The sequence below is a fragment of the Mesorhizobium sp. P2_A12 genome, from assembly GCF_056405075.1.
This window is the reverse complement of record NZ_JBFUCU010000010.1, coordinates 113,747-168,572: the sequence shown is the minus strand read 5'-3', so window position 1 is coordinate 168,572 and position 54,826 is coordinate 113,747. Positions and strand designations below refer to the sequence as shown.

58 protein-coding genes, 1 tRNA gene and 1 pseudogene (1 of these 60 only partly in view) are annotated in these 54,826 nt (G+C 60.5%); 28 read left to right on the top strand and 32 right to left on the bottom strand.

Going from position 1 to position 54,826, the window contains the following annotated elements; all coding sequences use genetic code 11:
* Positions 1-179 precede the first annotated feature (179 nt).
* Positions 180-392: a hypothetical protein gene (locus tag AC1DZU_RS21820; protein ID WP_477288214.1), complete on the top strand. Its 213-nt coding sequence runs from the start codon at positions 180-182 to the stop codon at positions 390-392.
* A gap of 120 nt (positions 393-512) precedes the next feature.
* On the opposite strand, the gene AC1DZU_RS21815 is transcribed toward AC1DZU_RS21820, so the two are convergent.
* The 3 genes from AC1DZU_RS21815 to AC1DZU_RS21805 all read right to left on the bottom strand — a co-directional run bounded on the left by AC1DZU_RS21815 (position 513) and on the right by AC1DZU_RS21805 (position 2,215).
* On the bottom strand, positions 513-1,022 hold the full coding sequence (locus tag AC1DZU_RS21815) for a hypothetical protein (protein WP_477288212.1): 510 nt from the start codon (positions 1,020-1,022) through the stop codon (positions 513-515).
* Between the two features lie 164 nt (positions 1,023-1,186).
* Positions 1,187-1,903: a pentapeptide repeat-containing protein gene (locus AC1DZU_RS21810; RefSeq protein ID WP_477288210.1), complete on the bottom strand. Its 717-nt coding sequence runs from the start codon at positions 1,901-1,903 to the stop codon at positions 1,187-1,189.
* A gap of 159 nt (positions 1,904-2,062) precedes the next feature.
* Complete coding sequence (locus tag AC1DZU_RS21805; protein ID WP_477288208.1) at positions 2,063-2,215, bottom strand: hypothetical protein; 153 nt, start codon at positions 2,213-2,215, stop codon at positions 2,063-2,065.
* Positions 2,216-2,261: 46 nt separating this feature from the next.
* Between AC1DZU_RS21805 and AC1DZU_RS21800 the strand changes: the two genes are divergently transcribed.
* The 3 genes from AC1DZU_RS21800 (at position 2,262) to AC1DZU_RS21790 (ending at position 3,731) form a co-directional block, all read left to right on the top strand.
* The gene (locus tag AC1DZU_RS21800; RefSeq protein WP_477288206.1) at positions 2,262-2,990 is read left to right on the top strand and encodes a class I adenylate-forming enzyme family protein; all 729 of its coding nucleotides are present in this window, start codon (positions 2,262-2,264) and stop codon (positions 2,988-2,990) included.
* Positions 2,990-3,370, top strand: a complete 381-nt coding sequence (locus AC1DZU_RS21795; RefSeq protein WP_477288204.1) for an AMP-binding enzyme — start codon at positions 2,990-2,992, stop codon at positions 3,368-3,370. The genes AC1DZU_RS21800 and AC1DZU_RS21795 overlap by 1 nt, the downstream gene beginning before the upstream one ends.
* 100 nt (positions 3,371-3,470) lie before the next feature.
* Entirely contained in the window at positions 3,471-3,731 is a 261-nt protein-coding gene (locus AC1DZU_RS21790; RefSeq protein WP_477288202.1) for a hypothetical protein, read from the top strand.
* Positions 3,732-4,335: 604 nt separating this feature from the next.
* Here the strand turns inward: AC1DZU_RS21790 and AC1DZU_RS21785 are convergent.
* Entirely contained in the window at positions 4,336-4,524 is a 189-nt protein-coding gene (locus AC1DZU_RS21785) for a hypothetical protein (protein ID WP_477288200.1), read from the bottom strand.
* 54 nt (positions 4,525-4,578) lie between these two features.
* On the bottom strand, positions 4,579-4,800 hold the full coding sequence (locus AC1DZU_RS21780; RefSeq protein ID WP_095087607.1) for a hypothetical protein: 222 nt from the start codon (positions 4,798-4,800) through the stop codon (positions 4,579-4,581).
* 581 nt (positions 4,801-5,381) lie between these two features.
* Between AC1DZU_RS21780 and AC1DZU_RS21775 the strand changes: the two genes are divergently transcribed.
* Positions 5,382-5,690 carry a hypothetical protein gene (locus AC1DZU_RS21775; RefSeq protein ID WP_477288198.1) on the top strand — a complete coding sequence of 103 codons (309 nt, stop codon included), beginning with the start codon at positions 5,382-5,384 and terminating at the stop codon, positions 5,688-5,690.
* On the opposite strand, the gene AC1DZU_RS21770 is transcribed toward AC1DZU_RS21775, so the two are convergent.
* Together AC1DZU_RS21770 and AC1DZU_RS21765 are read right to left on the bottom strand one after the other, a co-directional pair.
* Positions 5,687-6,037, bottom strand: a complete 351-nt coding sequence (locus AC1DZU_RS21770) for a hypothetical protein (protein WP_477288196.1) — start codon at positions 6,035-6,037, stop codon at positions 5,687-5,689. The two genes, AC1DZU_RS21775 and AC1DZU_RS21770, sit on opposite strands and share 4 nt — an antisense overlap.
* 504 nt (positions 6,038-6,541) lie before the next feature.
* Positions 6,542-8,437, bottom strand: coding sequence for a hypothetical protein (locus tag AC1DZU_RS21765; protein WP_477288194.1), 1,896 nt, complete (start codon positions 8,435-8,437; stop codon positions 6,542-6,544).
* A gap of 2,572 nt (positions 8,438-11,009) precedes the next feature.
* Between AC1DZU_RS21765 and AC1DZU_RS21760 the strand changes: the two genes are divergently transcribed.
* Complete coding sequence (locus tag AC1DZU_RS21760; RefSeq protein WP_477288192.1) at positions 11,010-11,201, top strand: hypothetical protein; 192 nt, start codon at positions 11,010-11,012, stop codon at positions 11,199-11,201.
* 111 nt (positions 11,202-11,312) lie between these two features.
* Here AC1DZU_RS21760 and AC1DZU_RS21755 read toward each other — a convergent pair whose 3' ends face one another.
* Positions 11,313-11,537, bottom strand: a complete 225-nt coding sequence (locus tag AC1DZU_RS21755; protein ID WP_477288190.1) for a hypothetical protein — start codon at positions 11,535-11,537, stop codon at positions 11,313-11,315.
* A 214-nt stretch (positions 11,538-11,751) separates the two neighbouring features.
* On the opposite strand from AC1DZU_RS21755, the gene AC1DZU_RS21750 reads away from it, so the two are divergent.
* The 5 genes from AC1DZU_RS21750 to AC1DZU_RS21730 all read left to right on the top strand — a co-directional run bounded on the left by AC1DZU_RS21750 (position 11,752) and on the right by AC1DZU_RS21730 (position 14,637).
* Positions 11,752-12,663, top strand: a complete 912-nt coding sequence (locus tag AC1DZU_RS21750; RefSeq protein ID WP_477288189.1) for an ankyrin repeat domain-containing protein — start codon at positions 11,752-11,754, stop codon at positions 12,661-12,663.
* A 180-nt stretch (positions 12,664-12,843) separates the two neighbouring features.
* A complete protein-coding gene (locus tag AC1DZU_RS21745; protein WP_477288187.1) occupies positions 12,844-13,017 on the top strand; it encodes a hypothetical protein in 174 nt (57 codons plus the stop codon).
* Between the two features lie 543 nt (positions 13,018-13,560).
* Positions 13,561-13,635 (top strand) — tRNA-Gly (locus AC1DZU_RS21740).
* Between the two features lie 195 nt (positions 13,636-13,830).
* A complete protein-coding gene (locus AC1DZU_RS21735) occupies positions 13,831-14,181 on the top strand; it encodes a ribbon-helix-helix domain-containing protein (protein WP_477288185.1) in 351 nt (116 codons plus the stop codon).
* A gap of 162 nt (positions 14,182-14,343) precedes the next feature.
* Positions 14,344-14,637, top strand: a complete 294-nt coding sequence (locus AC1DZU_RS21730; protein ID WP_477288183.1) for a hypothetical protein — start codon at positions 14,344-14,346, stop codon at positions 14,635-14,637.
* Positions 14,638-14,735: 98 nt separating this feature from the next.
* On the opposite strand, the gene AC1DZU_RS21725 is transcribed toward AC1DZU_RS21730, so the two are convergent.
* From AC1DZU_RS21725 to AC1DZU_RS21710, 4 genes are all read right to left on the bottom strand, one after another.
* Entirely contained in the window at positions 14,736-15,758 is a 1,023-nt protein-coding gene (locus tag AC1DZU_RS21725; RefSeq protein ID WP_477288225.1) for a zinc-binding alcohol dehydrogenase family protein, read from the bottom strand.
* Positions 15,759-15,864: 106 nt separating this feature from the next.
* On the bottom strand, positions 15,865-16,779 hold the full coding sequence (locus AC1DZU_RS21720) for a sugar ABC transporter substrate-binding protein (protein WP_477288181.1): 915 nt from the start codon (positions 16,777-16,779) through the stop codon (positions 15,865-15,867).
* A 93-nt stretch (positions 16,780-16,872) separates the two neighbouring features.
* Positions 16,873-17,658, bottom strand: a complete 786-nt coding sequence (locus AC1DZU_RS21715) for an ATP-binding cassette domain-containing protein (RefSeq protein ID WP_477288179.1) — start codon at positions 17,656-17,658, stop codon at positions 16,873-16,875.
* The gene (locus AC1DZU_RS21710) at positions 17,655-18,707 is read right to left on the bottom strand and encodes an ABC transporter permease (protein ID WP_477288177.1); all 1,053 of its coding nucleotides are present in this window, start codon (positions 18,705-18,707) and stop codon (positions 17,655-17,657) included. The genes AC1DZU_RS21715 and AC1DZU_RS21710 overlap by 4 nt, the downstream gene beginning before the upstream one ends.
* Before the next feature lie 165 nt (positions 18,708-18,872).
* On the opposite strand from AC1DZU_RS21710, the gene AC1DZU_RS21705 reads away from it, so the two are divergent.
* A complete protein-coding gene (locus tag AC1DZU_RS21705) occupies positions 18,873-19,784 on the top strand; it encodes a GntR family transcriptional regulator (RefSeq protein ID WP_095087589.1) in 912 nt (303 codons plus the stop codon).
* A 26-nt stretch (positions 19,785-19,810) separates the two neighbouring features.
* Here the strand turns inward: AC1DZU_RS21705 and AC1DZU_RS21700 are convergent, their stop codons facing one another.
* The 5 genes from AC1DZU_RS21700 to AC1DZU_RS21680 form a co-directional block, all read right to left on the bottom strand.
* A complete protein-coding gene (locus tag AC1DZU_RS21700) occupies positions 19,811-20,866 on the bottom strand; it encodes an ABC transporter ATP-binding protein (RefSeq protein WP_477288174.1) in 1,056 nt (351 codons plus the stop codon).
* A 26-nt stretch (positions 20,867-20,892) separates the two neighbouring features.
* Positions 20,893-21,633, bottom strand: a complete 741-nt coding sequence (locus AC1DZU_RS21695) for an RraA family protein (RefSeq protein WP_167392217.1) — start codon at positions 21,631-21,633, stop codon at positions 20,893-20,895.
* Positions 21,634-21,755: 122 nt separating this feature from the next.
* Positions 21,756-22,631 (bottom strand): carbohydrate ABC transporter permease, encoded by an 876-nt coding sequence (locus AC1DZU_RS21690; protein ID WP_477288172.1) that lies wholly within the window; start codon positions 22,629-22,631, stop codon positions 21,756-21,758.
* Positions 22,631-23,554 carry a carbohydrate ABC transporter permease gene (locus AC1DZU_RS21685; protein WP_477288170.1) on the bottom strand — a complete coding sequence of 308 codons (924 nt, stop codon included), beginning with the start codon at positions 23,552-23,554 and terminating at the stop codon, positions 22,631-22,633. The genes AC1DZU_RS21690 and AC1DZU_RS21685 overlap by 1 nt, the downstream gene beginning before the upstream one ends.
* A gap of 2 nt (positions 23,555-23,556) precedes the next feature.
* Positions 23,557-24,837 (bottom strand): ABC transporter substrate-binding protein, encoded by a 1,281-nt coding sequence (locus tag AC1DZU_RS21680; protein WP_477288168.1) that lies wholly within the window; start codon positions 24,835-24,837, stop codon positions 23,557-23,559.
* Positions 24,838-25,328: 491 nt separating this feature from the next.
* On the opposite strand from AC1DZU_RS21680, the gene AC1DZU_RS21675 reads away from it, so the two are divergent.
* Positions 25,329-26,030, top strand: coding sequence for a FadR/GntR family transcriptional regulator (locus AC1DZU_RS21675; RefSeq protein WP_477288166.1), 702 nt, complete (start codon positions 25,329-25,331; stop codon positions 26,028-26,030).
* 163 nt (positions 26,031-26,193) lie between these two features.
* Here AC1DZU_RS21675 and AC1DZU_RS21670 read toward each other — a convergent pair whose 3' ends face one another.
* Positions 26,194-27,234 carry an aldo/keto reductase gene (locus AC1DZU_RS21670; protein ID WP_477288164.1) on the bottom strand — a complete coding sequence of 347 codons (1,041 nt, stop codon included), beginning with the start codon at positions 27,232-27,234 and terminating at the stop codon, positions 26,194-26,196.
* Positions 27,235-27,492: 258 nt separating this feature from the next.
* Here AC1DZU_RS21670 and AC1DZU_RS21665 point away from each other — a divergent pair, with 258 nt between their 5' ends.
* Together AC1DZU_RS21665 and AC1DZU_RS21660 are read left to right on the top strand one after the other, a co-directional pair.
* Entirely contained in the window at positions 27,493-28,650 is a 1,158-nt protein-coding gene (locus tag AC1DZU_RS21665) for a mandelate racemase/muconate lactonizing enzyme family protein (RefSeq protein ID WP_477288162.1), read from the top strand.
* Between the two features lie 90 nt (positions 28,651-28,740).
* Positions 28,741-29,637 (top strand): NAD-dependent epimerase/dehydratase family protein, encoded by an 897-nt coding sequence (locus tag AC1DZU_RS21660; protein WP_477288160.1) that lies wholly within the window; start codon positions 28,741-28,743, stop codon positions 29,635-29,637.
* Between the two features lie 63 nt (positions 29,638-29,700).
* On the opposite strand, the gene AC1DZU_RS21655 is transcribed toward AC1DZU_RS21660, so the two are convergent.
* From AC1DZU_RS21655 to AC1DZU_RS21645, 3 genes and pseudogenes are all read right to left on the bottom strand, one after another.
* Complete coding sequence (locus AC1DZU_RS21655) at positions 29,701-30,294, bottom strand: DJ-1/PfpI family protein (protein WP_457154763.1); 594 nt, start codon at positions 30,292-30,294, stop codon at positions 29,701-29,703.
* 71 nt (positions 30,295-30,365) lie between these two features.
* Positions 30,366-30,932 (bottom strand): annotated as a pseudogene (locus AC1DZU_RS21650) (substrate-binding domain-containing protein); the annotation flags it as partial.
* A 149-nt stretch (positions 30,933-31,081) separates the two neighbouring features.
* Positions 31,082-31,780, bottom strand: a complete 699-nt coding sequence (locus AC1DZU_RS21645) for a GntR family transcriptional regulator (protein WP_095087567.1) — start codon at positions 31,778-31,780, stop codon at positions 31,082-31,084.
* A gap of 258 nt (positions 31,781-32,038) precedes the next feature.
* On the opposite strand from AC1DZU_RS21645, the gene AC1DZU_RS21640 reads away from it, so the two are divergent.
* The 3 genes from AC1DZU_RS21640 to AC1DZU_RS21630 are packed head-to-tail and all read left to right on the top strand — an operon-like array spanning position 32,039 to position 35,595.
* Entirely contained in the window at positions 32,039-33,286 is a 1,248-nt protein-coding gene (locus tag AC1DZU_RS21640; protein WP_477288158.1) for an iron-containing alcohol dehydrogenase, read from the top strand.
* Positions 33,283-34,770, top strand: coding sequence for an NAD-dependent succinate-semialdehyde dehydrogenase (locus tag AC1DZU_RS21635; protein ID WP_477288156.1), 1,488 nt, complete (start codon positions 33,283-33,285; stop codon positions 34,768-34,770). Before AC1DZU_RS21640 ends, AC1DZU_RS21635 begins: the two co-directional genes overlap by 4 nt.
* Positions 34,771-34,779: 9 nt before the next feature.
* Positions 34,780-35,595, top strand: a complete 816-nt coding sequence (locus AC1DZU_RS21630) for an alpha/beta hydrolase (protein ID WP_477288154.1) — start codon at positions 34,780-34,782, stop codon at positions 35,593-35,595.
* A 36-nt stretch (positions 35,596-35,631) separates the two neighbouring features.
* Here AC1DZU_RS21630 and AC1DZU_RS21625 read toward each other — a convergent pair whose 3' ends face one another.
* Entirely contained in the window at positions 35,632-36,522 is an 891-nt protein-coding gene (locus AC1DZU_RS21625; protein WP_477288152.1) for an NAD-dependent epimerase/dehydratase family protein, read from the bottom strand.
* A gap of 112 nt (positions 36,523-36,634) precedes the next feature.
* Between AC1DZU_RS21625 and AC1DZU_RS21620 the strand changes: the two genes are divergently transcribed.
* Positions 36,635-37,450: a helix-turn-helix domain-containing protein gene (locus AC1DZU_RS21620; RefSeq protein WP_477288150.1), complete on the top strand. Its 816-nt coding sequence runs from the start codon at positions 36,635-36,637 to the stop codon at positions 37,448-37,450.
* An 18-nt stretch (positions 37,451-37,468) separates the two neighbouring features.
* On the opposite strand, the gene AC1DZU_RS21615 is transcribed toward AC1DZU_RS21620, so the two are convergent.
* From AC1DZU_RS21615 to AC1DZU_RS21605, 3 genes are all read right to left on the bottom strand, one after another.
* A complete protein-coding gene (locus AC1DZU_RS21615; protein WP_477288148.1) occupies positions 37,469-37,582 on the bottom strand; it encodes a hypothetical protein in 114 nt (37 codons plus the stop codon).
* Between the two features lie 160 nt (positions 37,583-37,742).
* Complete coding sequence (locus AC1DZU_RS21610; protein ID WP_477288146.1) at positions 37,743-38,390, bottom strand: SRPBCC family protein; 648 nt, start codon at positions 38,388-38,390, stop codon at positions 37,743-37,745.
* 208 nt (positions 38,391-38,598) lie between these two features.
* Complete coding sequence (locus AC1DZU_RS21605; protein WP_477288144.1) at positions 38,599-39,600, bottom strand: NADP-dependent oxidoreductase; 1,002 nt, start codon at positions 39,598-39,600, stop codon at positions 38,599-38,601.
* A gap of 114 nt (positions 39,601-39,714) precedes the next feature.
* On the opposite strand from AC1DZU_RS21605, the gene AC1DZU_RS21600 reads away from it, so the two are divergent.
* Together AC1DZU_RS21600 and AC1DZU_RS21595 are read left to right on the top strand one after the other, a co-directional pair.
* Positions 39,715-40,314 (top strand): TetR/AcrR family transcriptional regulator, encoded by a 600-nt coding sequence (locus AC1DZU_RS21600; RefSeq protein ID WP_477288142.1) that lies wholly within the window; start codon positions 39,715-39,717, stop codon positions 40,312-40,314.
* Complete coding sequence (locus tag AC1DZU_RS21595) at positions 40,311-40,700, top strand: VOC family protein (protein ID WP_477288140.1); 390 nt, start codon at positions 40,311-40,313, stop codon at positions 40,698-40,700. Before AC1DZU_RS21600 ends, AC1DZU_RS21595 begins: the two co-directional genes overlap by 4 nt.
* A gap of 235 nt (positions 40,701-40,935) precedes the next feature.
* Here AC1DZU_RS21595 and AC1DZU_RS21590 read toward each other — a convergent pair whose 3' ends face one another.
* Entirely contained in the window at positions 40,936-41,337 is a 402-nt protein-coding gene (locus AC1DZU_RS21590) for a DUF5360 family protein (protein WP_477288138.1), read from the bottom strand.
* Positions 41,334-41,777, bottom strand: a complete 444-nt coding sequence (locus tag AC1DZU_RS21585) for a DUF2147 domain-containing protein (RefSeq protein ID WP_477288137.1) — start codon at positions 41,775-41,777, stop codon at positions 41,334-41,336. Before AC1DZU_RS21585 ends, AC1DZU_RS21590 begins: the two co-directional genes overlap by 4 nt.
* A 59-nt stretch (positions 41,778-41,836) precedes the next feature.
* Here AC1DZU_RS21585 and AC1DZU_RS21580 point away from each other — a divergent pair, with 59 nt between their 5' ends.
* Positions 41,837-42,442 carry a TetR/AcrR family transcriptional regulator gene (locus AC1DZU_RS21580; protein WP_477288135.1) on the top strand — a complete coding sequence of 202 codons (606 nt, stop codon included), beginning with the start codon at positions 41,837-41,839 and terminating at the stop codon, positions 42,440-42,442.
* Positions 42,443-42,551: 109 nt separating this feature from the next.
* On the opposite strand, the gene AC1DZU_RS21575 is transcribed toward AC1DZU_RS21580, so the two are convergent.
* From AC1DZU_RS21575 to AC1DZU_RS21560, 4 genes are all read right to left on the bottom strand, one after another.
* Complete coding sequence (locus tag AC1DZU_RS21575; protein WP_477288133.1) at positions 42,552-43,748, bottom strand: mandelate racemase/muconate lactonizing enzyme family protein; 1,197 nt, start codon at positions 43,746-43,748, stop codon at positions 42,552-42,554.
* A 38-nt stretch (positions 43,749-43,786) separates the two neighbouring features.
* Positions 43,787-45,145, bottom strand: a complete 1,359-nt coding sequence (locus AC1DZU_RS21570) for a mandelate racemase/muconate lactonizing enzyme family protein (RefSeq protein ID WP_477288131.1) — start codon at positions 45,143-45,145, stop codon at positions 43,787-43,789.
* A 64-nt stretch (positions 45,146-45,209) separates the two neighbouring features.
* Complete coding sequence (locus AC1DZU_RS21565) at positions 45,210-46,376, bottom strand: mandelate racemase/muconate lactonizing enzyme family protein (protein WP_477288129.1); 1,167 nt, start codon at positions 46,374-46,376, stop codon at positions 45,210-45,212.
* Positions 46,377-46,430: 54 nt separating this feature from the next.
* Positions 46,431-47,141: a GntR family transcriptional regulator gene (locus tag AC1DZU_RS21560; RefSeq protein WP_477288127.1), complete on the bottom strand. Its 711-nt coding sequence runs from the start codon at positions 47,139-47,141 to the stop codon at positions 46,431-46,433.
* 214 nt (positions 47,142-47,355) lie between these two features.
* Between AC1DZU_RS21560 and AC1DZU_RS21555 the strand changes: the two genes are divergently transcribed.
* The 6 genes from AC1DZU_RS21555 to AC1DZU_RS21530 all read left to right on the top strand — a co-directional run bounded on the left by AC1DZU_RS21555 (position 47,356) and on the right by AC1DZU_RS21530 (position 53,827).
* Positions 47,356-48,834 (top strand): ABC transporter substrate-binding protein, encoded by a 1,479-nt coding sequence (locus AC1DZU_RS21555; RefSeq protein WP_477288125.1) that lies wholly within the window; start codon positions 47,356-47,358, stop codon positions 48,832-48,834.
* A 79-nt stretch (positions 48,835-48,913) separates the two neighbouring features.
* Complete coding sequence (locus AC1DZU_RS21550; protein ID WP_477288123.1) at positions 48,914-49,873, top strand: carbohydrate ABC transporter permease; 960 nt, start codon at positions 48,914-48,916, stop codon at positions 49,871-49,873.
* Positions 49,870-50,760 (top strand): carbohydrate ABC transporter permease, encoded by an 891-nt coding sequence (locus AC1DZU_RS21545; protein ID WP_477288121.1) that lies wholly within the window; start codon positions 49,870-49,872, stop codon positions 50,758-50,760. Before AC1DZU_RS21550 ends, AC1DZU_RS21545 begins: the two co-directional genes overlap by 4 nt.
* Before the next feature lie 10 nt (positions 50,761-50,770).
* Positions 50,771-51,868, top strand: a complete 1,098-nt coding sequence (locus tag AC1DZU_RS21540; RefSeq protein ID WP_477288119.1) for an ABC transporter ATP-binding protein — start codon at positions 50,771-50,773, stop codon at positions 51,866-51,868.
* A 33-nt stretch (positions 51,869-51,901) separates the two neighbouring features.
* Positions 51,902-53,065: a mandelate racemase/muconate lactonizing enzyme family protein gene (locus tag AC1DZU_RS21535; RefSeq protein WP_477288117.1), complete on the top strand. Its 1,164-nt coding sequence runs from the start codon at positions 51,902-51,904 to the stop codon at positions 53,063-53,065.
* Positions 53,066-53,086: 21 nt separating this feature from the next.
* Complete coding sequence (locus tag AC1DZU_RS21530) at positions 53,087-53,827, top strand: ribonuclease activity regulator RraA (protein WP_477288115.1); 741 nt, start codon at positions 53,087-53,089, stop codon at positions 53,825-53,827.
* A 173-nt stretch (positions 53,828-54,000) separates the two neighbouring features.
* Here the strand turns inward: AC1DZU_RS21530 and AC1DZU_RS21525 are convergent, their stop codons facing one another.
* Positions 54,001-54,826, bottom strand: partial view of a zinc-dependent alcohol dehydrogenase family protein gene (locus AC1DZU_RS21525; protein WP_477288113.1) — the 3' portion only. 191 nt of this gene lie beyond the right edge of the window; only the last 826 of its 1,017 coding nucleotides appear in the window; the start codon falls outside the window, past its right edge; it ends in the stop codon at positions 54,001-54,003.

Below are 54,826 nucleotides of genomic sequence, written 5' to 3'. Positions count from 1 at the left end.
GCCCGACCGATGGTGTAGACTTGGCCAACCGATATGAAAAGCCCTCTGCCTTTGGCCTCGCCAAAGGATGACATGCGTTCCGATCGTCGCATATATTAGCATCCTCTTGACGAAGCCGGGGACCGCGCCGGACTCCTTAGCCGAAGATCTCGATCCTTCTAATTGGACAGGGAAATAAGATGGCCCAGACGATCCGGTTCGCGATCTTTGCGGTTTCGGCCGCTGTCGCCGGCCTGGCCTTTTTCGCCTTGCATTCCTTCTGGACGTGGACCGTGCCGCTCCTGATCCTCTTCGCCGGCTCCATGCTTGCCGAATACGCCTTCAACCGGCTGGCCTCGAACGAAGAAAAGCAGCGCGATCTGGAAGATCGCGTGCGCAATCCACCGACGTAAACCAACGTAGAAATCTTGCGATCGGCCTTGGCGTAGGCATTGGAATGGCGATCGCGGGTTAGAACGGCCAAGCCAGCGCCAGCACGACGCCAGCGGACAGGGTGAAGGCTAGCCAGGCGGTCATGCCGTCAGCGCCGGGAGGTCGGCCGGGTCTTTTGCCGGGAATAGCTTGATCGACTTGATATAGACATGGTCGAGCTGCTGCCCGCCAGCGCCATCGGACCCGAACGACACAGTGTCGACCGTCCATGAAGCGGCATAATTGACGGTCTGGGTATCGGCAGCAGCGCCGTCTACGCTGCGTGCATATTCAAAATCACCGCCGCCGACATCGCGGTTGAAGGTCTGGGCAAGCTTGTGGCTACCCGTCACGGTCAGCGCCGACCCCACTGCAAGCGAATGCCCGTCGTAGGTGTTGTCATCGGCCGCAATGACGATGTCTTCCGATGAGGCGCCCCAATTCGCAGCATCGCCAGTGCACATGACCCAGCTGAACGGCGCGTTGACGAAGGTCATGTCGAAGACGAGCGTGCAGCCAGTCGCCAGAAGGGCCGCCAGATCCGCCAGGAAGGTGCCGGACGCATTCGGCAGATTGGTCCCCCGCGACGTACAAGCGGTCGAGCAGCACATGGAATTTCCGCTCTTTCCGCTTCGATGGTCTGATTAAGGATCAGCAAAAAGCCTGCCACCGGTGAGGCAGCGGCTTGGAACTTCCGATGATGAAGCGCCTAGGTTGCGGCTCGCTGTCTTCGTCTTCCTCGGCGTCCTTGCCATCATAGGCGGCTTGCCGACAACTATTCCTGCTGGAATTGACAGGGCCAACCTTCAGGCCTCGTCAAGCCAGAAGGCAACTCGGTCCGGGCGTCTCCGCAAGCCATGTTGAGCTGCCACTGGGACAGACCCGCCGAATTGGAAAGATCGAGGCCCTCGATACGGGTCAGAAAGAAAAAAGCGTGGTCAAAGTCTATCGGCGCGGTGAACGTCGCTCCTCGGAAGTCCGCCCGCGCGAGATTGGCAAACGAAAAGCGGCTGCCGCTGATATCGGCGTCATGGAACTGCGCTCGCCCCAATTCCGCCTTTGTGAAATCAACATTGGTCAGATTGGCGTCCTGGAAATTCGAGCGCTGCACTTCCGCGCTCGCAAACACAGCGCCCTGCGCGTCCATACGGCTGAAGTCGGTCCTGTAGGCCTCGATTTTGTCGAACCGGGCGCCTTTGGCGGTCGAGTCGGCCAGGGAAGCACGCACAAGCGTTGCCTTCTCAAAATTTGCCGCAAGGAGATTGCTATTCCTGAGGTCGGTCGAAGTGAAATCAACACCGAACAGGTTCGCCCCGCTCAGGTCCTGTCCTTTTAGGATGAGAAGCTTTTTGTCACAGTCCTGCCAATTGACGCCAGGCGTCGCGGCTGCGTCGCAATTTTGAGCGGCAGTGGCGTTCTGCCAAGCAAATACAGTGCAAACCGCTAGAACCAAGCCGGATGCGCCGTAAGCTCTGGTTCGCCTCAAAGTCATTTGTTGCTGGGCCTCTGCTACTCGCCGACAATCAACCTTACCACATCTGCTGACACTCGAAAGCGACGGCGTTTTTCCCGCTAATCCCGCTAGTCCCCACCGCCAAATGAAAAGCCCGCCACCGAAGCAGTGGGCTCGATCGTTTCGTATGCGGAATGATTAGAGGCCTTGACCTCCCTCGATAAAGCCGGGGAAGTCATAGTCGCTGGCGTCGAGTTCCCGCTCGTCGATGGCTTCCCGCTCGTCGTCGCCTTGCCCGTCAGGAAGACATCGCTTCCAGTGTCGCGCGTGACTTGCCACTCTTGGGGTCATCAACTACGGCTCGGAGCACGATCGCCATTCAAACTTCGCGACGCTCTTGGAGAGCCCGATCGCGGCAGAAAATTCGCCTATGCCTGCGCCTACTGATCCTGCGGTTATCTTTTTCACTTCGGGCAGTACCGGCCCGGCAAAGGGAGTAGCCCATAGTTTCGAAAGTCTGGGCAGTATGATTGCCAGCTTCGCACAGGGCTGCCAAACTGCGGCAGACGACATCGTTCTGCTGAGCGGATCCATGTCGCACATCGGAGCGCTCCTGGACGCTCTCATGGGACTCGCAGCCGGCGCTCGTGTCGTCGTCCCGCCAAGCTTCGATGGACCCGGGCTCCTGTTGATGCTGCGCGAGCATCGCCCAACCATACTCATCGCTTTGCCCTCGGTCCTCTTCGGGTTGGTTCGGGCGAAGAATGCCAGGCGCGAAGACTTTTCGTCATTCAGACTGCTCTGTGCCGGCGGCGATAAAGTGCCGCTCGAGCTGGCGCTCGAAGTTACTGCGCTCAGCGGCTTGTCCGTCAATGAGCTGTACGGCATGTCTGAAATTGGAGTTGCCACGATCAACCCTCCTGACGGGCTCAACAAAGCGGGTTCGATCGGGCGTCAGATTGTCGGCTACCAGATATCCATCCGCGACGATAACGGCAATGAACTGCCTCCCGGCGCTCAGGGCGCCTTTGGATCAATTCGCCTTGCAACATGGTCGGCTATTGGGGTGATGCAGATGCAACGCGTGCCACCATCAGGGATGGCTGGCTGGACACCGGCGATGTGATGAAGATAGACGAGGACGGATACCTTTGGTTCTGCGGGCGGCGAAAACAGATCATCGTACACGATGGCTCGAACATCAGCCCGCAGGACGTCGAGGAAGCCCTTATGCGCCATCCCGCAGTGGCAATCGCCGGAGTTGTCGGGGTCCCTGACACCGTCCATGGCGAAAATGTCCACGCGTTCGTAACTTTCAAGCCAGGCGCCGCGCAGCCAGCCCCGCAGGAGCTTATCCATTTCGCTCGCGCCAGCGTTGGCTATAAGGCACCGGAGAGCGTTTTCTTGCTGGATGAGATGCCCCTCAGCGCCACGGATAAGGTTGATCGGGTGGTGTTGAAGAAGTTGGCGGAGCGCCTTCTGAAATCGGAAGCATCAACAGGGTAGGCATCAGAGGAGAGCTCTAAGCGCTACTCCCTTCGGGGAGCCTGCTTGCGTTTGCGCTCGACTGGCGCGATGTTGGCCGTGGGGAAAGTGGAGGGGCAAAATGATCTCAAAATCTCACGAGTACACAACGCCAGAAATATTAATTGCTAACACAGCTCTTATCCGATCGCTTTTTCTTATCTTAACGCACCGTGGTGTCTTGAACGATCAACTACTCGATGCGGTGTTCGCGATGACAAAGGAAGATATGAATCTCGGCGTGGGCGTGGATTCGCAGTTCACCAAGGGAGCTTGCGCCTTCGTGGACATGATGCGGGACAACATGAAGCCGAGCGCGCCCAGCCTGAAGACCAAGATGTAGGCGTGGTTCCGATCTACATCGCCGCGATCACCGCCTCGAAGCTCGCTGGCGCCGCCCCGGTGAAAATCCGCTCAGCGCTTCTGTAGCCACTCCAAAAGCCCGCCGCAGGTCGCTCCCGTGGCGGGCTTTTCAATCCGGGATTAATTCGGGCGGAGCCCACTCGCTAGTATCCACGGGGATAATAACCCCAAGCACTCCTGCGGTAGCATCGAACGCGCCAACGACCATGTCGCCAATAGCTACGGCAGACCCTTCTCCAACCTCGGCGGGGGTAGCGGCGGTAGTAGCGGCGGTGATAGCGCCGATAGTGGACCCGATCCACTTCTGCCGGGGTACCGTCGTTGTCGAAGGTCTCGGCCTCTGGCGCCTCGAGTTCATCGAGAATGCCGCTTCTGGCGCCTGGAACGCCGGCCACTGCGTCGATAGGCCGAACTGCGCTTGCAAATGCCGCTGCCCCTGCAATGCCAAACATTGCTGTCAAGAAGGATCGCCGATCCATACAAACCTCCCGCTCTCGCCTGCAGGAAGAGCAGGCATTTCCATGCAACGCATCTAGTCAGGCGTAGTTCCCGATCACGCATTGCGGATCTTCGCGCTTCATAATCTAATCGTTTGCACGGCTAATTTTGTCGCGGTCAGCGCCCTTCGGCGTGATCTTCTCGATCCGTGCCTTGTCGCAGATCTCCTTCGCCATGGCCAAGGCCTTGTCTTTGTCCTTGGTGGTTAGCACGGTGCCCCAGTGCGGCTTCTCGAACACGCTGACCACATAGGTTGTTATAGGCTTATCAGGCATCGCTAAAATGTAGCCCACGCACGCACTGTGTACGAAAGCAAGCCGGATCGCGCCTTAGTTGTGGTTGTCCAACAAGATGGCAAGCTTTCTGGCTGCGGCGCTTTCGACAATCAGTTCCTCCAGCCACATATCGCCGACGCGCGATTTGTTGACGCCACGCCTGATTACACGGAGCGCCTCAGATATCGAAACTGCGGTGGTCTTCGCGTGATCATCAAGATACCGGCCGACTGCAATCACGGCATCTGCATCGATGTCGATGGGCAAATCTCGCATGGCACCCTCCCGCTGGGCCGCTGGTAGCCTCGCGAAGGAATGGCCGGCGCAGGGGATGCTTGGGGAAGCGAAGCCGCACCGGCCACCTTGGCGGGAAAAGCCCCCCGCGCTGATAAATCTATATTATATTAGAAGTCGCGCAATTAAGACTGAAGTCCCTCGTTTACTGGCCCTAAAGACCCACCGTTGCGACCATGGCTTCTCGGCCGTAGGATGGTCGCGCGTGGGGAGTCGAAATGTCTGTTATTTTGGTAGGTGGAACAGCCATCGTCGTTTTGGCGTTCGTCGCGGTCGTGGCCGTGGATTACATGAGCAACCGACCGAAACCACACTGAAGCCCATCGGCCCACTCTCAACAAGACCGCTGCGGCTGCCTTGGAGACGCTGGGAAAGATGGATGCTACCCGCGTCACCAAGGAAGCAAATTGGGCGGGCCTAACGCAACCAAGAAGTGAAGACGCCCGGCTACGCTAAGCAGCCGCGGCCTGACTTCCTACCCTCCCTGCCCCACCCGCCCGGTGCCAATTGCGCTGCCAAGTCATTCCTGCAACTATCGGCAGGTCCGTGCGACATGGGAGGGGTTGAAGGTGGCGACCGGCGAGCCGTCCGCGCATATTGAGCGCCTCAAAAAGAGACGTTGGCAGGCTCTTGGCATTCTTCTGGTGGGTCTTCCCCCGGCTATCTTGCTTGTAAAGTTCTGCAAGGCAGAAGGCTGGAATAGACACATCTACATGCCCATCGCAGGAGGCATCGGAATCCTGGTGGGGCAAGTCTCCACCGTGATGGTGCAGCGGGCGATCCACAACAGATCCAGAACTTTTTCCCGCGCAGGTCAGGCCCGGCGCTGTGCCTGGGCCTCCCCGCTGCTGCCGGATGCCGGGCCGCTTTAATACGCAGCGCCGATCTCGGTATGCGGCGCAAAGAAACAGCGTGTGTCGCCCTTCTTGAAACGTCCCTGATCCAGGTTGAGAAATTCCGATTGATAGATGCAGCGGTGGTACTGCCGATCATGGCTATGTTGCACGCGACGAAGCGGGATGAACTCGCCAGTGGGAAGATAGATATAGCCGCCCGGCATTTCTCTGACTTGAGATTCCGGGATCGGTGCGCACTCTGACCCTGCGCAGCAGTCGAAGCCAGTGACGGGGTCCTTCTTCCCCGTATACCATTCGTGAGCCATGGCCTCAGTCGAAACGACGGCCAAGACCGGCACGAGTATCTTGACTGACCTGCGCATATGTCCCCCGCGCGATCCAGCTTTTGGCAGGCCGCGCCATCCAGACGCAAAAGAAATGGCCGGCGGGTTGCTTGGGGTTGTAAGCGAGCCGCACCGGCCATTGCGGGATTAGGTTTTCGGGTTGTCCCCGCACTGCCTAAGCTATAGGCATATTAGCGATAGCTCAACTGAGACTGAAGTCCCAACCTCGTGCTACCCTGCCTAGGAGACCGCGCCGGTCCGGTCCCAAACCATTGAATGAAGGGCGCATCCTTGCCGGTGATGTCCTTCACCGTCTTCAATAGCGCTAGTGGTGCGCTGGAGCGCCTCGTAATGGTCGCTGCTAGGCGATAGGAGCGGCTGGACGATGCTCTTGTGCTGCCGTTCCGCCTCCACCGGAAAGCGCTCGATTCAGCCTCCGCAAGCTGCTTGTGAAGTTTGGTCCTGGCCAAAGGCGATCTCCGTTGAAGGGTCGCCGCAAGCCAGGCTCATAGGCGCAATCGCATCGAAGATTGGCCTGAATCATCAGCCAATGGCCAAAGCGCCCTTTCTTGCCCGACGCCGCGACCGGCCGGAACGGCGCCTGTCAGAAATTGACCATGCCGCGAGCGCGCCGAGCACGGTCCAGAATCCATACGCTCCCATCACGACAGGCTCGAACATTACCGCGCCTGAGCCGCCTTTCGGATCAGTGCCCTCGCCTTGCGCGTCTACGGCCGGCGCAGGCGCGGTCTCATCGGCCCAGTCTGCTTCCTGCGCCTTGCGCCGTGCAGCCGCCTCGTCCAGCTGCCGACGGGCCAGCTCCTGACTGAGACTTTTGAGAGCCTCTGGGGACAACTGAGTAGCGGGTACGCCCGGCTGACCCCAGAGAGACCAAAGAGCCCGATCCGTCGTCTCTGGGGTCTCTTGGGTCAGCGTGTTGCGCATCTCACGGCGTGCATACTCCGACAGGGCTTTGTCAATAACGTCGCTCCTCTCCTTGGCTGACAACTGACGACCGGGTGCGCCCGATAGCTGACTATCCCTGGGAGAGTCGAACAGCCACTTGAGCCATCGCTGTCGGATCACTTGATGCACTATTCGCTCCATAGACACTGTGTGCCACGGCATGAAAAGTTCTTCGCTCGCGGCCACCTTCTGCATGTCCCGGAAAATCTCCTCCGATGGGGCCACGACAGTCTGGACGCTGACGAGGCTCAGCAGCAGCAAACCCGCGATCACCGCAATAATCGACGAAGGCCATTCCCTATCGTTCCGCCACATCAGGACGAAGCCGAAGCAAACGAGAGCAAGCGCGAGGTATCCAAAAACCACCTGACCTCGCACCCACCATAGAAGGACCGTCATCAACGCCATACCGAATGCGACATAGCCCCAGTACCGAGGAGCGGACGAAGCTCTCTTCAGGAAAGGGAGCACCAGACCGAGCGCCAGCAATGGTGCAAACCAGATAACTGCAGTTGTTGCGAGCACCGCAAGGATCTGGACGGCCACGGGGGCAAGGATGAAGAGGGCCGGCGGCAGGATGATGAAAGCCACGACAACCCACCGGTGGTGTTCGCCGCGCTTGATCGCCAACACAAGCCCCCAAACCCACAACAGCAGGGGAAGGGCGGCCCCAACCGCAGGGAGCAGGTTGCCCGCCCTCATTTCGCTGAACGCCGACAGGGCGGGTGCGGCCATAATCCGAAGCAGCGGAATCGCTTCTACTTCCTTCCACGCGCTTGCGGCAGTGTCGGGTGCTCCAGCGATCAGACCCGGCAACACAACCAGCCGAGCCACAATCATATAGAGGGTAACTGCCACCATCACGATCATCAGACCGACCGCGCTACCTATGAGGGACAACCCCAGTCCCTCCTTCCAGCTTTTGGCCGCGTGCACGTACCAGACCGCGACGGCCAACGTTGCCGAAGCCGCCGCCCCGATCACTAACCAGAGCAATATTATGATGAAGACCGGAGCGTAGCCCCCGTGCCCCTGCCCGGAGGTCACGCCCAGGATTTCCTCCGCCGAGCTACTGAAGAAGATTTTCTCGGCTTCACGGATCGTCTCAGGCAGATGGTCCAGCGCCACCGCGAAAATGCCGAACAGCATGAGGGTACCGGCCATTTGGAGGCCCCGCCTCTTCCAACCCAGCCCCTCGCCATCGTGGATCGCGTCCCGGACCAATTCGAAAACGAAGCCACCTATGGCCCCGGTGAGCAGGCCCGCGCCCATCCTCCATGCCATCCCAGCCCAGTTGAAAGTCCCGTTTTTCTCAACATAGTGAAGCAGGAAGAAATACAGCGCAAAGCCGCTGATCACCCCGAAGCCGCCGGCTATGGCCGCTATCGCGGCAATGATTTTCGGAAACTCTGGGTCAGGCGTAGCTGCGGTGCTGGGACGAAGGAACCCCTCTGTTGCCGGTCCGGTCGCCATAGCGCCGCCCTCCCCTGGGCGTTCTCCTTAACGACGATCATTTTACTAAATTAGCTGCAACTAATGAAGTGGTTAAAATTTACCCAAGCCGCGAACGTCCCGCCGTCGTTAGGCCCGACGGTCAAGTCGAACACACCCAAACAGACTGTTTTGCTACCGTCAAATGCACCGGCTCATGCGGATAGAACTCGCCGGGCGAAGACCCCAACCACCTCAAGCCCGGCGAGCCTACACCTGATCAAAGTACGCGATCAGGACCGGGGTCAGCCGGCAAGCTCACGCAGCAAGACGGATGCCAGCTGCTATTCCCGAAATGGGACACTTACAGGCATGACGCCACGTCAAGACTCAGCTACCCTAACGCCGCGGCGGACCTTTTCCGCTTGGCCGGCGCCTTCCAGGCAACCTCCCCCTAGGCGCCGGCCTTCTTCCTCCTGCTGAAATCGTCAAGTACGCCCTTGCGGTGGCAAAGCTTGCATTCGCGCACAGGTTGCGCGATGCTGCCCTCGGGGAAATAAAGAGATGGGGCAATCCAATGGCAGCCGAGATCAAGGGCGAGAAGCAAGCAATTGCCATCGCCAAGTGGGAGGTAGCCATGAGTGAATCCGTCGGAGGCGTCGTTCTACTACTGTTCCCGACCGAAGGCGATGTTGTCCCGATCATACTTAGGCCCGCTCAGGCAACAAAGTTGGGCCACGATCTACAATCGCCAAAATTCATACCAAAGCCGACAGTGCAATGAACGTAGCGCGACAGGCAGCGCGGACCGGTAGACGTGTCCGCTCGCCACCTGGTACACGCCGGAACTAGCCAGGATTGCGCGTTTGTCTCAATTCTCTGGCTTCCCGCATGAGCGATGGCCAATTGTGAGGCTCAAGGAAGGCGATGAGCTCGCGGGCTTGTGTCCGCCTGAGGAAGGACCCTCTCAAGACTCTCACTCGCAATGGAAGCATTCTCTCCTCCTCCGGGAGAGAGGGGCGCGACGCCACGAGCGAAGCCGGCGGGCACCGTGAAGATGGCAGCGGCTGAGACAGAGCCGTCCTGCCAGACGATCTCGTTGATCCGATTGTTTTCAGATTGCATGTCGCCGCTGTGAGAGCCCGCCACCGTAAGGCAGCGGGCTTGATCGTTTGAACCATTCCGCAGTCTCAGCATTGAGGCTATATTGCGTGGCGGAGGCGAAGGGCGATGGATACGGTAACGTCTGCCATTATGGTGCTGTTGTCGTGCAGTCCCGACTTGATGCTATGCCGAGCGCCGGCAGCAAAGCCCATGATCTTTTCGACCACATCCCAATGCGAAGAAGCGCTGGCTGAGCACATATCGAGAGTTCCGCACGCTGGTCAAAAAACGGTTGGGCGTTGCCAGGTGATCAGAGATGAGAATGATATCACGAGATGGGGCGTCTCGCCGAATGGCGAGCTATTCTACGCCAGCGCCACAGACGTGATCGGGACAGTCGCTTCGACCGCAACCCCTGCCCCTGTAAAGAGCCGACCTGCTACAGTGCGCGTCACGCGTGGTAACGGTTCCGGGGCGGTGACAACGTCGTCGTACACCGTACTTAGTACCGGCTCAAAGTGAACCAGGGAAAAAGCCCGCCACGTAAGGCGGAGCTCTCCGACACGCAAGAAGTCACTGTGAGACATGGTCGACTAAGCGGGAACGGCGTATAATTCGCCAGCCGGCGAGCCCCAACCCCGCGCCGGTTAGGCCCGGTGGTCAAACCCCAGCCCCCCGCCCTTGGCCGCTGGGCCGCTAGTAGCCTCGCGAAGGAATGGCCGGTGCAGACGACGAGGGGTTGTAAGCGAGCACCGGCCATCGCGAGAAAAGCCCCCGCTGGTCATAAGTCTATATTACATTAGCAATCGCGCAATTGAGACTGAAGTCCTTGGCTTGCCGGCCCTAAAGACCCAAATCGTAGTGAGCTAAGCGAGAGTTTCCAGTCGCGGTTGCTCAGCGCCTGCGGCAAGTGGCGGGCGTTCTTAGAGGATTAGGCTGCTATCAGGACGGCGATGCGATGCACCGTCATCAAGGGCTTAGGAAGGTGCTCGGGATTGATGAGGAAAGGGAGACCGACGGGAGCGCTTACGCCAAGGGTTCCGCGATCACACCATAGGCGTCTGCATCTCAATTATATTAGCTTGTGCTTGTAGTACCTTTTCCGCCTGGGCCGGCGTCCTCCATCCCAACATCCTGCCCAACGGTGCGCCGGCGGAAAGTGAGGAAGCATGAGCAGCTTGGGCGTATGGGTCGTACTCGCTACGGCGACCATCGCGATCATTTACCTTTTGTCGTATGTCTCGATCAGGATGTAGGGCAGCAGCGGCCATCATCCTAAAGGTTGTATTCCGACAACTCTAGCGAGAGCGCTATGCTCACTTCTCGGCGTCGCTTCCCTCAAAGCGCCGCCGGTGAAGGCTCGGCGCCCTTTTTGGTTTGTTCAGTGTAAAAAACAGGGCGCCGGGCTGGCCGCACCGGTCGGCTATTGCAACCACATTTGATATTGAAATTCGTCTCGGACGAGCTTTATAAAAATGGACGTTCCCCATTGCTTTCTAGGGAGGCTGCGATGGATAGCGTAACGTCGAACGGCAAGGTTTACCCTTGCGTTGAAGTGGTCGAAGCCTGCGGAGAATGGTTCGTCCGCGTGGTCGAAGACGACCAGGAACTAACCCGATCATTCGAACTGGAATCTTTCGCTCTCGCCTATGCAGAGGGCCAGCGGCTACGCTTAGGGCTTGCCGAATTCACGCGACTGTAGCGCTGGACGCAAAAAGAATTGGCCGGCGCGAGGGTGCATAGGTTGTGAGCGCACCGGTCATTGCGGCATTTTTTATAGCCTGTCCCCGTCGATGGCACTTACGGGCGCACCTCACAGACCGCCAGATCCACCCCCAGCCCAGGTGACTATCTGGGAAAGACCGGCGACGTCGCCATAGATCATCGAACCTTTGACGAGAAAACATTTGTCACCCAGGACTTCGAAGAGGTGGTTTGACGCGGTGCAAACCGGCAGCTTCACCTTACTGTCCTTGGCATCGGCATGGCCGATGCTGATCGCGAGGATAGCGATAGCAATGAGAGTCGTATTGCTCATACTTAGCCCCCCTAGAGCTGGCAGGCCCCTTGGGCAGCAAAACCGGGTTGCCGCCCTTTGCCTTGCCATTAGGTGGAACTGGGAACTAGGTCGCGCCATCCATCGATTGGATGACGTGGGCTCATCTATATTAGCTAGCGCTGAATGACGCTGCTGGCCGTGAGAATTGATCGGGTGTAGTCTTTTCGATCCGTATCGGCGGAGGGACAGCCGCATGCGTGGTCTGATCGGCAGCTTGCTCATTTGTCTGGGTGCGCTCTCAACCACCCAGGCCGGTCCGCTTCATGATGCGGCCAAGAGCGGCGATCTAAATGCAATCGCGTCGGCGCTTGATGCCGGCGCCAATATTGAGGAGCAGGAGAAGGGCGCCACGCCGCTTTTCCTGGCGGTGCGCGGCGGGCATGCAGAGGCCGCGGAACTGCTCATCAAACGCGGCGCCGATGTCAACAAGGAGTCGGCGCTCGGCCTGCCGATGACTGTTGCCGTGCTGAAGAACGCCGCCGATATGATCCGGCTGCTGCTGGCGCATGGCGCCGACGCCAATGGCACGACGCGCGGTGAGCCGATGCTGGCCCTCGCCGTCGCCAACGGCTGCCTCGAATGCGTCAAGGTGCTGGTCGAGGCCGGCGCTGACGTTAACGCCGTCTGGACCCGAGGTGACCCCGCCCGTCTACCGGGCATTATCACGCCCTACCACCTTGCAAGGAACGAGGACCATGCCGACATCGCCGCCTACCTCAAGGCCCATGGCGTTGTCATTCTGAAGCCCGAGCCGATTTCTGCGAAGCTGGCAAAGGCTGATCCGGCAAAGGGCGCTGTGTTCTTTGCCGCTAACTGCGCTCCCTGCCATGTGACGCGTGCACAAGATGTATCCACCATCGGCCCGAACTTGTGGGGAATTGTCGGACGCGACAAGGCTTCGGCAAAGTTCGACCGCTATTCCAAGACCCTGATGGCTTGGGACGGTGCCTGGGCGTACGAGGATCTTAACATTTTTCTAGCCGGTCCCACGCTCACGACGCCCGGCGTAAACATGGACGTGCGTGGCGCGCCCGAGGAGAGTGATCGGCTGAACGTGATCGCCTATCTGCGAACGCTCTCCGACTCGCCGGTTCCGCTGCCCTGATCTGCATGACCTCGCCAGTCTTGCGGCCCACCAGACCTTTTCGATATCGACTTCGCCAGAACCCCCTTCCAGGCCGTGGCCCGGCCGCTCTATCAGTTCGCTGTCATGCCATCGTCCACGCTGGCGCATATTAGCAACAGGCTGTATTATGCCTGCCGGAACTCTTTGAGGGAGGTTCCGATGCGAATGGTGCTCGTCGTCATCGCCTTAGCTGTCGCCTTCGTCATTTGGGATAGGCTGGCGAATGACGGCCGGTACACAGCTGCCGTTGAACGCAGTTTCCGGGAGGCAACCGCCGATCTACCAAGCGGTTATGGCACCGGGATCACATTTGACGACCTTGTGAAGCGCTGAACGGTACGAGGATGCCCCCCGTAAGTTTCACACGCCGGCTAAGGCATCGCTGCTTTTCGGTGCGTCGGGGCCAGATGCAACGAGCACCTCCACATAGCCGGCGTAGATCATGTCACTTTCACGTTGGCGATCGAAAGGTTCGCCGCGCAACGTGAGCTTTCCATTCCTTAGACCGTCTCACCTATGATGCTGAAATGAGGTTGTTCCTTGCTCTGGCGGTGGTTTCGGCCTTGGCTGGCTGCGCGCCCGAGGCCGATGACTCCAAAACCTATACGCTGTACCGAAGCTCCGCTACCGCCGAAATGCGTATCCATGTGGCCACGTTCGATGCGACCGAGGCAGAGGCGTACAACAGAGAGAATTGTCAACTTGCTGCCAGTCTGTTTCGGGCGCAACCGGGTGTCGTTGTTCGATATTGGTGCGAGAAAGGGCGATACAGAGGATAGCTCGACCTCCCACCTCGACCTACTTCCAATGCATGTGCCGGCTATCCCAATCGCTAGTTTGATCGAATGGGCCCGTTCTATTAGCCTGCCAAAATTGGCGCTCGTAGCTCAATCTAGGACAGAGCGGGACCTTCCCGGGCAGATGCAGGTTCGAGCCCTGCCGAGTGCACCAAACCCGCCGCTGGTGGGGCTGCGGGCCGAGTGCCTTGCCAATGAGATCAGTGCCGCCAATTCCCTCCCCACCCGGCGTCAGAGCGTTGGTTAAAGTCATTCCATTCTATGGATGTCCTGCACGATGCCATGAACTCGCCCTTGCGCGCAGCTTCGGCCATGTTCGTTGGCTCGACCGCTACGGCGGCGGCGGCGGTTGAAGCAGCCGCGGCGGTTGAGAGCGGGCGGCCTTCGGCGGCTGCCCGAACAATGGTGTTCGGCATCGGATCTTCGCCAATTCAGTTTTAGTGTGAGGGTCCAGCGCTTCCGCAAGGACAAGAATTCTGATATCACGGTTTTTATGGCAAAGCAGGAAACCGTGGTATCAAAGAAACGGCGAGGACCAGCCCCGACTGGAAAGGGCGTGCCAATCATGGTCCGCCTTCAACCGGACATGCTCGCGGGCGTCGATCAATTTGTTGCCGAGCATGATGTTTCGCGACCTGAGGCCGTCCGACTGATCATTCGTGACTGGCTGATCAGATTCCAGGTACTGAAGGCAGAGTAAAACCCAGGACGACTTCCCGCGTGCCCTCGAAGCAGCCGGGGTCGATGTCATTGCCGAGAATGGCGGCGGCGGGGGGTGATGCTCAAGGAGGTGACGGGACGTAGATAGCGGAGGCCAGGGTTAGTGGTCCGGCAGGTAATTCTTCGAAGATGGTGCGGGACGGTGCGCACGCAGATGGCTGCCGAATACGCGCGCTACGTGGCCGGGACTGGTGGCGACGAGCTTGGCGCCACCAAAGGCAATCTCGGTCACCAGATCACGCTGCGCGACCTCAGCGACGGCGTTACGGAGGTATGCGCTCTGAGTTGGTGGACCGATATGGAAGCGGTGAAGGCCTATGCGGGCGAACAACCTGAGCGGGCCCACAACTATCCCAAGGACGATCAGTACCTGATCAACAAGCCGGAATTCGTCGAGCATCACGTCGTCGTCTATGGCGACCTCCTCAGCCCGTAGGAATCTTACCAGGGTATCCCTGCCCAGTCAGGTTGGTCCTCCTCTCCTCGCAGCACACGGTCCGGAGAGACTTTTTTGCATGACTGCGTTTGGCAAAATCAGCCAGATCCCGCCACATCGATGACAGCCTTGATCAGACCGGACTTCTGCCGCGCCCAGATCGCAATATCGCGTGGGCTGTCACGCAGGGTCGTACGATGCGTGACGAGTTCGTCGATTGGTATTTTTCCAGCGCGGATCGAAGCCATGACGTGCTGAAAGTCGGCGCGCGTCGCGTTGCGACTGCCGATCAGCATCATTTCCCGCTTGTGGAACTCTGGGTCGGAGAAGGTTATGTCGTCCTGTACGACGCTCACCATCACCATGACGCCGCCATGGGCAACATAGGCAAAGGCAGACCGCATCGATCGGCAGTTTCCCGTTGCGTCGAAGACCACATCGAAACCTGTCCTGGCGGTTCGCTCCGCTATCGTCTCGACGATCGAACCCTTCGACCCGTCGATCACCAGAAAACCTTGCCTTGCGGCAAAAGCCAGCCGCTCGGCATCGACGTCCATGATGGTCACGCACTGTCGCGCTATGCGGGCAAAAAGCGCGGTACCGAGGCCGATTGGCCCTGCGCCGATAACCAAGGTGCGGCTGCCCGGCCCGGCCATGGACCTGCGGACCGCGTGCGCACCAATGGCCAGGAACTCGACCGTGGCCGCCTCGACCAATGACAGACCGGTCGCTGGAATGAGGTTCTGCGCCGGCACCAGAATCTGCTCGCTCATGGCACCGTCACGGTGCACGCCGAGCACCTCGATCGCGAGGCAGCAGTTCGGCTTGCCCTGGCGGCAGGCGGGACAATTGCCGCAGGCAAGATAGGGGTTGACGACGACTTGTTGCCCGACCGCCATGTCCACGGGCCCGTTGATTGCCGCAATTGTTCCAGAAACCTCATGGCCCATGACACGTGGGTAGGCGAGGTACGGATGCTTCCCCTGGAAGATGTGGTAATCGGTTCCACAGATGCCGACATGGGCGACGTTGACCAGCACCCAGCCTTCCGGCGGAGCGCCTGGCGCGGCCTGTTCCTCGAACGCCAGCCTGCCGGGCTCGGCGCATCGGACGATCTTGATGGTGGCGTCCATAAGCGTGATTCCACCCCTTCGCTAACGGCGTAATTCCTGGAGTCCGCAAACAGGAAGTGGKCCGGCGGTGCAATCCGCCGGACCATTTGGTGGTTCACTCGAAGTCCTTGACGTTCTGCTGCGTCACGAGACCGGCGCCGGTGTCCACGTTGGCCTCGACGGCTTCCCCGCGGATAGCCTTCAAGACCGTGTCGATGCCAAGCTCACCCATTTTTGCTGGAAATTGCGCAACGCTGGCATCTTCCGCGCCCGACTTGATCGCTTCGATCTCACCGCAGCAGGCGTCAAAGCCGACCAGGATGATCTTGTCGTTGGCGATGCCCGCATTGCTGATCGATTTGACGGCGCCCGGGATTGGCGGGCCGCAGGCCGAGTAGATCGCCTTGAGATCAGGATTGGCGGTCAGGATGTCTTCGGTCACCGACGTGCCAAGTTCGAGCGTGCAATTGGTTGCACCCTTGCCGACGACATCGATCTTGACGTCGCCGAGGCCCTCCATCATGCCGGTCACCCGGTCGTCGAGTGCAGGCACTCCGGGAACACCTTGCAGGATGCCGACCTTGTCGCCGCTCTTGAGCACGGTCTTCAGATACTCTCCGGCGATCTTGCCGCCGTTGAGGTTGTTGGTCGAAACCAGCGCTGTCTGGCCTTTCCAGTCCGGGATGCTGTTGTCGACGAGAACCACCTTGATGCCGGCGGCGACCGCCTTGTCGAGCGCCGGCGCAACGGTCGGATCGACCGGCGTGATCGCCAGCCCCTTGACGCCTTGCGTGATCATGGACTCGATCAGCGCGATCTGGCCTTCGATGTCGGTGGCCGCCTGGCCCTGGCCGGTAACCAGCTCGATCTCGGGATGGGCGGCCGCGTATTTCTTGGCTGCATCCTCCATGGTCGAGTAGAACGGCACCGGGAATTTCGTAATCAGGCCGACCTTGATCTTGTCGGCGGCCGAAGCCGGCATCGCAAACGCAACGGCGATCGCCAGCCCAGCGAACAGTTTTCGGTTCATTGGCATTCCATTCCTCCCTTGGATTGAGGCGTCTTCCGGCGGAAGCCGCTTCAGGCATTTGCGGACCGCAACAGTCCCCAAATTTCGAGCGAGTCAGGCTCCAACGATCATGGAAACCAGCTCCTGCTTGTTGTCCTTGGTCGGCACCAGTTCGCCGACCTTGCGGCCCTGGCGAAGCACCACGGCGCGGTCGGCAAGCTCAGTGACGTGTTCCATGTTGTGGGTGATCAGGATGACGGCGTTGCCCTGGTCGCGCAGCGTCGCGATCAGGTTGAGCACTTGCCGCGATTCACGCAGGCCGAGTGCGGCGGTCGGTTCGTCCAGGATCACGACCTTGCGGGCAAACACAGTCGACCGGGCCACGGCGATGGCTTGCCTTTGACCGCCCGACATCATGGCGACGACGGCGTCCAGCCGTGGCAACGTGACCTTCAAATTGGCGAGCAGAATGCGCGTTTCGGCATCCATCCTGCGCTGTTGAAGAAATCGCATGCCGCGAGGAAGCCATCGCGGCCAGGCCAATTCGCGACCTGCGAAGAAGTTCTGTCCCGGCGTCAGATTGTCGAACAGCGCCAGATCCTGATAGACGGTCTCGATGCCGGCGAAGCGCGCATCCGCAGGGGAGCGTATCTGCGTTGGCGCACCGTCCAGAAGGATCGCGCCGGCATCGAGTTGGTGCACCCCGCTGATGCATTTGGTCAACGTCGACTTGCCGGCACCGTTGTCGCCGAGAAGTCCGAGTATCTCGCCGCGTCGGACCTCGATGCTGACATCGTCCAGCGCCACAACCGAACCGAACCGCTTGGTAGCGCCGCGCACCGCCAGGACGGGATGATCCACTGTGGCTGCAGGTTCGACGTTGGCCGCTACGGCGCTCATGACTGCCTCCCGGCCTGCATGACGCGCATGCGCCCTTCGAGATAGTTGCGCAGCACGTCGGACTCGACTGCGATGACGATGACCACGCCGATGACGATGAGTTGGAAGAAGACGTTGACGTTGAGCAGGTTGAGCGCGTTGCGGATGACGCCGATCATGATGGCGCCAATCAAGGCATGGCCAAGATGGCCGCGGCCGCCGAGAAAACTGGCACCGCCGATGATCACCGCCGCGATCGTATCCAGTTCCAGCAGATTGCCGAACAAGGGCGAACCGGCGTCGGTCCGGCCGGCAAGGATGACCGCGCCGATGCCGGCGCAGAGCCCCGAGATCACATAGACCGAAACGAGGACCCAGGACACGGGAATGCCCATGCGCAGGGCAGCGTCGGGCCGGCCGCCGACGGCATAAATCCAGCGCCCCCAGACCATCGTCTTGGCCATGACGAAAAGCACCGCGGCAACGCCCGCAACCACAAAAACCGATCCAGGCAGGCCCCAGACCGCCTCGCGGCCAAGCGCATCGATGGCATCCGGCATTCCAGGGATGGCGCGCCCGTCGGCCAGTTGGAGCGCCAACCCCTTGGCGATGCTCAATGTCGCTAGCGTGATGATGAAAGGATGCGGCAACCGGCCGAAGACGTAGAAGAGCCCGTTGATGGTGCCGACCGCCGCACCGCAGCCAACCATCACCGCGATCACCACGAAGGCGGGAGCGCCGGCATGAAAGCTGAGCGCGCCGACGACGGAAGCCAGTGCCAGGTTCGAGCCGACGGAGAGGTCGATCCCTCGTGTCAGAATGACCAGATGCTGGCCCATCGCCACCACCGAGATGACGGCGGTCTGGGCGAGGATGTTGCTGAGGTTGCGTCCAGTCAGGAAATAGGGGGACAGAAAACTGAGAACGACGATCAGCAACACCAGGATGACGACCGGACCGGCGCTCAGCAGGGCCAGGCCAAGCGCGAGGCCGGGAACGGCTTCTTGCTTCTTGGGTGCTGGCAATGCGGCGTCGCCGACAGTGGTGCCGGTGTTTCGCGTTTCAGGCAAAGTTCTCCTCCCCGCCGCAGCCGTGCAAGCCGCGTCGTCAAAAACTCATGCTGTATTTTAGTTCCCTCTTATCGATAAAAAACAACCAGCATGACTTGGTCAAGTTGTTTTTTATGGATAAAGTTCATGGTAGAAAGGACAAGGTCTTGCTCAGAGGAAGATCCGATGCGAACCGACACTGTCTACAAGAAGGCTTTCAATCGCGTCGCCAGTATGCTGCGCGACGGACAATTGACCGGGGAGCTCCCTTCCGAAAATGAGCTTAGACGGAAAATGGGAGTCAGCCGCACGACTGTCCGAAAGGTCCTGGGAGAACTTGCCCACCGCGACCTCATCGCCGAGCGCAGCGGTGTCAGGACGGCAGGCCGTGCGGTCGAGGATAGCGATTACTATCCCGACGCTGAAACCACCTCACGGGCCAAGCATGTGGAACAGCAGTTCATGGAATGGATGCTGCGGGGTGACACCAGACCTGGTACCAGCATCAACGAACTCGAACTTGCGCGGCAGTTCGGCGTCGCGACCAATGGAATTCGCGAGTTCCTGATCCGCTTCAGCCGGTTCGGATTGCTTGAGAAGAGGCCGAATACGGGCTGGCTCTTCAAGGGCTTCACGGAAGATTTCGCACTTGAGCTGTTCGAGATCCGGGTGATGTTCGAGCTGCGCTCGGCGCATCTGTTTTCACGACAGCCCGACACGTCTCCCCTGTGGGAGAAGCTGGGCGTGCTCAAGAGCGCGCATACCGAACTGCTGAAGCAGATTGAAAGCCGCTTCCACGACTTCTCAAGTCTCGACAACCGGTTCCACCGGCTCATAAACGAGGCTTCGCCGAACCGCTTCATCGACGATTTCTACGATATCATCAGCTTCATTTTCCACTACCACTATCAGTGGAACAAGCATGACGAAAAACAGCGCAATCAGGCGGCGATCCTGGAGCATCTCGCCTATATCGATGCACTCGAAAGCCGCGATTCCGAGCGGATCGAGCGGGCCTGCCGAGCCCATCTGGCTTCGGCAAGGGAAACACTGATGCGTTCGCTGATTGTATTCGATGGGATGGACACCAACGCCTAGCAAGACGTTCCGATCGCACAAGCGCTCTAGTTTATCCTGGTGCCGCTCTGGGCGTCGAACAGGTGCACCTTATGCACCATAATCTCCAACCTCACCTCTTGATCAGGTTTGAACAGGGGCTGTTCCCGGATTTCGGCAATCAGATCGACGCCATTCGCGTTTAAGGTAAGTTCCTGGGCCTCGCCGGTCGGTTCCACCACCTGAACCGTTGCCTTTGCGTGGGTCCCGCCGACCGTGATGTGCTGTGGGCGAATCCCGTATACCACCCCTTCCCTGTCACTGATCCGAGCGTCATCGGGCAAGGGCAAGCGCAGCCCCTGCTCGGCGGCGAATGCGCCATTGTCAATTCGGCCCTTGATCAGGTTCATCTCCGGCGAACCGATAAAGCTCGCGACGAACAGGTTGGCAGGGTTCTCGTAGAGCTCGGAAGGGGTACCGATCTGCTCAACCTGACCTCGGTTCAGCACGACTATCCGGTCGGCAAGCGTCATCGCCTCGGTCTGGTCGTGCGTGACGTAGATGCTGGTGCGTCCGAGCCGTTGGTGCAGTTTCTTGATCTCGGCACGCATCTTGACACGCAATTTTGCATCGAGATTGCTGAGCGGCTCGTCAAACAGGAAGGCTGCCGGGTCGCGCACGATCGCGCGGCCCATGGCGACACGCTGGCGCTGGCCGCCAGACAGCTGGCGCGGCATACGACGCAGCAGATCCTGCAAGCCGAGGATTTCGGCGGCTGCCTTCACCCTCGAGACGATCTCTTCCCTGGGGACCTTGGCCAGTCGAAGGGCGAAGCTCATATTGTCGGCCACGCTCATATGCGGATAGAGCGCGTAGCTCTGGAAGACCATCGCTATGTCGCGCGACTTGGCGGGCATCTCGTCGACGACGCGCCCGCCTATGCGGATCTCGCCTGTCGTCTGTTCTTCCAGGCCGGCGATCATACGCAGAAGAGTTGACTTGCCGCAGCCCGAGGGACCGACAAGGACCACGAACTCGCCGCTGGCGATTTCAATGTTCACGTCGCGCAGAACTTCCACGGCGCCGAAGCTCTTGCCGAGCTGTTCTATCTGGATTGCAGACACTTATTTTCCTCCCGTGCGGGCCCTGCTCATTTTCGCTGAGCGTGCCGCCATGCGCGGTATTCGGTCTCGCCCTCCGGGCTCAATGGGTAGTATTTCCGCAAATCCCCTCCTTCGGCCAAGCGCGCGCGGGTAAATTCTTCCCACTCGATATGCTCGCCGGCAAGCGCGACCAGCTTGGGCGCAAGTGCGATCGGCACGACGACGACGCCATCGTCGTCAGCCACTATAATGTCGCCGGGAATGACGAGCACATTCGCGCAGGCGATGGGGACGTTGACGGCGAAGGGGACAATGTTGGTCTGGGCGTGGAAATTCGGCGTCGCCCCCTTCACCCAGATACCGATATCCAGGGCCGCGGCCTGGGCGGAATCGCGGATGCAGCCGTCGACGACCACCCCGGCCCCGCCGCGACCGGCGAAATAGGTGAGCATCATCTCGCCGAAGATACCGCTGCCCAGATCGCCGCGCGCATCGACGACGACCATGTCGCCCGGCTGCGTAGGGTAGAGAACGTGACGATGGAGCTGTCGCTCCGGGTCCTCATACTCTGTTTCGTTATAGAGATCTTCGCGCTTCGGCATGCATTGGAGCGTGAGAGCCGGGCCTGCCGCCGTGCGACCGGGCCTCAACGGCCGCGGGCCCCGGATGTGCGGATCACGAATTCCCATCTTATGATAGAGCTCACTGGCCAGTGTCGCCGAACCGATCGCTGCAAGCGCATCGACCAATTGCCTCGGTGGCCGGGAAATGTCTGATATCGCCGGTATTTGGTCCGCTTCCACTCGTCGTCCTCCCTTAGCGCAGCACCACTTTTATCCACCGCGCCGGTCTCACTTGCCTAACCAACTGTCGTCGAAAGCATCGAGCGCATTGCTCCCTTGCCCGCCGCTCAGCCACGGACCGCACCGGTGGTCAGGCCTTTGACCAACAGCCCTTGGGCAAACCAGACAAACACCAGAGTCGGGATGACCATGAGAACGCCGGCAGCTGACATGGCGCCCCAGTCGATGCCGAACTGCGAAACGAAATTGGTGAGCCCGACCGGCAGGGTCTGCGCGGACTTGCTCGACGTCAGGGTCAGTGCGAGCAGTAAATCGTTCCAGGTGAAAAGGAAGGTGATCACCGCACTGGCCCCGATGCCAGGCGCGATCAGCGGCGTGACAATCTGGACCAGCGTGCGCATCGTGCCGGCGCCGTCTGACTGGGCAGCTTCCTCGATCTCTCTCGGGACATCCTGGATGAAGCCCAGCAGAAGCCAGATGGCGACAGGCAGTTTGGCAGCCGTATGGGCGAGGATCAGCGCCCAGACCGAATCCAGGAGGCCGATTGCCGCGAACACGGCGAAGAGCGGGATGGCGAGCGCGATGACTGGGATCATCCGCATGATCAAGAGCAGGCCGAAGATCAGCATGACGCCCGGCATCCTGAAGCGCGACAGGGCGTAGGCGCAGGGGATGGCCAGCAAATGGACCAAAATGACTGTCACGAACGATACGATGACGGTGTTCCAGACATAATCCATGGTGTCATATTCGCGGAAAACCGACACGTATTGCGTCAACGTCGCGGTCACGGGGATGATGTGGACCGGCACGGAGAAGATGTCGGCCGAGCTGCGGATCGACGTCAGGAACAGCCACACCAACGGAAAAATGGTGAAGGCGATGGTCAGGATGAGAGCGAGGTAGCGTCCGGCAACGCCGGCTGTGAACCGGCGGCGGCGGCGTCTTGGCTTGCGATGCGTGCTCACGGCCGCAGTGTCCATCAGATGGCCCTCCGCTTTGCGATCAACCACGGCACTCCGTAGAGCAGGCCGAGCACGACCAGGGACATCCCCAGAGCAATGTAGGAAACCGCCGCCGCGTGCCCGAAATCCACGGCCTGGAATGCCAGCAGGTAGGCGTAGACGGTAAGCAGGTTGGAAGCGCCCCCCGGCCCGCCCTGCGTCATCAGCCAGACGACGTCGAAGGTTCGGAACGTGTCTATGATGCGCAGCATCAGCGCGATCATGATGACCGGACGCATCAACGGCAGAACAATGTGCCAGAAGCGCTGCCACGGCCCGGCGCCGTCCACCGTCGCGGCTTCGAGCGGCTCCTGGGGCAAGGATTGTAGGCCGGCCAGGAACAGCAGCACCATCAGCGGCGTGTTCTGCCAGACATCGGCGACAATGACCGAGACCAGTGCCCAGGTCGGATCACTGAGCCAGGGAATGCTGGGCAGGTTGAACATGCGCAGCAATGCATCAACAAGACCGTATTGCGTATTGAAAAGCCACCGAAAATTGAGGCCGACGACGGCGGGAGCGATCATCGGTGGCACCAACAGCAATGTGCGGGCGAGCCGCATGCCCCGCAATTCTCCGTTGACCAGCACCGCGATCGCCATTCCAGCCACCACCTCGACCGTAATCGAGACGACGCTAAAGATGATCTGGTTTCGAAGGGCCTGGTTGAACTGGCGGCCAAACAGCTCGTCTGTGTAATTTCCTGTCCCGATGAACGGCGCGGAGCCGCTCAGATCCCACCGGAAAAAACTCATGAGAAACGAGTATCCCAAGGGATAGACGAAGATGGCGAGCATGACGACGAACGCCGGGCCGGCCAGAAGGTACCCCTTCTGCCAGGTGTAGGGCAGCGGCGAACGCCGCCGACGCCCCGACACCCGGCCCTGCGGGATGGACGACATCCTCAATTGTAGGCTCCAGCCCGACGCATGGCATCTTCCGCTTCCACTGCCGCTTGATTGAGCGAATCGCTTGGCGAAACCTGGTCGGTGAGCGCCTGTTCGATGGCGGAGAACATCAGGGTGCAGACTTTTGAGAAGCCAGGCAGCTTGGGCCATTCCTTGCCGTTCGCGATCGTGGTCTCGAGCTGCTGCAGCCATGTGGCCTGCGGGCCTTTCGCCGCCGCGATCACCTCCTTGGCGATCGCCTGACTGCTGGGGAAGTTGGTGAACTGGTCGAACTGCAGGCGCTGCGCCTCAGGGCCGACCGTAAATTTGATGAATTCGACGGCGGGATCCTTGCGCCCCGACTGGCCGTTGAGGGCCATGGCGTGCGAGATGGCGCAGGAAATTGCCGCTTTGTCCCGCACATAGGGCGCGGTCGACCACTTGCCGACAACGCGGGAGGTATCGGGATTGGAGAGAGTTGCGAAAGCGCCCGGCCAATCAAAATTGGCGTAGACCGTTCCAGACGAGAATTCGGTCGAATTTTCGTTCCACTGATAGCCGACGGCATCCGGGGGGACGATTTTGTGCTTCTGGACGAGGTCGCGGTAGAATGTGAGCGCCTTGATACCGGCTTCGGAATTGAAGGCCGGTTTGTTGGCCTGATCGACCCAATCCCCACCGGCCTGCCACAGGAGATCGCTGAAGGTACGCTGGGCCGGATCGCCCTGCCCCGGGACAACCAACCCGTAATGACCGTTGCCAGTGAGTTTCAGGCCGACGTCGACGAGTTCTTCCCAGGTCTCGGCCGGCTTCAAGCCTTTCTCCTGATAGATGTCGCTGCGGTAATATTGAACGCGCGCATCCATGTTGCGCGGAATGGCCGCCAGATTGCCGTTCTTGGGATCGCGCAAATATTTGACCGCGACCGGATAGAAGTCCGCCAACTCCGACTCGCTGAAATAGCTGTTCAGCGGTGCAAAATGGCTGAAGTAGGAGTCAATCTGCGCCGTGTGGGTGCTGTAGACGTCATATTGGCTCGATCGCGCGGCGCTCAACGTGACGACCTTCGATGTCAGTGGCGTGAATTCCAGCAGATCATAGCGGACCTTGATGCCGGTCTTCGCCGTGAAATCCTGGACAATCTTCTCCCAATATTTGGGATAGAGCGGGCCGCCCGTGATCAGCAGCGCCGTAATCTCGTTTGCCTGCGCCCTGGCGATCCATGGCGCTGCGAGCGAGCCTGCCGCCACCGTGGCGCCAGCCGCCAGGAATTTGCGTCTCGATAAGTTTCCGGACATCACAATTTCCTCCTTGGTCATGATTGGTCGGCCCTTTGGGTCGAGCGACGACGTTCAGCATTCCCGTCAAAGTCCGCGGCGGCTTGCTCCTCCCGCCGGGAGACTGTCTGGATCACTCCCGTGCAGACACCACCTTGGCGCTGCCGTGGGCCTATGGCCCTCGCCGGCTTCCGGGAGGTTCTGTCATTCTCTTGTCGGTCTTCCGGTGTTCCGTTTCTTCCGGCGCGCCTTGCTACGCGCATACATTTCTCCTCACGGAAACCGGGCGACCCTTGCGAGCCCGCTGGGCGATTGAGCAACGATGGCCGCCGCGTTCAGCGACAGTATATCGATCCTCATCTCGGGTGGCGAAGGCGGGGGTTGGATATCTCCAACGTTCCAATCCTCCCTTCCCGCGGCACGAGTTATAGGCTAGTGAGCATTTTTATGAGATAGTTGACTGCATATCTAGCCATCAGCCTATAAGCTTATCAGACAAGTGGATTTTAATGATGGATGCCCTGGAGGTCAAGCTTCAAACTTTGCCCAAGCAGGTGGCAGGCGTGCTCGCGCGTCGCATCGCCACCGACGGTGTTTCCGGGGGCCAAGGACCGTCGGAGCAACAGATCCTGCAAGAATTCGGGGTATCGCGCGCGGTGGCACGCGAGGCGTTGAAGATTCTGGCTTCCCTCGACATGATCGAGATCGCACAGGGACGGCGCGTGGTGCTGCGTCCGGCCGAGGAATGGGACTATCTCAGTCCATTGCTCATCGACTGGCTGCCGCCCGAGCAGATCCGGCAACTGCTGGCGGAAGCACACGCGACGCGAATTATCATCGAACCTGCCATCGCCGCCATCGCTGCCAAGCACATGACGAAGGAAACCCTTGAGCGTCTTGGCATACTGCTGGCCGCCATGTCCGCGACCGAGGACAATCCGGATGCCTATCTGAAGCTAGACCTCGACTTCCACATGGAGATTTGCCGGTCTACCCAAAACAGGATCCTCGACCGCTTCATGTACTCGTCGCGATGGTGGCAGGCGGCGAGCCGGCGCGTCAGCAATCAGATGCCTCATGCCCTGACCTTAGCGACGGAAGATCACAGGGCAATCTATGAGGCACTCGTTGCGCGCGACGCAAAACGTGCGGAAGAAGCGATGCGCCGGCACCTGAAGGCAACCACCGCCGTCGGGTTACCGTATAAGGATTAGCCGTTTGACCATCCCTGGTGCGGCGCGGCCAGCAAACGCACTGGCCGCGCCGTGGCGTGTTGGGAGGACACGGCCGGATTCAATGCATGTCGCCCAGAACTGGCCGGTCTTGGGGCAACGACATGCAAAGCGCATCGCCTGAATCCTTTCAACGCGGCGCGCTTTAAGCCCTTTTCGCTTCCCGCTCCTGGCGCTGCCGGGCGCGAAAACCAAACATATCGCCCTTATCCTTGATTTCCGCCCAGATAGGCGTGGTATGCTTGTCGATGGCGGCGACATCCGCGTCGGAAATCGTCCAGCCTACGCTCTCGATGTTTTCCTCAAGTTCCCTGACAGTACGCGCGCCGACCAGCGGCGAACTCACGCCTGGCCTGCTGGTAAGCCACTGGATCGCAAGCTGTGGCACCGTCTTGCCGTAGTTGGCCGCAATCGGCTTGAGGGCGTCGACAGCGGCGACGGCTCGCTCGTAGGTGCCCGGCTGGAACAGCACGGTGGTGCGCCGCTCGTCTCCCTCGACGAACTTGGTATCCGGCGAGAGCAGGCCGGTAAGCAGCCCCTGGGCAAGACCACTGTAGGGCATGACGCCGATATTGTGCTTGCGGCAATAGGGCAGCGTTTCCGCCTCAACCTCGCGCCACAGCATGTTGTAGGGAGGCTGTAGCACGTCGATGACGCCATACTGGCGTGCGCTGTTCATATCAGCAGTGCTGAAATTGGAAACACCGACCGCCTTGATCCGCCCGGATGACCGCAGCTGTTCCATCATTTCCATGGTCGGGCCAATCGGGAAGTCCGCGTTCGGCCAGTGGACGAAATAGATGTCCACATAGTCCGTCTGCATCCGCCTCAGCGAGCCGTCGAGCGCCGCCTCGAGCGCCGCGGGTTCGAGATGGTTCGGGGCAACCTTGGTCGCGATCACCGCTTTTTCCCGGTTGCCGGCGAGCGCCTTGCCGACAACCTGCTCGGCATGGCCATGCCCATAGGCTTCGGCCGTGTCGATCAAGGTAATGCCGAGTTCCATGGCGCGTTGAATCACCCGTATCGATTCCTTGTCATTGGCCGCGCCCCAGAACGCGCCCGACATACCCCAGGTACCCAGGCCAATCTTGGATACCTTGACCGACGACGATCCTAACTGTCGCTGTTGCATTTGTTCCTCCTGATCGGCGGCATGCCCGTCTTGGCACGTCGCCAAGTTTGCCACTATATTTATAGACTTATATGCTCGTCTGACAAGTCAATCGTGGCGTGCTCCTTATTTTTGATCGGAGATAGAAATTTCCACCATCCGGGCCGGTAAACCGTCCTGCGCCGGCGCAACTGCCAAAAACACATTCGGCAAAACGGTCGGAAAAGGGGGTTTACGTTTCATCTTCTCTTCTTATATGCTCATCGGATAAGTTGAGCCTTACCCGCAAGGTGAGTGCACAGGTATGGGTGAGCCACCTCGGGAGGAGCTTCGATGAAGATCGTGGACATCAAGACGGCGGTCGTCGCCTATCACGGCAAGGCGACCCTGATCCGTATCGATACCGACGCCGGTATCTCCGGCTATGGCGAGGCAAATCCCGACGCGGGCGCGGCCGCGATCGTCGGACTTATTTCGGAATTGAAGTCGGAACTCATTGGCCAGGATCCCCGCAACGTCGAATATTGCTGGGACAAGATCCGTCGCGACCATGTCTTTTCCGGTGCGCAGGCCGGCGTCTTTCTCATCGCGCTGACCGGGCTTGAAATGGCGCTGTGGGACGTGGCGGCGAAGGCGGCGGGGCAGCCGCTCTATCGCATGTTCGGCGGCAAGTTCCGCGACCGGATAAGGCTTTATGCCGATTGCGGCCACGGCGATGACGAAGCGGGATCGCCGCAGGGGTGCGCAACGCGCGCCCGCCGCATGGTGGCCGAGGGCTTCACGGCGGTGAAATTCGACATCGACAACGTGCGTCATCCGGCAAAGTTCGATGCGGTGAACCACACCATCAACGGCGCCGAGCTCCGCTCCATGGTGGAGCGCGTTGCGGCGGTGCGCGACGCGATCGGTCCCGACGTAGACCTCTGCATCGACCTGCACGCGCGCTATGACGTACTCAGCGCCAGCCGCATAGCGTCGGAGATGGAGCGGTTCAACCTTCTGTGGCTGGAAGAGCCAATTCCGGCTGAGAACGTCGAGGCCCTGAAACAGATCCGCATGCGAACCAAGACGCCAATCTGCGTCGGCGAAAATCTCTACCTGCGCTGGGGTTTCCGGGAGCTGTTCCAGAATTACGGCGCCGACGTCATCATGCCCGACGTGCCTAAATGCGGCGGCCTTGCCGAAAGCCGCAAGATCGCGAACCTCGCTGAAATGTATTATGTGCCCTTCGCACCGCATCTTGTGTCGACACCGCTGGGCACGATGGCGACATGCCATGTGTGCGCGAGCGTGCCGAACTTCCTCGTGCTTGAGTGGCATGCTCTCGAAGAGCGGGAAGCGTGGGATAGCTATGTGCGCCTGCCCGGTGGCGCCAAGTCGATCGTCGAGGATGGCCACATCGCCATACCCTACACGCCCGGCATCGGTGTCGAGCTCAACATGGACGGCGTGCACAAATACGCCGTGCCTGGCTACGGCGTCTTTGAATAGGCGCTGACCGGACAACATGCGGCTAAGGCGGAAGTGCGTTTTGGCCACGTTTCTGCCGCTCGACGAAATGAGGTCCGTTGGGAGGAAACCATGGGCAAGCGGATCGTTTTCACCGGTGGCAGCGGCAAGATCGGCCGCCACGTCATACCCTACCTGCTCGAACGTGGGCATCAGGTTCTGAACCTCGACCTGACGCCTCTCGATGTACCTGGAGTGGACACTGTCATCACCAACCTTGCGGATGCCGGCGAGACCTACAATGCGCTGACGCTGCATTTCGGGTTCAAGGAATATTTCGGCGGAAAGGGCCGCGGCCCGGTCGACGCCGTGGTCCATTTCGCGGCGATCCCGCGGATATTCCTGCGGCCGGACAACGCCATGTTCGCCGCCAACGTGCAGTCGACCTACAATGTGATCGAGGCCGCCACCAAACTCGGCATCCGCAAGGTCGTTACAGCTTCCAGCGAAACGGTCTATGGCGTGTGCTTTGCCGAAGGCGAACGCGACTTCACATCGTTTCCGGTGGAAGAGGACTACGACACCGATCCGACCGACAGCTATGGCCTATCAAAAGTCCTGGGCGAGAAGATCGCGCGCTCCTTCGCTTCCCGAACGGGAAGCGATATCTACGCACTGAGGATCGGCGGCGTTGTCGAACCACAGGACTACGCCCGATTTCCGGAATTCCTGGTGGACCCCTCAAAGCGGCGGCGCGACGGCTGGACCTATATGGACGCGCGCGACCTGGGCCAGATCGTGCATTTGTGCATCGAGAAGGACGGTTTGGGGTTCCAGGTATTCAACGCCGTCAACGACAACATTGTCGCGGACACGCCAACGGCGGAGTTTCTCAAGAAGCATGCGCCCGGCACGCCGATTACGCGCTCCATGGGCGTGTTCGAGGGGCCAATCTCAAATCGAAAGCTGCGCGAGGTCCTGGGGTTCAAGCAGGAACATGATTGGCGAACGCGCCCGGCGGGTTCATGACGGCCCACGACGTGGCCCATCGAGGGAACCGACGCATCCCCTGAGGAATGCGTCGGGCCAGGCTCACGTGTGGCGTATTTCCGTTCCCAGCACCTTCAGGCATTCGCGAATGAAGGCCGCCAGCGCCGTCCAACCTTTGGCCGAAACCATCGTCCCATCCACATAGGCATCGGTCGGAGACAGATCGATGTAGGTGCCGCCAGCAAGCGTCACCTCCGGCTCGCAAGCCCCTAGCGCGCCGACCTTCTTGCCACGGACGACGCCGTCCACGGCGACCAGAATCTGGACGCCGTGGCAGATCGTAAATATCGGTTTTTTCGCCTCGTGGAAGTGCCGCACCATCGCCTGCACGCGCTTGTCGGTGCGGATGTATTCCGGTCCGCGCCCGCCGGCGCAGTAGACCGCATGATACTGATCAAGCTGCTTCTCGGCCTCGGAGAATGTCTTGTTGATCAGTGCGTTGTGACCGGGCTTTTCCGTGTAGGTCTGGTCGCCTTCGAAGTCGTGCAGCGACGTTTTGATCAAGTCGCCGGCGTTCTTGTCGGGGCACACGACATGGACAGTGTGGCCAACGGCCTCCATCGCCTGCTGGTAGACGAAGATTTCATATTCCTCGGTGAACTCACCTGTCAGCATCAGGATTTTTTTGCCTGGCATGGCTCTTCCTCTCGGTTGTGTGATGGGCAAGGCGCACCCCGCGTCTTGCCCCTAAGGGATCGAAGTCGGGATCAGAACGGGGAGTCAGGGAAGTAGTATCCCTTGGCGTTGGCCTGGGTGATCAGCGGTGCGTCAAGCTTGACCGTGCCGCGGACCGGCGCCTGGCCAATCAGATTGGCGACGGTCATGTAGATTGCCGTCTTGATCATCGACGGCGGGTATGGTGTCTCGACCGGCGTCATCGCATCGCCGTCGATCACTTTCTTGACGATATCCTTCATGCCGTTGCCGCCGAACGCCAGCTTGATGTCCGTCCGGCCCGACTGCTTCACGGCCTCCAGTGCGCCGAGCAGCATGTCGTCATCATTGGCACAGACCGCGTCGATATGCGGATACTTGGCCAGGTAGTCCTGCATGAGCTCGAAGGCTTCATCGCTGTTCCAGTGGGCATATTGGATGTCGAGCACCTTCAGGCCGGTGCCCTTGATCGTATCCTCAAAGCCCTTGATACGCTCGTCGTCGATGACGGTCGGAATTCCGCGCAGCACGACGAGGTCGCCCTTGCCACCCAGCTTGTCGATCATGAACTTCGCTGTGTTGGTTCCCACCGCGATATTGTCGCCGGCAAGGTAGAAGATATCCAGCGTCACATCAGACAGTACCGTGACCGGGCCGTATTTCCTTGAAAGGCCATCGGCGCGCAGCACGGGCTCAGCTGGCCGTTCAGGCCGCGCCGGCAAGGTGCTGGTATCTGTCTCAAATCGCATGGCAAGGGACATCGCAACGGCTACTCGAACGCCGGCAGGAGACGGTCCCGCGAATTCTCGATGTGCACACGCATCGCCTTTTCGGCGGCGTCCGGGTCACCCGCGGAAAAGGCGGCGAGAATTGCCTCGTGCTCGTCGAGCGCCTCTTCGGTCACTCGCGAGTGGTACATCAGGCGGAAGATGTGGAAGTGCGTATGCTGGTGATTCAGGGTCTCTCGAATGAGCTCGTTCTGAGCGAACTCCACGATTTTGTCATGGAAGATCGCATCCTGGCGGGCAAAGTTCGAATAGCGCAGGCGTTCATCCTTCCCCACACGCCGGGCCATGACGCCTGCCGCCTCCTGCAGTACGGCTAGACGCTCGTCATCGAGCGTTGCGGTGGCTTTGGCTGCCGCAGCGGGCTCGAGCAGAAGACGCAGCTCATAGAGCTCGTCAAAGCGGCGGCGGGTGATCTGCGGTGCGGCCCGAAAGCCGATCAGGTGGGTCTTGACCACCAGCCCCTCGCCTTCCAGCCGGCCAAGCGCTTCGCGAATGGGAGTATGTGAGACGTTGAATTCCTTGACGAGATTATCGACGGTGATGCGCGAACCCGGAGCAATCCGCAGCGACATCAATTGCCCGAAGATCGCCTCGTACACGTCGCCAGCCAGGCTGTTGGCACGCTGAATGCGGCCGCTCAAGCGGGCTTCATTGTCAACCGTCAGGTCGGGGTTCTGCATGGTTTTACCTCTTGACAGGAGCACTCACTAACATGATGCTCCGGCCAATTCAATACTATATCCTATACGATTTTATAGGGGATATCCATGAAACCAACTCAAGGCGCCGCGAGAGCATATCTCGCGCACCCAGGTATCGTCCGCGGCGACGGGGCATCCGGCAGGCGCGCTCGCCCTTTGAACGACGACTTCGAGATCGGGGCCGGTCGCTGCCCCAATTCACTCAGTTTTTCAACCTCTCTTCGAAGGATGCTGTCCATGACGTTGTTCGCAGCCGTGCGCCTGCCGCGTGAGATCCTGTTCGGCAAAGGCCAGCGCCATGTGCTGCCTGCCGTTGCCGCCAGGTATGGACGGCGTGCGTTCGTCTGCACTGATGAGCGTTTCGCCACGACAACTGAGTTCGCCGAGATTCTTGCCGGCCTGCGCGCCGCCGCAGTGGAGACGCTGGTCTACGACCGAACCCTGCCGGACGTGCCCCGCGATAGCGTCGCTGCCTGCATAGCGGAGGCGATGGACTACAAGCCGGACATGGTCATCGGGATCGGCGGCGGCAGCTGCCTCGACATGGCAAAATGCGCCGCGCTTTTGCTCAGCCACGGCGGCAGGCTTCAGGACTACTATGGCGAGTTCAAGGTACCAGGCCCCACCCTTCCCGTGATCGCCGTGCCGACGACGGCTGGGACCGGTTCTGAGGTGACCCCCGTCGCCGTGATATCCGATCCGGAGCGAACGCTGAAAGTCGGCATCTCGAGTCCTCATCTCATCGCTGCTGTGGCGCTTTGCGATCCGGATCTCACAGCCACATGTCCACCTTCCCTAACGGCGATCGCCGGTGCCGACGCACTGACGCATGCAATCGAGGCCTTCACGGCGGCCAAGCGCGGCGCTGATCCGAATTTGCCGCAACAGCATGTCTTCGTCGGCAAGAGCGCCCTGACCGACCATTTCGCCCTTCTGGCCATCAGATTGCTGGGCCGCAGTCTGGAAAGGGCATATCGCGACGGATCGGACGAAGATGCGCGCGCCGAGGTCATGATGGGAGCGCTGGCAGCAGGTTGCGCCTTCGGCACAGCTGGAACGGCTGCCGCTCATGCGGTGCAGTATCCCGTCGGCGCACTCACCCACACGCCGCATGGGCTCGGCGTCGCCACCATGATGCCTTATGTGATGACATACAATCTTGCGGCAACAGCTCCGGAGATTGCTGAAGTCGGCGCCGCACTCGGCCTGTCCGATCGGAACAGCAGCGGACCTGATGCACTGGCGCATGCCACCATAAGAGAGGTGAGCCGGCTGTTCGGTGCCATCGGCATCACGCCGACATTGGCTGAACTTGGTCTTCCGGAGGACAGGATCGACTGGACGGCCGAGCAGGCGCTCGGCATCGACCGGCTGATCAAGAACAATCCCCGCCCCTTCGACCTCACCGCGATGCGACGGCTGATCAGAGCCGCTTACGACGGCGACATGTCTGCAGCCACGATGCAACAGGAGCTGGTCCAATGAACATTTCCGCAGACATATTCGACGAGGATGAAAGTGTGTCCGACTACGCCACGTTTTCGCACGGCCTCTACATTGGTGGCCGCTGGCAGCCCTCGTCGGATCGCCGTGTGATCGAAGTGATCGACCCATCGACCGAGGCGGTGATCGCGGCGGTTCCCGACGCCACGCTCGCCGATGCTGCCCTCGCCGTCGACGCGGCTGCGGAGGCAGCGGTCGGTTGGCGCGAAACCCCGCCACGCAGGCGTTCGGAAATCCTGCGGCGTTGCTTCGAACTGATGACCGAACGGGCAGAGACGTTGGCTGCGCTGATCTCGCTGGAAAACGGCAAGGCGTTGCGCGATGCGCGCGGCGAAGTCGCCTACGCGGCGGAATTTTTTCGCTGGAACGCCGAGGAGGCGGTCCGCATCAGCGGCGAGTTCGGCCTCGCCCCCTCGGGCGCGAACCGGATCGTCGTCGACTATCAGCCCATCGGCATTTGCGTGCTCATCACGCCATGGAATTTCCCCGCCGCCATGGCGACGCGCAAGATCGCGCCGGCGCTCGCGGCAGGCTGCACGGTGATCCTGAAGCCCGCCAGCGAGACGCCGCTGACGGCCTACGCGCTTGCAGCCCTCTATGAGGAAGCAGGCGTGCCGCCTGGCGTCGTCAACGTCCTGACGACCTCAAGCTCCGGGCCGGTGACGGCCGCCATGCTTGCCGACCCAAGAGTGAGAAAACTGTCATTCACCGGCTCGACAGGCATCGGCCGCGTGCTCCTGGCCGAAGCCGCAAAACACGTCATTTCCTGTTCGATGGAACTTGGCGGCAACGCACCGTTCGTTGTGTTCGACGATGCCGACCTGGAGGCAGCGCTCGACGGTGCGATGGTTGCCAAGATGCGCAATGCCGGCGAAGCCTGCACCGCCGCCAACCGGTTTTACGTCCAGGCCGGCATCCATGATGCCTTCGCCGATGGATTGCGCAAACGCATGGCAGCCCTCCAAGTAGGCCCCGGCACAGACTCGGAAACCGAATGCGGCCCGATGATTACCAGGAAGGCCGTAGACAAGATCGATCGGCTCGTCCAGGACGCAGTTGCCCGTGGCGCCAAGGTTCTGTGCGGAGGGACGATCACCGAAGGCAAGGGCTACTTCTACCCGCCGACAGTGCTTCGCGACGTGCCCCCTGACGCCGTCATGGCCCATGAGGAGATATTCGGTCCGGTGGCTCCGCTTCTGCGCTTCGACAGCGAGGCGGAAGTGATCGCAAAGGCCAACGACACCGAATACGGTCTCGCCGCCTACATCTATACGCGCGACCTGGCCAGGGGGATGCGTGTGGCATCGAAGATCGAGTCGGGCATGATCGCCCTGAACCGCGGCCTGATGTCGGATCCTGCGGCGCCCTTTGGCGGGGTCAAGCAGAGCGGACTGGGCCGCGAAGGTGGGCAGAAGCACGGCGTTGCCGAGTTCATGGAGGCGAAGTACATCGCCGTGACCATCTGAGCAGATACAATGCAAAAAGATCCGTTCCGCATTCGTGATCACGTGGCCGAGTTCGACGCCATCGTCGCCGAGATTGTTCGCCGCAGCACACAAAGCAGGGCGAACATACCCATGGTCGCCGACGTAGCCTATGGACCTGATGCAACTGAAACCGTTGATCTGTTCTTCCCGAAAGGCAAACGCGAACGCCTGCCGGTGCACATGTTCATCCACGGTGGCTACTGGAGGATGTTCTCCAAACGCGACTATTCCTATGTCGCCGAGACCGTTACCTCTGCAGGTGCGATCGCGGTCATTGTCGACTACGCCCTCATGCCCGCCGTTAGAATGGCGGCGATCGTGGACCAGGTACGCCGCGCCAGACAGTGGATAGGCTCCCACATCGCGGACTATGGGGGCGATCCCGGCCGGCTGACCGTTAGCGGTCATTCAGCCGGAGCGCATCTGGCAACGATGCTTTTTGACGACGATAGCCGGCCATCCGGCATCAGAGCCGCACTGCTGCTTTGCGGCCTCTACGACCTGAAACCATTGCAGACCTCATTCCTTGCCAGCGAGATTGCGATCACAGACGAAGAGGTCCGCCGGTTCTCGCCAATCAGCAAAATCTGCGACCCATCGGTGGCCGTCGAAATCTCGGTCGGAGCCGACGAAACGCCCCCCTTCCACAGCCAGGCCGCAATCTATGCGGACCACCTGGAGCAACAAGGACTGGATGTTTCACGCGCGACCCTTGCAGCGGCCAACCACATGAGCAGCGTCCGCGACCTTGGCGTGGCTGGCACCGATGCCGCGTCACTGCTGGCCCGCCTCGTGGCAGCCTGAAACTGGTGAGCCATGCCAGCCATCATCCGCATGCAACTAGATATGTTCGCGAAGGGTGTCGGCGATCATGACATCGATACTCTGCGCCGACACTCCGAGGATTGCCTTGGAATCGGAGGAATCGACTAGCAGCGGACTTTCGAAGAGGTAGCTCATTTCCACGAGTTCGTGCATCCCCAACGCGTCCATCTGGGCATGCGAGTAGGTGCTGACTTCGGGAAGTTTTTTTCCCAGCATCGCCGAGGTCTTCCGCATGATGTCCCGGGGCGAAGCATGCTGGGACGGAACGTGAAATGCACGGCCCCATTCTCCAGCATAGGATGAGGCAGCCACGAGTGTTCTGGCCACGTCCTTCGTGAAGGTCCATGCATGATCCGCATCAAGATTGCCCAGGAACGTTACGGGTTTCGCCTCCAGTAGAGAGGGCAATGCCAAGATCGAGAAGTAGGTGACAGCGCCGTATCCAAGGTAATCGCTGGAACGAACCTCAATGGCGGGAACACCGGCGCCAAGGGCTCGCTGCCACATTATGGTTCGCACGGTGCCCTTGCGCGAGGTGGGATCAAGCGGCAGATCGGGGCGAAGCTGGCCCTTGGCATTTGCGCCGTATCCATAGAGATTTCCCAGAACGATCAGTTTTGCGCTGACCATCTCGGCTGCGCGCGTGACCCCATCCATGATCGGGAAAAAATCAGTTGGCCAACGGTCATAGGCAGCCATGGCGCACATGAAAATGGCGTCCGCGCCCCGGCTAATCCGCGCGAGCGCGTCGGCGTCCGTGGCATCTGCCTGGACCGCGCGCGCGTGCTTCAGATCAATGGAGCCGACACCGCGGCTTGTGAGAACAACGTCATGTCCGGCTTCTCCAAGCAGGCGAGCGGTTTCGAGCCCCACCGGACCGGCGCCCACAACAACATAGGTACTCATGTCAAATCCCTTCGAACATTGCGATACCGTCAACGTTAGCGAGGCAACGCATTGAAAATCGCGCGGCATTCGCCAAATGTTCAGCATGTTTCGCCAATCGTTGAGGCCGCCCATGCATCCGCAGTTTGCTTCGTCTGCGGCCAACGCCGTTACCATCGCGGCATTGCAGGTTGAGGCCGGCAGCTTCCAATTGCCCCAAGCCCATCGGCACCGCGTCTTCGTCCACGCAAGCGCAGCGACGCGTTCCTATTGCAGCCAGGTTGGGAGGTTTTTCGTACGGCGCGCCGGCGATATCGATCTCGTGCCCGCGGGAGAGGAAGGAGGATTTGAAGCCGAGACGCGGTTCAACACCATTGAACTCAGCCTCTCACCAGCCTTGATGGAGAACGTCGCAGCGGAACTGGGTTCGGGGAACCTTCGACGGCTTGAGACGCGTCACCTTCTCCGTGACGAACGGATTGAGTATCTCGCGCGCGCGCTCGAGAACGATTTCCGCTCAGGCAGACCGAGCGGATCGCTGTTCGCGGACAGCATCGGCGTTGCGCTGGCGGTTCGCCTGCTGGATCTTGATGAAAAGGAGACCGAGCGAGCGAGCCGTTTGTCCGAGATCCAACTAAAGCGTGTAGTCGACTTCATCGAAGCGCAAATCCAAACCCCGCTGTCCCTGGAAACATTGAGCAGGGTCGCTGGGGTCAGCAATTCACACCTGAGAACCTGGTTCAAAGCTGCGACGGGACTGACCGTTCATCGCTATGTGCTTCGTCGCCGGGTCGAAAGGGCGCGTTTGTTGCTGTTGGCAAGCGACTTGAGCATCAGCGAGGTGGCGCATCTGACGGGCTTCGCTCACCAATCCCACCTTTCCCATTGGATGCGGCGCGAGATCGGCGAAACGCCTCGCGGCATCAAGCGGTCGCGTTCCGTCGCCTGACGCGTCAGGGTCCTGAGCCTAGTAACCGTAGTAAAGCCCCAGGCCCCGCTGCAGGGCCGACGCCAGATGCGCCTGCATCGCCGCCGCTGCTGCCTCCGGGTCGCGTGCCTTGCATGCCAGGATGACCTGCATGTGCTCGCAGGCATTGCAGCACGAGTGTCACGGTGACTTTTCTGTCCAGCCGGATCAGCCGAACGTAGTTGTGCAGCCGTTTGTAAGAACTCTCGATCAATGGATTGCCTGGTCCGGCGCGGCGAAACCGTCTAAGCCCCGAAACCCCTCGAAGCGTGCATCACCCCACCGGCGGCTGCATCTCGCCGGTGTAGAATTGTCGCGTCATCTCGGCGCCGGCACGCGCCTTTGCGAGATCCTCACCGGCCGCAATGTCGGCTTCGCCCCAGCCGATGCTGGAGATCCGCACAAAATCCTTGCCCTCCGCCGTGGTCGGCCACACTGCACCTTCCGCGGGGTCGATCGCCGTGGTGGGATCGGCGATGTGCCGTGCCAACCCCATGAAGCCGAGTTCCCAGCCAACGCCGACCGCGCCCGGTCCGAAGGGCGGAAGGTTCGGATCTATGATCGCAACGTGCTCCAGCTCAAGCCGAGTGCCCTGGGCGTCCCGCGTCAGCGTGACGGTGACCCACGTGACGTTGCTGCCAAACTCCCAGGTCGCGCCGATCCGCTCTTGCGGCCGGCACTCCGTAATCGTGCCGCCAGCATTGCCCTGGAACTGGTAGCGGCCACCAAGTCTGAGATCGCCACTCACCGGCAGGAACCATCGTTCCATTCGCTCCTTGCTGGTCAGCGCATCCCAGAGGTCGGCTGCAGAGGTGTCGTAGACGCAGGAGGCGACCACCGCTTTGGCGGGCTTGCCGTCGCGCTCGAGATTGCGGACGATGCGGGTCATGGCGTTGATGTGGGCGCTGAGGTCGAATGTCATGGTGGAGCTCCATCGCTGAACTGTGGTGTCGGTGATTTGGGAAGGTAGGCCTTGAGGGCGACAGGCTGGTTCGCGTCGGGGCGGGCAGTGGCCTACACGGGCGCCTACCTTGGGCCCGGCGGTCGAACTCTTCGAGGCCTCTTGATCATGACGGCGGGCTCAATGAGCAACTCGGGCAGGTAGAGGCCAGAAGCATCGGCGGAGCTCCTCAGGCGTCCGCCAGCCGGACAAGCATCTTGCCGATGTTCTCGCCGGCAAACAGGCCGAGAAATGCGGTGGGGGCACTCTCAAGTCCGTCGAAGATGGTCTCCTTCCAAGTAACCCTGCCTTCGGAAATCCATCGGGTAACGTCCCGCTGAAAGTCCTGCCAGAGATCGAGGTGGTTCGAGGCGAGGAACCCTTGAAGCCTTATGCTTTTTTCGAGCACGGAATAGATGTTGCGGGGGCCGACTGGCTGGTTGTTGTACTGCCCGATCATCCTGCACAAGGGGAAGCGAGCAAAGTTATTGGCCGCTGCAATCGCGGCTTCCAGATGCACTCCGCCCACATTGTCAAAATAGATGTCGATGCCCTCAGGCGCGACGTCGGCCAGCGCTGCTGCCAGGTCGGGTGACTTCTTGTAGTTGACCACCGCGTTGATACCTGCGTCCAGCAGCCAGCGGGCCTTTTCGTCGGAGCCGACCGACCCAACCACGCGACACCCCTTGATCTTCGCGATCTGCGCGACAAGGGATCCGACCGCTCCAGCAGACGCCGAGACAAACACTGTCTCGCCCGGCTTGGGCTGGCCGATCCGCAACAGGCCGGCATAGGCGGCAAGGCCTGGAAAGCCGAGCGCACCGAGATAGGCCGATTTCGGCGCGGCGAGTTCGATCCTGTTGGCGGAAGCGGCATCGATCAGCGCATAGTCACGCCAGCCGCTGAAGTGGCTGACCGTGTCGCCCGCAGAAAAGGCGTCAACGCCGCTCTCGACCACAACGCCAATGGCAGCCCCATCCATCGGCTGGTTGAGCTCGAAAGGCGGAATGTAGGTCTTCCGATCCGCCATCCTGCCACGCATATAGGGATCAACCGAGATCCATTCGTTCCTGACCACGAGCTGACCCTCGGCGCGTGGGTCGAGTGGCCGTTCGACCAGTTTGAAGTTGCCGGGGCCAGGCAAACCGGAGGGACGCTTGGCTAAGTGAAATTGGCGCGAAACGATAGGCACAAAAACCTCCTCCCCCGGGCTGGCGCTCCGGGTCAAAGCATGTTACCATTAGTAAGTTACTATTGGTAATATCAGTGCATCATCTGCGCTGTCAAGCGCGGGAAAGAGCCTTGAATGAAGAAGATGCCCAGAGACGACCGGCGGGCACAGCTTCTGGAGAATGCCCATGCCATCGTGCGTGAAGAAGGGACGGATGCGCTGACGCTTGGAGCGCTTGCCGAACGAGCCCGGGTCAGCAAACCTATCGCCTACAGCCATTTCGAGACGCGCGCGGGGCTCATGATCGCACTCTACAAAGAGATCAACGACCGACAGGTGGCCGCGCTTGCGGCGGCTGTCGAACGGACGCCACCGCGCATGGAAGACGTCGCGCGCGTAGTCTCGGAAGCCTACATGGATTGCTACACGTCAGTCGGTCCCGAATGGCATGCGATCGGTGCCGCGCTAAAGGGCGATGCGCAAATGGATGCCTATCAACGAGAGATGATCGACGGACACGTCGCGTTCTACGTCGAGGTGCTGGAGCCGCTGTCACCGCTTCCTCAGGCGGATGTCCGCCGTCGCTGCGTCGGCATCATCGGCGCGGCCGAGGCGCTGTCGGCTGAGATGGTTCGCGGCGCCGCCACGAAGGAAGAGGCGGCGCAAAGTCTGGCCACCCTCATCATCAGTTGGCTGTCGGCGCCCGCGCCGTCCTTTGCGCCGGAACTGCCATGAGCGGACCACTATTCCACAAGATCGATTGCGTGATGCTCAAGGTGGCGGACCTGGATGCCGCTCTGGGGTTCTACTCCGAAGCCCTTGGGCATCCACTTCTCTGGCGATCGTCACAAGCAGCTGGGCTGGGAATGCCAGGAACGGACGCGGAGCTTGTCCTGCATACCGATCTGGGTCCCGAGGTGGATCTGCTTGTGGACAGTGTCGACGCCGCGCTGGAGCGCTTCGTCGACGCGGGCGGTGCGATTATCAAGAAGCCGTTCGACATCCCGATCGGCCGTTGCGCCGTCGTTCGTGATCCGTTTGGCAATGCACTGGTGATGCTCGACCAAACCAAGGGCACCTTCGTGACCGATGCAACCGGGCAAGTGCTGCGCGTCGAGTGAATCCTGGCGACATCAGGTCGGCGGACGTTGCGAAAACGCCGTGGATTCCTATGAATCCACAGCTGACTTGGATTGGGCCAAATCAGAACACCGGGCATCAGGACGATATTCCGCGAGACCGATCCAGGTTCGATCGTGCGACGCGCGCAACGGCCTGCCCCGAATGGAAGGATGTGCGCGCTCGACTGGTCCTTCGCCTCGAAAGAAAGCGAGCTTGTCAGACGTTGCCCAGGGCTCATCTGATGTAGAAAATGGGCATAATGGCCAGATACAGATTGGGTATCCACCACACAGGGTCAAGCTCTTGCCTGAGCGACCAAAACGAAATCGCCATCAGTCCTGAAGCATGCATCAATGTGAGGGCAACAACGACCAGGATTTTCGCCTTACCATGGTCGCCTCTCTTGGAGAGATGGACTGCGTACAGGCCCAGCAGGGCGAAGATGACGTCGATCGGAAAATAGGACCAGTTCCAGGCCACGAGAATGGGATTGGTGTAGTCGTTGTAAAACCAATCGGGCGGAAACAGGTTGATGGCCGTCAACAGCCAGTAGAGGAGAAAGAATATATCCGTTGCAGTGATCTGTCTGCGAAGGGAGCGTGGCATAGGGCTCATCGACGACACTGCCAATGTCACGGAGTCACCCGGGTCCAGGTTTCGGACTGACAAAGGAGACCTGCGAGGGCGCATCCCTTGAGTTCGAGTGTCGTCTCGCCTTCAAGCCTCAGCTTGCCGTTGTAGGTCCGGCCGTCGAGCGGATTGTAGAGCTTGCCCTCATACTTGCCATTGCTTATGTGGCCGAGTTCGCTAAGCAGCGTAAGACCAAGCAAGGGCCTTTGCTTGAGGTCGGCCTGTGGGTTGAACTTGTCTAGCCAAGCCTTGCCCGTCGCCGGATCATTGGGCTCTTTGAGCCAGACAATTTGCCCGCATACGTTGCTGCCACAGGTTTCAAAGCGTACGCGGGACGAGCCGTCTTCCGTCAGCCAGGTTCCCGAGAGAGGTTGTGCCCCGGAAGCAGTCGCTAGTAGGCTGAAGGACGCAGCGATGGCTAAGGACACAAAGCTGGACTTTGACATGATCGATCCTCATATGGACATTGTCCATATCCCTACAATCCGATATGGACAGTGTCAATATGAACAATGCACGCGGCAATTCTCACCAAGCCTATCATCATGGCGACTTACGCCGCGCGTTGATGGTTGCCGCTCTGGCGGCCCTGGATGAATCGGGTGTTGACGCCGTAACGATCCGCGAAGTCGCACGTCGTGCGGGTGTCGCGCATTCGGCGCCGGCGAACCATTTCAAGGATCGCGCGGCGCTGCTTACAGCCGTTGCAGTGCAGATTTTTGGAGACGTCCAGCAAGCGGTGGAAAAGGCCCTGGCCACCAACTCGGCGGGCCGTGATGAACGTTTGAGCGTCTTTGCCGATGCGATCGTTCGGTTCGCCCTGCGCCATCCCAATCGCTACCGACTTCTGTGGCGCAAGGATTGTCTTGATGTGACGGACATGAACTTGGACGCCGCAGGAACGGTCATTTACGAGACAGTGAAGCAAGTGCTGGGGCCCGTGGCTACGTCCCGCACGATCAGCGCAGACACACAAGTGATTGCCGCATGGTCGATGATACATGGCTATGTGAGCTTGCGGCTGGATGGCACATTGATTGACGGTACTGACGAGGCAAATGGTAAGCCTCGTGCGGCAGCGATAGTTGATGTCCTGATCAAGGGACTATGACGAACATGTCCGCGGCTCCGGAAGGCGCCGCGGCCAAACAAGGCGCGGTCGCGCTCAATCGGGCAGTTTGGCGGCCACGCATCTCACGACGTCAGGTGGCGAAAGGAGGTCAGTCGAAGAAGCCCGCATCCTCCTCACTGAGGTATTTCTTGGCAGCCTTGGCGTCGATATCGAGGCCTAGCCCCGGCGCTTCCAGCAGGTCCACCATGCTGTCCTTCACGATCTGCGACGGCAGCCCAATGACGAGGTCCTCCCACCAGGGGTCGGAGGCGCTCGGGTATTCGAAGGCGATGTAGTTGGCGGGCAAGGTGGCGCAAACATTGATCAGCGCGCCGAGACCGAGGAGACCGTTCGCGGTGCCGTGCGGCGCCATCAGGATCGAGTGCATATAGGCGTGCTCGGCGACCCATTTGAGCTCGGCGATGCCACCGATGTCGGCAGGATCCGGGCCGATGACGCGCACTGCCTGCGTCTCGATCAGTTCCTTGAAGTTGTGACGCAGGTAGATCTGCTCTCCCGTATGGATGGGGGTGGAGGTGGATGTCGTGAGTTCGCGGTAGGCCTGCGGATTGACCCACGGCACGTAGTCGCCCGTCAGCATGTCCTCGAGCCACATGAGATTGTATTTTTCCACCGCCTGCGCGAAGCGGATGGCGTCGGGCAGGAACCAGCCGGGGCCGCAATCCAACGCGAGCGAAACCTTGTCGCCGAGCACTTCTTTCATGGCGATGACGCAGTCGATCATATGCGCCATGCCGCGCTCGCTGATCTGCCCCTGGTCCATCGCGCCGTGATAGGTCGGCGGCTGCCGGACACCGTAATGGAAGTCGGGTACGCTCGTCTTCATGTTGGAGTGAAAGCTGATCCCCTGCTTCACCATGAAGAAGCTTTGCGGTTGCTCCATCATCCATTTGACATCCGCCGCATAGTCCTCGGGCCTGTCGCCGGTCCTTTTTTTGCGGATGGAGCCGTTATAGACCCGCACCTTGTCGCGGACCTTGCCGCCGAGCAATTTGTAGACCGGAACTCCTGCCGCCTTGCCGGCAATGTCCCACAAGGCATGCTCGATGGCGGAGACGGCGGCGCCATAGGGCTTGAACGAGCCGCGCTGGCGGATCTTCAGCATGCAGCGCTCGACGTCGGTTGGGTCCTCGCCGATCAGCGCGTCGCGAAAATGCAGCACCCAGGGCTTGAGATAAGGCTTGGTGTACTCAACCTCGCCGAGGCCATAAAGACCTTCGTCGGTGACGATGCGGACGATGGGATGCTTGCCGATGACGGCGCACCGTAGATCGGTGATCTTCATGCTTTCCCTTTCCTACACTGCCTCAAAACGTGAGGCGGTCAGCTCCAGGTCCGGTCCCAGGAATATTCGTCGTCCCAGTGGTCGGTCGGCTGCCAGATGCCTTTGACACCGTCCTGCAGGTGTTGGCTGATGACTTCATCGACCACGTCGTCGATGCCCAGGCCCGGCTTGTCGGGCACTGTGATGAACCCGTCCTTGACCAGCGGCTTGGGCAAGCCGGTGACGATATCGTCCCACCAGCCCACTTCCACGCTGTGATATTCGAGCGCCATGAAGTTTTCCGTGGCCACCGCGACATGCGCGGCGGCCATTGCCGCGATCGGGCTTTCCGCCATGTGAATGGCCATGGCAACGCCGTGGTCCTGTGCCGCGTCGCCGATCTTCTTCGTCTCGAGGATGCCGCCGGTGGTAAGCAAGTCCGGATGGATGACTGAGATGCCTGAGTTGAGCAGCGGCTCGAAGCCTTCCTTGAGGTAGATGTCCTCACCCGTGCAGATCGGCACCGACGTTGCCTCCTGCAAACGCCGATACTGGTCGGTGTACTGCCAGGGGATCACGTCCTCGAGCCAGGCGGGTGCGTATTTCTCGATCCGCCGGGCGAGACGGATGCCGTCCTGCAGCGAGACGTGGCCAACATGGTCGATGGCGAGCGGGATCTCGTAGCCGATCACCTCGCGGACCTCGTGGATATACTGATCGAGCAGGTCGATGCCCTTTTCGGTGAAGTGGAGGCCGGTGAAGGGATGCGGCACGTTCTGCGCGTCGTAAGCGGCATTGCGCGCCCGGCGCTCGTCCAGCGTGCCTGCTCGCCCGCGGCCGGCATGCGTGCGGAAACCGTCGAGCACGCCGGCCGGCGCCACCACCGCGCCTGGGATGTTGGAGATCTGTGCCAGCCCGAGGTCCATCTTGAGGAAGGTGAAACCGAGGTCCATCCGCGCCTTGAGCCGCTTTCCGGTCTCGGTGCCACTGGGCCTCTCAGCGTCGGTGTCGCAATAGACACGCACCGTGTCGCGGAACCGTCCTCCGAGCATCTGGTAGATCGGCACGCCATAGGCCTTGCCGGCGAGGTCCCAGAGGGCGATCTCGATTGCCGAGACACCACCACCCTGCCGCCCATGACCGCCAAATTGCTTGATGCGCCGGAACAGTCGATCGATGTCGCAAGGGTTCTCGCCAAGCAACCGTCTCTTCAGCATCAGCGCATAGGTGGCGCTGGCACCGTCGCGCACCTCGCCAAGGCCGACAATGCCCTGGTTGGTGTAGATCTTGATAAGCGCGGAGGTGAACGGCGCGCCGACGATTTCGGCGACGCGCAGGTCGGTGATGCGCAGGTCACTCGGCTTGGAATTCGTGTTCACCCGACTGAGCGCCCCGTCGGCTCCACCTGTCTTTGGCATGACTTATCCTCATTGTGGTCGGCGGGCTTTGTCGAAAGCGCGCCTTGGGCAGCACGGAGCGTGGCTAGCCCAGCTCTATCTCGTTGGCCTGCAGGTAGTCGCGGTTCATCTCAACGCCGAGACCAGGCTTCGACGTCAGCTTGAGGTTGCCGTTCGTGACGTCGAGCGGTCTGTCGATGAGGTGATCGTATTTGCCCAGGTTCCACTCCGACGTTTCGAGCTTGTAAAAGTTAGGCACGGTCATCATCACCTGCGCTCCCGCAACCACGTTGATCGGCCCGGCGGCGTCATGCGGCGAGACCGGGATGTAATAGGCCTCGCACAGGGCGGAAATCTTCTTCAGTTCGGTAATGCCGCCGGTCCAGGTAACGTCCGGCATGATGTAGTCAGCGAGCTTGTTCTCGAGCACCGGCACGAAATCCCACTTCGTGTGGCCGCGCTCGCCCCATGAGATAGCGGCACTGACTTTCTCACGCACCTGCTTGAGGGCGTTGAGGCTCTCTGGCGGGCAAGGCTCCTCAAACCAGTCGATCTGGCCGGCTTCCTCGAGGCTACGGCACAGGCGAATGGCGGTGGGAACGTCGAAGCGGCCATGCGCGTCGATCAGGATGTCGACATCGGGGCCCGCCGTTTCGCGGATCAGCGCCGTGAGTTCGGCCGCTTCGCGCTCATCCTTGCGGGTCATGCTGCCATCGAGGTAGCCGTCCCGCTGTTCGCGGGACAGACCATCGGGGGTGCGACCCTGATGGGGGAAAGGGTCGAACTTGAGCCCGGCGTGCCCGGACTCGACGATGTCTCGAATTTCGCGGACCACAGCCTCCTTGCTGGTAAATTTGGCCTGGTTGGGATGGGTGTAGAGCGCGATTTCATCGCGTACCGGTCCGCCCAGCAGTTCGTAGATCGGCTTGCCAAGGACTTTGCCGCGGATATCCCAGAGGGCGATGTCGATGGCGCTCACGCATTCGACGGCGGCGCCGCGGCTGCCCATATAGGTGAAGCTGCGGAAAATCTTGTGCCAGAGGTGCTCGATGCGCGCCGGATCCTCGCCGGTCACGGCGATGCCGATCTGCCGAAGGATCGTGCAGAGAGCGCGGTTGGCGAGCCTGGTGGTGGTTGTGATCTCTCCCCAGCCGCTCACCCCCTCATCGGTCGTCACTTCGACGAACAGGTACTCTCCCCAATATGAAGCATCGGACTTGATCAGCCACGGCCGAACGCTCGTGATTTTCATCTCTCAACTACCTTCATCTGATTGTCAGGCTAACGATGTTCCAGATTGGAAATTCTATCCGGCCCGAGCGGCGTTGCGCGCACGCATCTGTTCGAGAACATGCCGGCCGGAACCCTCGACATGGCGGGAAATGAGGTCGGCGGCCTTGTCTGCCTCTCCCGCCTTCACGAGTGCGATAAGTTCGCGATGCTCGCGAAGGATTGCGGCCCGCCTTGCGAGCGTGAAATTGAAACGCCGGCTCACGGCCCGCAGCACTTCGCGATGCTTCCACCAGAGCTCGGCGGCATGGCGGTTGTAATGCCGCTGGTACATCACGGTGTGGAAGGCGGTATCCAGCTCACTGTGCCTGAACGTGTCGGCAAAGTTGTTCTCTTCAATCAGGCCTTGGATACGTTCGAGTTCGGCAATGTCTTCGACGGTCGCCATATTCACAAACCATCGCGTCAGGGCTGGCTCGATCAGGACTCCGATCTCGTAGATATCCCGGACAAAATCCTGATCTATGGGCCGGACTCGCGCCCCGCGGTTGGCGACAAAGGTGACGAAGCCCTCCCCGCGCAACAGCTGCAGAGCCTCGCGCACGGGGTTGGTCGAGGTGCCGTGACGCCGGGCGAGTTCGGTCACCACAAGCCGCTCGTTGGCGGCGAGCCGCCCCTCGATGATGTCTTCCCTGATCAGCTCATAAAGCGAGGCTCCCTCGCTGGAGGCCCCGATGGGGTCAATCCCCGCGGGTGGCTCTGCTTTAAAATCGCTTGTATCGGCCAAGGCCGGCTCCCCAATTCAATACACACTTTAATCGATATCACGCACGGTTTCCATAAACAATGTACGATTTATCGCGTTGACAGACAATCCACGATCTGAAAACGTACAAAGTGCTCGAAGGGATACACAGAACAGGAAGACGTTCCGCGATCGAACGAGCAAAGACCGCTTGCCTCGACGCAGAGCGGCATGGGAGAGAACCTGGAGGATACCTATGACGAGGATTACACTCGGTGGTGCCGTCCTGCGCGGCACCGTCTCCACTGCTTTAGTGGTATCGCTGTCCGCGTCGGCGCTGGGTGCGCCGCCGGTCGATTTGAGCAAGTGGTCGCCGGAATATGTGCGTTCCATTGCGGGCACACAGGATTTTGATACGGCCGCCGATTGCGGCAAAGTCACCCCCCTCGACTACAAGGGGCGACTGACCTTCTGGTATCAGGGCGTGTTCGAGGGCGATCCCGACCTCCTGCGCCAGTACTACAAGGACTTCTTCGAGACCTTCCGCAAGACCTATCCAAACATCCAGCTCGAGGAACAAGCCCTCACCTACAACGACCTTCTCGACAAGTTCCGCACCGCGCTCCTGGGCAACGCCGCGCCGATGGCGGTTCGCCTGCAAATCCTGGGTGGTACCGAGTTCGCCGCAAAGGGATATCTGCAGCCGCTCAAGCCCGAGGATGTGGGGTATTCGACCGAGGATTTCTGGCCCGGCGCCATGAAGGCGGTGACCTGGGACGGAGTGACCTACGGTATTCCGACCAACAACGAGACGATGGCGTTCATCTGGAACGCCGACATCTTCAAGCGTGCCGGCCTCGATCCGGACAAGGCGCCAGCGACCTGGGATGACGTGGTCAAATATTCCAAGCAGATCCACGACAAGCTCGGCATTTCCGGTTACGGCCTCGTGGCTCGCAAGAATGCCGGCAACACGCCATACCGCTTCATGCCGCAACTGTGGGCCTATGGCGGCGGCGTCTTCGACGAAGCCACCGCAAACCCGACCTATAAGGAGGTCGAACTCAATAGCCCGCAGAGCAAGGCGGCGCTGCAAGCCTCGTACGATATGTATGTTCGCGACAAGTCGGTTCCAGTGTCGGCACTCACCAACCAGCAGGCCGATAACCAGCCGCTGTTCCTCGCCGGCCAACTCGGCATGATGGTCTCGCACCCGTCCGACTACAACGTCATGCTAGACCTGCAGAAAAAGGCGACGGGCACCGACAAGGACAAGGCGCAGACCGTCATCGACAACATGCGCTACGGCCTGATTCCGACTGGCCCAGACGGCAAGCGGGCGGTTGTATTCGGCGGCTCGAACATTCACATCCTGAAGCCCGAATATGTCGAGGGCGGCAAGGTGGACGAGCCGGCTGCAAAGGCCATCATCTGCATGTGGACGAGCCCTGAATGGTCGCTGAAGATGGCCTACGCCGGCTCGAACCCGGGCAACCTCAACGGCTTCAAGACCAAATGGATGAAGGAACGTCTGGACAGCATCAAGTTCCTCGATGTCACGACGTCGATGCTGCCATACGGCATCCCGTTTCCAGCGCTGCCGCAGTCTCCCGAGATCATGAACATCATCGTCCCGGACATGCTGCAGAATGCCCTGACCGGAGCGATGACCGTCGACCAGGCAGCGGACGACGCGGCCGAAAAGGTGAAGAGCCTGGTAGAGGGCAAGCTCTAGTTTGAACCTAACTTACGATCCGACCGGCCGCACCGACGGTGCAGCCGGTTCGTTCTAAGGAAAATAAGGGCGCGCCACAGTGACGATCGTGACCGGTAAGGCCGAGGCTCGCCGAAGATTGCAATCCGGTTGGTCCGGCGTGTTCTGGAAGATATGGGAGCATCGCGCCGACTACGCGTACGTGCTCCCGGCGATCGCCGTGATGCTCATCGTCATCGCCTATCCGATCTATTACACAATCGAGCTGTCGTTTTTTAAGACGCCGCCTGGCCTACAGCTTCGCGACAAGATCTACGTCGGCTTCGACAACTACACGAACATCCTCACCAGTCCGGTGTTCTGGAAAGTCACCTGGAACACGATGATCTGGACACTGGCATCAACTTTCATCTCCTTTGTCCTGGGGTTTGGCTCCGCGCTGGCGCTCCACCGCGACTTTATCGGCCGCGGCGTCCTGCGCGCTATCCTGATCATTCCCTGGGTTATCAGCGCGGTCGCCGCCTCCTACATCTGGAAGTGGATCTACCATTCGGACTTCGGGGTCATCGGTGCGGTGCTGGTCGGTCTCGGATTGGCCGACCGGCCGCCGAATTTCATCGACAACGTCAGCACGGTGCTGCCCTCCCTGATCGTCGTCAATATCTGGCGCGAGTTTCCGTTTGCCATGATCATGATGATGGCCGGCCTGCAGACGGTCCCCGAACAGCTGCTGAGCGCCGCAAAAGTCGACGGGGCCAGTGCCTGGCAGCGCTTCTGGCACGTTACCTTCCCGCATCTGGGCAGCGTCTCGACGGTGACCATCCTGCTGCTCGCAGTGGCCAACTTCAATTCCTTCATCATCCCCTGGATCATGACCGGCGGCGGGCCGTCCAACGCATCGCATATCTGGATCACCCACATCTATGAGCTCGCCTTCGGACGCCAGCTCTGGGGCGTGGCATCGGCCTATTCGGTGCTCCTGTTCCTCATCCTGATGACGCTGGGCTACTTCTATGTCCGAGCGCTAAGCGGCAACGAACGTAAAGAGGGGAGCGCATGAGCACGATTGCCGAGACAGCCCCTCGGAGTCAGACCCGTCGCCGCATGCGCGTCGACGGATGGCGGTGGGCCGGACGCATCTTCCTTGTGTTCATGCTGCTTTACACCGCATTGCCGATGATCTGGATGCTGCTCACCTCGATCAAGTCCGGCTTCGCGGCGATGCAATTCCCGCCGCAATGGTGGCCAGACGAGCCTACCCTCGCCAGCTACCAGAAGCTGCTCGATCCGCAGAACAGCGTCGGCCAAGACTTCCTCCGCTTCTTCTGGAACAGCCTTTTCGTGTCGACCGTCACGACGATCCTTTCGGTGATCGTGGCTGTCCCGGCGGCCTACGCCTTCTCGCGCTTCCGTTTCCCTGGCCGGAACTTCCTGTTCTTCGCTGTGCTGCTGCGCAACATGTTCCCGGCGGTGATCTTTCTCGTGCCGCTGTTCATATTGATGCGCATGCTCGGGCTGGTGAACACGCATGGCTCGCTGATCCTCACCTATCTCACTTTCGGCCTGCCGCTGGCGATCTGGCTGCTCAAGGGCTTCTACGACAACATCCCGGTGCAGCTCGAGCAGGCGGCGCGCATCGATGGGGCAACGCGGTTCCAGGCCTTCATCCTGATCGTGATGCCGCTTTCGACGCCCGGGATCATCGCCACGGCGATCTATTCCTTCATCGGCGCGTGGAACGAGTACATCTACGCCTACACCTTCCTTTCCAAGAACGAGCAGTTGACCTTGCCGGTCGGCATCCAGCGCTTCTTCTCAGAAAACACGACGGACTTTCCGGGCCTGATGGCGGCCAGCTTTATGATGAGCGTGCCCGTCGTCGTGTTGTTCCTCGTCCTGCAGCGATACTTCGTACGCGCCCTTACAGAAGGCGCGGTCAAACACTAGGGAGTTGCCGATGGCCCACGTGGTCCTCAAAGATCTCGTCAAGACCTATGGCGGCTTCAAAGCTGTCAACAACGTTTCGCTGACGGTCAACGACGGCGAGTTCGTTGCGCTCGTCGGTCCTTCAGGCTGCGGCAAGACAACCACGCTCAATCTCGTTGCGGGGCTGATCCCGATCACGTCGGGCGACATCGTCATCGGCGACCGGGTGGTCAACGACCTCGACCCCAAGGACCGGGACATCGCAATGGTGTTCCAGAACTACGCGCTCTACCCGCAGAAATCGGTCTACAAGAACCTGGCGTTCCCGCTGCAGATGCGCAAACTGCCCAGGGACGAGATCGACAAGAAGGTCAAGGACGCAGCGCGAGTGCTCGACATGACGCACTTGCTCGAGCGCAAGCCGCGCGAACTTTCCGGCGGGCAGCAGCAGCGTGTAGCTCTGGGCCGTGCCCTCGTCCGCGACCCGGCCGTGTTCCTCATGGACGAGCCGCTCTCCAACCTCGATGCCAAGCTGCGCGTGCAAATGCGGTCGGAGATCAAGCGCTTCCACCAGGACCTCAAGGCGACGATCATCTATGTGACGCACGACCAGCTCGAAGCGGTTACCATGGCCGACAAGATGGCGGTGATGAACGGCGGCTTCCTGCAGCAATACGATTCACCGGCGCAGGTCTTTGCCCATCCGATGAACATGTTCGTCGCAAGCTTCATCGGCAGCCCGGCGATGAGTCTTATTCCGCTGCAGGCATCGACAGCGAACGGCAACGCCGTGTTGACCAGCGCGGAGGGCTGGAGCCTCGAGCTCTCGCCGCGCAACGCGCGCAAAGTCGCGGGGGCAACGACCAAGAAAGTCGTGCTCGGCGCACGTCACTCGACGATCAAGCTCCACAAGAGTGCAGTGCCAGGCAGCGTCCCGGCAAAGGCCTACACGGTGGAGCCGACCGGCGACGTCACCTTCGTTCAGGCGTTCCTGTCCGGCGCGATCGTCAATGTCAGCGTGCCGCCGACCATTGCCGTCGCGCCCGATGAGCAGATCTGGCTCGAGTTCGACCAGGAGCGCATGCATCTGTTCGACGGCGAAACTGAAATGGCCCTCAAGGCCGATTGAGACCGGGCGGATGCTTGTGGGACGTGGGCTTGGATGACTACGAAGCTTAAGATTACTGCGATCAAGCCCTATCCGGTGTGGGTTGGAACGCGCAACCAGATGCTCGTCAAGGTCGAGACCGATCACGGCATTTTCGGCTGGGGCGAGAGCGGCTTGAGCGGTCGCGAGAGGGCCGTGGCCGGCGCGGTCGAGCACTATCGCGAGTTTCTCATCGGCCGCGATCCCATGCAGATCGGGCGGATCTGGCAGGAAGTCTATCGCAGCCAGTACTTCGAAGGCGGGCGCGTTCTGCAGGCGGCGATTTCCGCCATCGACATCGCCCTTCACGACATCAAGGGCAAGGCGCTTGGAGTGCCGGTCTACGAACTGCTCGGCGGCAAGCAGCGTGACCGCATCCCCACCTTCGCCTCGACCGGAGACGAGGCCGAGGGCGATGTTGCCATCGAACGAGCCCGCGAACTGCGCGCACAAGGGTGGCAGGCGATCCGCTTCTTCCCCGTCGGGCAAAGTAGCAGGGACATCTTCGAGCCTCGCGAGTCGATCGGCGTTACCGCGACCATGCTGAACAAGGCGCGCGAGGCGCTGGGCGACGACGTCGTCCTCGGCATCGACTATCACCATCGGCTGTCGGTGGCCGAGGCGGCGAGCTTCTGCAACAAGCTCGGCCGTGGCGTGCTTGATTTCCTCGAGGAGCCGATACGTGACGAGACACCGGAGGCCTACGAATCCTTGCGGACGATGACTGACATCCCCTTTGCCATCGGCGAGGAATTTGCCAGCAAGTGGCAGTTCCTGCCCTACATCGAGCGCGGCATCCATCAGTTCAACCGGCTCGATATTTGCAATGTCGGCGGGTTCACCGAGGCGATGAAAGTCGCTGGCTGGAGCGAGGCGCACTATGTGGACCTGATGCCGCACAATCCCCTTGGCCCAGTGTGCACGGCCGCGACCGTGCATCTCGCCGCCGCGGTACCCAACTTCGCATGGCTTGAGACCCGGGCGCCCGAAAGAAAGCTGGGCTTCAACAATTCCGACTTCTTCCCTGTGCAACCACAGCTCGACGGACCCGACTATCCAGTCAGCGACCTGCCGGGGCTCGGCGTCGAGGTCAACGAAGAGGCAGTCCAGGCGGAGAGCTTTCGTTTTTGGGAAGCGCCTCACCTTAAGCGCCGCGACGGTTCTGTTACGAACTGGTAGTTCCATCCACCGGAGTCTAAAATGACGCATACCCCCGACATTACGCGGCCGCCTAAAGACCTGATCGACGCGCTAAGGGAAATCGGCGCCGCGACGGTTGCCGGCACGCTTGGCCACATGGGTTTCCGCAATCCGCACATGGTTGGTCCCGTGCCGCAGAACCGCGGAAAGTCGATCGTCGGGCCGGCGCTGACGCTGCAGTTCCTGCCGCAACGGCCGGACCTCTTCAACGAGGGAGAATATGCCGATCCGGAAACGCAACTGCACCGGCACGTGCTCTATCACGCGCAGGAGGGCGACGTGGTCGTGGTCGACGCGCGTGGCGACATGAGCTCTGGCGTCTTCGGCGATATGATGTCGACGTATTTCAAGGGCAGAGGCGGCGCGGGTATCGTCATCGATGGATGCATGCGCGACCGGCCCAATGTAGAAAAGCTCGATCTGCCGCTATGGCTGCGCGGCTGGACGCCAAATTATCATGTGCAGACCAGCATCTATCCCAATGCCGTCAACGTTCCGATTGCCTGTGGCGGCGTCACGGTGATCCCCGGCGACATCATCGTCGCCGACGACGACGGGGTGGTGGTGCTTCCCGTGGCAATGGCCGCAAAAGTGATCGATGAATCGCAGAAGCATCACGATTGGGAGGAGTTCTCACGAGCGAAGCTCATGGAAGGCGGGTCCTTGCAACGATATTATCCTCTGCATGACGATGCCCGCGGAGAGTACGAGGCGTGGCGCAAAGCCAACTCCAGATCTTGATAAACGGGACGTTGGTCGCGTCTTTCCATACGTGACAACGCATCAAACTACCTCTGAAGGCGCCTGCGCCTAAGTTTGATCGCGAGCACTGTTACGACGGAATTTTCGAACGGCACGTTCGGGCGAAGTGGTCGAGATCTCCACTGGTGGAAGAGACAGGCGGGGCTCGGCTTTTATCCGAGACTGACCACAACCTTGCCGAACGGCCCGCGCCGCTGGTGCGCGAACGCCTCGTGGACATCCTCGAACGGGTAAACGGCATCGATCACCGGTCTGACGCCCAGCGCCTCGATTGCCACGTTCATGCGCTCGAACTGCCGCCGGGAGCCCGTGGCGATGCCTTGAAGTGTAATGCGGTTGCGTGTGAGCACCGGCGTCGGCACGGACAACTCGGTACCCGCAAGCTGACCGATGAGGGACACCCGCCCGCCCGCTGCCACCGTCTCGATCGATTGCCGCAGATTGGCGTCGCCGATCAGTTCCAGCACATGGTCCACCCCGCGCCCGCTCGTGAGAGCCCGCACCTCTGCGGTCCAGTCGGGGTTGGTGCTGGTGTCGACGCAGAGCTTTGCCCCTAGCATCCGGGCGCGTTCGAGCTTCTCGGCGTGGCGCGATAGCAGGATAGGCACCTGCCCGAAGGCCAGCGCGAATTGCAACGCAAATAGTGCCACGCCGCCGGTTCCTTCGATGAGCACGGTCGTACCCGGTCGCGACCGGCCGAACTCGACCAACGCCGACCAGGCGGTAAGCGCCGCGATCGGCAACGTCGCGGCTTCCTGGTCGCTGAGTGAAACCGGCGCCAGCACCGCGGCGTCCTCGCCCAACACAACTTCGCGCGCCAGCACGCCCGGCAGCGACACCCCCAGCGTCTGCTTGTGCAACACCGTCGGCGCATCGCCGTCGGGCCAATCTGCAATGACCTGACCCAATACACGGTCGCCGACGCGGAAACGCGTCACTTCGGGCCCGATCGCGACCACTTCGCCCACTGCGTCCGAC

Excerpts from the sequence above, each read along its gene's own strand:
- AC1DZU_RS21820 (WP_477288214.1), top strand. The coding sequence starts at position 180 with ATGGCCCAGACGATCCGGTTCGCGATCTTTGCGGTTTCGGCCGCTGTC.
- AC1DZU_RS21815 (WP_477288212.1), bottom strand. The coding sequence starts at position 1,022 with ATGTGCTGCTCGACCGCTTGTACGTCGCGGGGGACCAATCTGCCGAAT.
- AC1DZU_RS21810 (WP_477288210.1), bottom strand. The coding sequence starts at position 1,903 with ATGACTTTGAGGCGAACCAGAGCTTACGGCGCATCCGGCTTGGTTCTA.
- AC1DZU_RS21805 (WP_477288208.1), bottom strand. The coding sequence starts at position 2,215 with ATGACCCCAAGAGTGGCAAGTCACGCGCGACACTGGAAGCGATGTCTT.
- AC1DZU_RS21795 (WP_477288204.1), top strand. The coding sequence starts at position 2,990 with ATGAAGATAGACGAGGACGGATACCTTTGGTTCTGCGGGCGGCGAAAA.
- AC1DZU_RS21790 (WP_477288202.1), top strand. The coding sequence starts at position 3,471 with ATGATCTCAAAATCTCACGAGTACACAACGCCAGAAATATTAATTGCT.
- AC1DZU_RS21785 (WP_477288200.1), bottom strand. The coding sequence starts at position 4,524 with ATGCCTGATAAGCCTATAACAACCTATGTGGTCAGCGTGTTCGAGAAG.
- AC1DZU_RS21780 (WP_095087607.1), bottom strand. The coding sequence starts at position 4,800 with ATGCGAGATTTGCCCATCGACATCGATGCAGATGCCGTGATTGCAGTC.
- AC1DZU_RS21770 (WP_477288196.1), bottom strand. The coding sequence starts at position 6,037 with ATGCGCAGGTCAGTCAAGATACTCGTGCCGGTCTTGGCCGTCGTTTCG.
- AC1DZU_RS21765 (WP_477288194.1), bottom strand. The coding sequence starts at position 8,437 with ATGGCGACCGGACCGGCAACAGAGGGGTTCCTTCGTCCCAGCACCGCA.
- AC1DZU_RS21760 (WP_477288192.1), top strand. The coding sequence starts at position 11,010 with ATGGATAGCGTAACGTCGAACGGCAAGGTTTACCCTTGCGTTGAAGTG.
- AC1DZU_RS21755 (WP_477288190.1), bottom strand. The coding sequence starts at position 11,537 with ATGAGCAATACGACTCTCATTGCTATCGCTATCCTCGCGATCAGCATC.
- AC1DZU_RS21750 (WP_477288189.1), top strand. The coding sequence starts at position 11,752 with ATGCGTGGTCTGATCGGCAGCTTGCTCATTTGTCTGGGTGCGCTCTCA.
- AC1DZU_RS21745 (WP_477288187.1), top strand. The coding sequence starts at position 12,844 with ATGCGAATGGTGCTCGTCGTCATCGCCTTAGCTGTCGCCTTCGTCATT.
- AC1DZU_RS21720 (WP_477288181.1), bottom strand. The coding sequence starts at position 16,779 with ATGAACCGAAAACTGTTCGCTGGGCTGGCGATCGCCGTTGCGTTTGCG.
- AC1DZU_RS21715 (WP_477288179.1), bottom strand. The coding sequence starts at position 17,658 with ATGAGCGCCGTAGCGGCCAACGTCGAACCTGCAGCCACAGTGGATCAT.
- AC1DZU_RS21705 (WP_095087589.1), top strand. The coding sequence starts at position 18,873 with ATGCGAACCGACACTGTCTACAAGAAGGCTTTCAATCGCGTCGCCAGT.
- AC1DZU_RS21690 (WP_477288172.1), bottom strand. The coding sequence starts at position 22,631 with ATGGACACTGCGGCCGTGAGCACGCATCGCAAGCCAAGACGCCGCCGC.
- AC1DZU_RS21685 (WP_477288170.1), bottom strand. The coding sequence starts at position 23,554 with ATGTCGTCCATCCCGCAGGGCCGGGTGTCGGGGCGTCGGCGGCGTTCG.
- AC1DZU_RS21680 (WP_477288168.1), bottom strand. The coding sequence starts at position 24,837 with ATGTCCGGAAACTTATCGAGACGCAAATTCCTGGCGGCTGGCGCCACG.
- AC1DZU_RS21675 (WP_477288166.1), top strand. The coding sequence starts at position 25,329 with ATGGATGCCCTGGAGGTCAAGCTTCAAACTTTGCCCAAGCAGGTGGCA.
- AC1DZU_RS21665 (WP_477288162.1), top strand. The coding sequence starts at position 27,493 with ATGAAGATCGTGGACATCAAGACGGCGGTCGTCGCCTATCACGGCAAG.
- AC1DZU_RS21660 (WP_477288160.1), top strand. The coding sequence starts at position 28,741 with ATGGGCAAGCGGATCGTTTTCACCGGTGGCAGCGGCAAGATCGGCCGC.
- AC1DZU_RS21655 (WP_457154763.1), bottom strand. The coding sequence starts at position 30,294 with ATGCCAGGCAAAAAAATCCTGATGCTGACAGGTGAGTTCACCGAGGAA.
- AC1DZU_RS21645 (WP_095087567.1), bottom strand. The coding sequence starts at position 31,780 with ATGCAGAACCCCGACCTGACGGTTGACAATGAAGCCCGCTTGAGCGGC.
- AC1DZU_RS21640 (WP_477288158.1), top strand. The coding sequence starts at position 32,039 with ATGACGTTGTTCGCAGCCGTGCGCCTGCCGCGTGAGATCCTGTTCGGC.
- AC1DZU_RS21635 (WP_477288156.1), top strand. The coding sequence starts at position 33,283 with ATGAACATTTCCGCAGACATATTCGACGAGGATGAAAGTGTGTCCGAC.
- AC1DZU_RS21630 (WP_477288154.1), top strand. The coding sequence starts at position 34,780 with ATGCAAAAAGATCCGTTCCGCATTCGTGATCACGTGGCCGAGTTCGAC.
- AC1DZU_RS21625 (WP_477288152.1), bottom strand. The coding sequence starts at position 36,522 with ATGAGTACCTATGTTGTTGTGGGCGCCGGTCCGGTGGGGCTCGAAACC.
- AC1DZU_RS21620 (WP_477288150.1), top strand. The coding sequence starts at position 36,635 with ATGCATCCGCAGTTTGCTTCGTCTGCGGCCAACGCCGTTACCATCGCG.
- AC1DZU_RS21615 (WP_477288148.1), bottom strand. The coding sequence starts at position 37,582 with ATGCAGGTCATCCTGGCATGCAAGGCACGCGACCCGGAGGCAGCAGCG.
- AC1DZU_RS21610 (WP_477288146.1), bottom strand. The coding sequence starts at position 38,390 with ATGACATTCGACCTCAGCGCCCACATCAACGCCATGACCCGCATCGTC.
- AC1DZU_RS21600 (WP_477288142.1), top strand. The coding sequence starts at position 39,715 with ATGAAGAAGATGCCCAGAGACGACCGGCGGGCACAGCTTCTGGAGAAT.
- AC1DZU_RS21595 (WP_477288140.1), top strand. The coding sequence starts at position 40,311 with ATGAGCGGACCACTATTCCACAAGATCGATTGCGTGATGCTCAAGGTG.
- AC1DZU_RS21585 (WP_477288137.1), bottom strand. The coding sequence starts at position 41,777 with ATGTCAAAGTCCAGCTTTGTGTCCTTAGCCATCGCTGCGTCCTTCAGC.
- AC1DZU_RS21580 (WP_477288135.1), top strand. The coding sequence starts at position 41,837 with ATGAACAATGCACGCGGCAATTCTCACCAAGCCTATCATCATGGCGAC.
- AC1DZU_RS21575 (WP_477288133.1), bottom strand. The coding sequence starts at position 43,748 with ATGAAGATCACCGATCTACGGTGCGCCGTCATCGGCAAGCATCCCATC.
- AC1DZU_RS21570 (WP_477288131.1), bottom strand. The coding sequence starts at position 45,145 with ATGCCAAAGACAGGTGGAGCCGACGGGGCGCTCAGTCGGGTGAACACG.
- AC1DZU_RS21565 (WP_477288129.1), bottom strand. The coding sequence starts at position 46,376 with ATGAAAATCACGAGCGTTCGGCCGTGGCTGATCAAGTCCGATGCTTCA.
- AC1DZU_RS21555 (WP_477288125.1), top strand. The coding sequence starts at position 47,356 with ATGACGAGGATTACACTCGGTGGTGCCGTCCTGCGCGGCACCGTCTCC.
- AC1DZU_RS21545 (WP_477288121.1), top strand. The coding sequence starts at position 49,870 with ATGAGCACGATTGCCGAGACAGCCCCTCGGAGTCAGACCCGTCGCCGC.
- AC1DZU_RS21540 (WP_477288119.1), top strand. The coding sequence starts at position 50,771 with ATGGCCCACGTGGTCCTCAAAGATCTCGTCAAGACCTATGGCGGCTTC.
- AC1DZU_RS21535 (WP_477288117.1), top strand. The coding sequence starts at position 51,902 with ATGACTACGAAGCTTAAGATTACTGCGATCAAGCCCTATCCGGTGTGG.
- AC1DZU_RS21530 (WP_477288115.1), top strand. The coding sequence starts at position 53,087 with ATGACGCATACCCCCGACATTACGCGGCCGCCTAAAGACCTGATCGAC.